Source organism: Petrimonas mucosa (assembly GCF_900095795.1).
Classification (GTDB): domain Bacteria; phylum Bacteroidota; class Bacteroidia; order Bacteroidales; family Dysgonomonadaceae; genus Petrimonas; species Petrimonas mucosa.
This window is the reverse complement of the sequence record NZ_LT608328.1, coordinates 2,865,711-2,923,381: the sequence shown is the minus strand read 5'-3', so window position 1 is coordinate 2,923,381 and position 57,671 is coordinate 2,865,711. Positions and strand designations below refer to the sequence as shown.

At 50.4% G+C, this 57,671-nt stretch carries 40 protein-coding genes (2 of these 40 cut by a window edge); 31 read left to right on the top strand and 9 right to left on the bottom strand.

Annotation, left to right across the window (positions count from 1 at the left end; all coding sequences use genetic code 11):
- The 8 genes from porE to ING2E5A_RS11615 form a co-directional block, all read left to right on the top strand.
- On the top strand, nucleotides 1–327 hold the final stretch of the coding sequence (gene porE / locus ING2E5A_RS11650) for a PorE family type IX secretion system protein (protein ID WP_071137544.1). It extends 1,647 nt beyond the left edge of the window; only the last 327 of its 1,974 coding nucleotides appear in the window; its start codon lies off the left edge, out of view; its stop codon occupies nucleotides 325–327.
- A gap of 77 nt (nucleotides 328–404) precedes the next feature.
- Nucleotides 405–1,292, top strand: a complete 888-nt coding sequence (locus ING2E5A_RS11645; RefSeq protein WP_071137543.1) for a DnaJ C-terminal domain-containing protein — start codon at nucleotides 405–407, stop codon at nucleotides 1,290–1,292.
- The gene (locus ING2E5A_RS11640) at nucleotides 1,289–1,585 is read left to right on the top strand and encodes a chaperone modulator CbpM (protein ID WP_071137542.1); all 297 of its coding nucleotides are present in this window, start codon (nucleotides 1,289–1,291) and stop codon (nucleotides 1,583–1,585) included. Before ING2E5A_RS11645 ends, ING2E5A_RS11640 begins: the two co-directional genes overlap by 4 nt.
- 29 nt (nucleotides 1,586–1,614) lie before the next feature.
- Nucleotides 1,615–2,517: a type IX secretion system protein PorD gene (porD, locus tag ING2E5A_RS11635; protein WP_161942015.1), complete on the top strand. Its 903-nt coding sequence runs from the start codon at nucleotides 1,615–1,617 to the stop codon at nucleotides 2,515–2,517.
- 7 nt (nucleotides 2,518–2,524) lie between these two features.
- Complete coding sequence (gene recN, locus ING2E5A_RS11630; protein ID WP_071137540.1) at nucleotides 2,525–4,186, top strand: DNA repair protein RecN; 1,662 nt, start codon at nucleotides 2,525–2,527, stop codon at nucleotides 4,184–4,186.
- A gap of 35 nt (nucleotides 4,187–4,221) precedes the next feature.
- On the top strand, nucleotides 4,222–4,956 hold the full coding sequence (gene rlmB, locus ING2E5A_RS11625) for a 23S rRNA (guanosine(2251)-2'-O)-methyltransferase RlmB (RefSeq protein ID WP_071137539.1): 735 nt from the start codon (nucleotides 4,222–4,224) through the stop codon (nucleotides 4,954–4,956).
- A 15-nt stretch (nucleotides 4,957–4,971) separates the two neighbouring features.
- On the top strand, nucleotides 4,972–5,349 hold the full coding sequence (locus tag ING2E5A_RS11620; RefSeq protein ID WP_071137538.1) for a RidA family protein: 378 nt from the start codon (nucleotides 4,972–4,974) through the stop codon (nucleotides 5,347–5,349).
- Nucleotides 5,346–5,729, top strand: a complete 384-nt coding sequence (locus tag ING2E5A_RS11615) for a YccF domain-containing protein (RefSeq protein WP_071137537.1) — start codon at nucleotides 5,346–5,348, stop codon at nucleotides 5,727–5,729. The genes ING2E5A_RS11620 and ING2E5A_RS11615 overlap by 4 nt, the downstream gene beginning before the upstream one ends.
- Here the strand turns inward: ING2E5A_RS11615 and tatC are convergent.
- Nucleotides 5,726–6,553 (bottom strand): twin-arginine translocase subunit TatC, encoded by an 828-nt coding sequence (gene tatC, locus ING2E5A_RS11610; protein ID WP_071137536.1) that lies wholly within the window; start codon nucleotides 6,551–6,553, stop codon nucleotides 5,726–5,728. The genes ING2E5A_RS11615 and tatC overlap by 4 nt on opposite strands.
- A 96-nt stretch (nucleotides 6,554–6,649) precedes the next feature.
- Nucleotides 6,650–6,853, bottom strand: coding sequence for a Sec-independent protein translocase subunit TatA/TatB (locus tag ING2E5A_RS11605; protein ID WP_071137535.1), 204 nt, complete (start codon nucleotides 6,851–6,853; stop codon nucleotides 6,650–6,652).
- Nucleotides 6,854–7,151: 298 nt separating this feature from the next.
- Between ING2E5A_RS11605 and ING2E5A_RS11600 the strand changes: the two genes are divergently transcribed.
- The 8 genes from ING2E5A_RS11600 (at nucleotide 7,152) to ING2E5A_RS11565 (ending at nucleotide 14,185) form a co-directional block, all read left to right on the top strand.
- Complete coding sequence (locus tag ING2E5A_RS11600) at nucleotides 7,152–8,603, top strand: glycoside hydrolase family 10 protein (RefSeq protein ID WP_071137534.1); 1,452 nt, start codon at nucleotides 7,152–7,154, stop codon at nucleotides 8,601–8,603.
- 73 nt (nucleotides 8,604–8,676) lie between these two features.
- Complete coding sequence (locus tag ING2E5A_RS11595) at nucleotides 8,677–9,165, top strand: Fur family transcriptional regulator (protein WP_071137533.1); 489 nt, start codon at nucleotides 8,677–8,679, stop codon at nucleotides 9,163–9,165.
- Nucleotides 9,166–9,197: 32 nt separating this feature from the next.
- Nucleotides 9,198–10,457, top strand: coding sequence for an adenylosuccinate synthase (locus ING2E5A_RS11590; RefSeq protein ID WP_071137532.1), 1,260 nt, complete (start codon nucleotides 9,198–9,200; stop codon nucleotides 10,455–10,457).
- Between the two features lie 83 nt (nucleotides 10,458–10,540).
- The gene (locus ING2E5A_RS11585; protein WP_071137531.1) at nucleotides 10,541–11,224 is read left to right on the top strand and encodes a zinc metallopeptidase; all 684 of its coding nucleotides are present in this window, start codon (nucleotides 10,541–10,543) and stop codon (nucleotides 11,222–11,224) included.
- A 5-nt stretch (nucleotides 11,225–11,229) separates the two neighbouring features.
- The gene (locus tag ING2E5A_RS11580; protein ID WP_071137530.1) at nucleotides 11,230–11,946 is read left to right on the top strand and encodes a pirin family protein; all 717 of its coding nucleotides are present in this window, start codon (nucleotides 11,230–11,232) and stop codon (nucleotides 11,944–11,946) included.
- Nucleotides 11,947–12,009: 63 nt separating this feature from the next.
- Nucleotides 12,010–12,960 (top strand): TIGR01777 family oxidoreductase, encoded by a 951-nt coding sequence (locus ING2E5A_RS11575; protein WP_071137529.1) that lies wholly within the window; start codon nucleotides 12,010–12,012, stop codon nucleotides 12,958–12,960.
- Nucleotides 12,957–13,517, top strand: coding sequence for a YdeI/OmpD-associated family protein (locus ING2E5A_RS11570; RefSeq protein ID WP_071137528.1), 561 nt, complete (start codon nucleotides 12,957–12,959; stop codon nucleotides 13,515–13,517). Before ING2E5A_RS11575 ends, ING2E5A_RS11570 begins: the two co-directional genes overlap by 4 nt.
- 248 nt (nucleotides 13,518–13,765) lie before the next feature.
- A complete protein-coding gene (locus ING2E5A_RS11565; RefSeq protein WP_071138346.1) occupies nucleotides 13,766–14,185 on the top strand; it encodes a VOC family protein in 420 nt (139 codons plus the stop codon).
- A gap of 35 nt (nucleotides 14,186–14,220) precedes the next feature.
- Here ING2E5A_RS11565 and ING2E5A_RS11560 read toward each other — a convergent pair whose 3' ends face one another.
- From ING2E5A_RS11560 to ING2E5A_RS11550, 3 genes are all read right to left on the bottom strand, one after another.
- Nucleotides 14,221–15,468, bottom strand: coding sequence for a PQQ-dependent sugar dehydrogenase (locus ING2E5A_RS11560; protein WP_071137527.1), 1,248 nt, complete (start codon nucleotides 15,466–15,468; stop codon nucleotides 14,221–14,223).
- Nucleotides 15,469–15,546: 78 nt separating this feature from the next.
- Complete coding sequence (locus ING2E5A_RS11555) at nucleotides 15,547–18,816, bottom strand: S41 family peptidase (protein WP_231960381.1); 3,270 nt, start codon at nucleotides 18,814–18,816, stop codon at nucleotides 15,547–15,549.
- Entirely contained in the window at nucleotides 18,807–19,949 is a 1,143-nt protein-coding gene (locus ING2E5A_RS11550; protein WP_071137526.1) for an iron-containing alcohol dehydrogenase, read from the bottom strand. Before ING2E5A_RS11550 ends, ING2E5A_RS11555 begins: the two co-directional genes overlap by 10 nt.
- A 217-nt stretch (nucleotides 19,950–20,166) precedes the next feature.
- Between ING2E5A_RS11550 and ING2E5A_RS11545 the strand changes: the two genes are divergently transcribed.
- Entirely contained in the window at nucleotides 20,167–20,733 is a 567-nt protein-coding gene (locus ING2E5A_RS11545; protein WP_071137525.1) for a LemA family protein, read from the top strand.
- Nucleotides 20,734–22,680 (top strand): DUF2207 domain-containing protein, encoded by a 1,947-nt coding sequence (locus ING2E5A_RS11540; protein WP_071137524.1) that lies wholly within the window; start codon nucleotides 20,734–20,736, stop codon nucleotides 22,678–22,680.
- A 5-nt stretch (nucleotides 22,681–22,685) separates the two neighbouring features.
- On the opposite strand, the gene ING2E5A_RS11535 is transcribed toward ING2E5A_RS11540, so the two are convergent.
- Both ING2E5A_RS11535 and gdhA read right to left on the bottom strand, forming a co-directional pair.
- Nucleotides 22,686–25,553: a PD-(D/E)XK nuclease family protein gene (locus ING2E5A_RS11535; RefSeq protein WP_071137523.1), complete on the bottom strand. Its 2,868-nt coding sequence runs from the start codon at nucleotides 25,551–25,553 to the stop codon at nucleotides 22,686–22,688.
- 147 nt (nucleotides 25,554–25,700) lie between these two features.
- Complete coding sequence (gene gdhA, locus ING2E5A_RS11530) at nucleotides 25,701–27,038, bottom strand: NADP-specific glutamate dehydrogenase (protein WP_071137522.1); 1,338 nt, start codon at nucleotides 27,036–27,038, stop codon at nucleotides 25,701–25,703.
- Nucleotides 27,039–27,290: 252 nt separating this feature from the next.
- On the opposite strand from gdhA, the gene trmB reads away from it, so the two are divergent.
- The 6 genes from trmB (at nucleotide 27,291) to ING2E5A_RS11500 (ending at nucleotide 38,114) form a co-directional block, all read left to right on the top strand.
- Nucleotides 27,291–28,031, top strand: coding sequence for a tRNA (guanosine(46)-N7)-methyltransferase TrmB (trmB, locus tag ING2E5A_RS11525; RefSeq protein WP_071137521.1), 741 nt, complete (start codon nucleotides 27,291–27,293; stop codon nucleotides 28,029–28,031).
- A 12-nt stretch (nucleotides 28,032–28,043) separates the two neighbouring features.
- The gene (locus ING2E5A_RS11520; protein ID WP_071137520.1) at nucleotides 28,044–29,153 is read left to right on the top strand and encodes an Mrp/NBP35 family ATP-binding protein; all 1,110 of its coding nucleotides are present in this window, start codon (nucleotides 28,044–28,046) and stop codon (nucleotides 29,151–29,153) included.
- Nucleotides 29,150–29,671 (top strand): NUDIX hydrolase, encoded by a 522-nt coding sequence (locus ING2E5A_RS11515; protein WP_071137519.1) that lies wholly within the window; start codon nucleotides 29,150–29,152, stop codon nucleotides 29,669–29,671. Before ING2E5A_RS11520 ends, ING2E5A_RS11515 begins: the two co-directional genes overlap by 4 nt.
- 131 nt (nucleotides 29,672–29,802) lie before the next feature.
- Nucleotides 29,803–32,796, top strand: coding sequence for a tetratricopeptide repeat protein (locus ING2E5A_RS11510; RefSeq protein WP_071137518.1), 2,994 nt, complete (start codon nucleotides 29,803–29,805; stop codon nucleotides 32,794–32,796).
- 17 nt (nucleotides 32,797–32,813) lie between these two features.
- Nucleotides 32,814–34,514 carry a TonB-dependent receptor gene (locus ING2E5A_RS11505; RefSeq protein WP_071137517.1) on the top strand — a complete coding sequence of 567 codons (1,701 nt, stop codon included), beginning with the start codon at nucleotides 32,814–32,816 and terminating at the stop codon, nucleotides 34,512–34,514.
- A 33-nt stretch (nucleotides 34,515–34,547) separates the two neighbouring features.
- Nucleotides 34,548–38,114 (top strand): glycosyl hydrolase, encoded by a 3,567-nt coding sequence (locus tag ING2E5A_RS11500; protein WP_231960380.1) that lies wholly within the window; start codon nucleotides 34,548–34,550, stop codon nucleotides 38,112–38,114.
- On the opposite strand, the gene ING2E5A_RS11495 is transcribed toward ING2E5A_RS11500, so the two are convergent.
- Nucleotides 38,054–40,408 carry a hypothetical protein gene (locus tag ING2E5A_RS11495; protein ID WP_154670084.1) on the bottom strand — a complete coding sequence of 785 codons (2,355 nt, stop codon included), beginning with the start codon at nucleotides 40,406–40,408 and terminating at the stop codon, nucleotides 38,054–38,056. The two genes, ING2E5A_RS11500 and ING2E5A_RS11495, sit on opposite strands and share 61 nt — an antisense overlap.
- A 314-nt stretch (nucleotides 40,409–40,722) precedes the next feature.
- Here ING2E5A_RS11495 and dapF point away from each other — a divergent pair, with 314 nt between their 5' ends.
- From dapF to ING2E5A_RS11460, 7 genes are all read left to right on the top strand, one after another.
- Nucleotides 40,723–41,565 (top strand): diaminopimelate epimerase, encoded by an 843-nt coding sequence (gene dapF / locus ING2E5A_RS11490; RefSeq protein ID WP_071137514.1) that lies wholly within the window; start codon nucleotides 40,723–40,725, stop codon nucleotides 41,563–41,565.
- 4 nt (nucleotides 41,566–41,569) lie between these two features.
- Nucleotides 41,570–42,784, top strand: a complete 1,215-nt coding sequence (locus tag ING2E5A_RS11485; RefSeq protein WP_071137513.1) for an LL-diaminopimelate aminotransferase — start codon at nucleotides 41,570–41,572, stop codon at nucleotides 42,782–42,784.
- 283 nt (nucleotides 42,785–43,067) lie between these two features.
- Nucleotides 43,068–45,263: a glutamine synthetase III family protein gene (locus tag ING2E5A_RS11480; protein WP_071137512.1), complete on the top strand. Its 2,196-nt coding sequence runs from the start codon at nucleotides 43,068–43,070 to the stop codon at nucleotides 45,261–45,263.
- 49 nt (nucleotides 45,264–45,312) lie between these two features.
- Nucleotides 45,313–49,845 carry a glutamate synthase large subunit gene (gene gltB / locus ING2E5A_RS11475; RefSeq protein ID WP_071137511.1) on the top strand — a complete coding sequence of 1,511 codons (4,533 nt, stop codon included), beginning with the start codon at nucleotides 45,313–45,315 and terminating at the stop codon, nucleotides 49,843–49,845.
- A 46-nt stretch (nucleotides 49,846–49,891) separates the two neighbouring features.
- Nucleotides 49,892–51,322: a glutamate synthase subunit beta gene (locus ING2E5A_RS11470; RefSeq protein WP_071137510.1), complete on the top strand. Its 1,431-nt coding sequence runs from the start codon at nucleotides 49,892–49,894 to the stop codon at nucleotides 51,320–51,322.
- A 75-nt stretch (nucleotides 51,323–51,397) separates the two neighbouring features.
- Complete coding sequence (gene asnB, locus ING2E5A_RS11465) at nucleotides 51,398–53,080, top strand: asparagine synthase B (RefSeq protein ID WP_071137509.1); 1,683 nt, start codon at nucleotides 51,398–51,400, stop codon at nucleotides 53,078–53,080.
- Nucleotides 53,081–53,174: 94 nt separating this feature from the next.
- Entirely contained in the window at nucleotides 53,175–54,779 is a 1,605-nt protein-coding gene (locus tag ING2E5A_RS11460) for a CTP synthase (protein WP_071137508.1), read from the top strand.
- A 36-nt stretch (nucleotides 54,780–54,815) separates the two neighbouring features.
- On the opposite strand, the gene carB is transcribed toward ING2E5A_RS11460, so the two are convergent.
- A protein-coding gene (gene carB / locus ING2E5A_RS11455) for a carbamoyl-phosphate synthase (glutamine-hydrolyzing) large subunit (RefSeq protein ID WP_083373432.1) crosses the window boundary here: on the bottom strand, nucleotides 54,816–57,671 show its 3' portion. 1,500 nt of this gene lie beyond the right edge of the window; 2,856 of the gene's 4,356 nt are visible here — the last part of the coding sequence; its start codon lies off the right edge, out of view; its stop codon occupies nucleotides 54,816–54,818.

Here is a 57,671-nt window from a genome sequence, read left to right as displayed (position 1 = left end):
GTGACCATCGAACTTTCGGCACATACCGACAGGAAGGGTGATGAAACGTACAACGAGAACCTGTCGCTCCGTCGTGCCAGTTCAGTGATGCGCTACCTTATCGACAACGGAGTGGATCCGCTACGATTATCGGCTGCAGGTTACGGAAAAAAAGTACCCCAGACGGTTACGGCAGCCATTGCGGATAAATATGGCTTTCTGAAGGAGGGAGACCGGCTGGATGAAACCTTTATCGAGAGGTTGACACCTGAGCAGCAGGAGATAGCAGACCAGCTCAACCGGCGGACGGAATTTCGCGTAACCGGCTCATCTTTAGGGATTTTCTGATTTACTCGATTTCGTCAGGAGGTTGCTGCAAAAACGGCTCATTTTTTGCTATATTTGTGTTTCAATTGTTTGAAAAAATGGCCTATATCGATTACTATAGTATTTTGGGCGTGGGAAAAGAGGCGTCGGCCGAGGAGATCAAGAGGGCATACCGGCAAAAGGCGCGTAAGCTGCATCCTGATCTGAATCCGGACGATAAGGAGGCTCACCGGAAATTTCAGTTGCTGAATGAAGCCAACGAGGTGTTGAGCGACCCGGAAAAACGGGCCAAATACGACAAGTATGGTGAAAACTGGAAGCACGGTGAAGAGTATGAGAAAGCGCAGCAGCAAACAGGATACACTTTTTACACCGGGGATGATTTCTCCGATAGCGATTTTTCCGATTTCTTCCGTTCGATGTTCGGGGGTGGGTTCACGCAGCGGGAGACCAGACACTCCGGTCGCAGGTACAGGGGCGGGGATTACCGGGCCGAATTGAGGCTGTCGCTCCGTCAGGCAATGCAGACACATCAGCAAACTTTGAACATTAACGGAAAGAATATCCGTATTACCATTCCTGCAGGGGTGTCGGACGGCCAGAAAATAAAACTGGCCGGGTATGGTCAGCCGGGAATTAACGGAGGGCCGGCCGGAGACCTCTACATTACGTTTGTCATTGAAGAGGATCCCCATTTCAAGCGGCTCGGAAATGATCTCTACACGACGGTCAATATAGGGTTGTACACTGCCGTCCTAGGTGGTGACGCAACGGTAGATACGCTCGATGGTCAGGTGAAGATAAAAGTAAAGCCCGGAACGCAGCCAGAAACGAAAGTTCGACTGAAAGGGAAAGGGTTTCCGGTATACAAGATGGAGAATACGTTTGGCGACCTTATCGTGACAATAAAGGTAGAGATACCTCAATATTTGTCGCCAAGGGAGCGGGAGTTGTTTGTCGAACTGTCTAAACTGAACCGATCATGAACGAAAAGAGAATGTTGTACAGCGACTGTATCCGTATCTATGAAGTGGAGGAGACATTTATCGACTCGCTTGGGGAGCTTGGGCTGGTTCGCCTGTCGGGGGATGGCGACGACCGGTTCGTGGAATATGACGAGCTGGAACTGCTGGAACAGTTTATCCGTTGGCATAACGATATGGATATTAATGTGGAAGGAATCGAGGCGTTGCATCATATGCTGATGCGGGTAAAACTGTTGCAGGCAGAGATCGATTCCCTGAAAAATGAGTTGCAGTTTTACCGTTCATTGATATAGAGATCTCTTTTAATTATAGAATGTTGAATATGAGACAGATCCTTCTACTACTCATTTTCTGTTGCTGCAATATCGGTTGCCCGGTCGCACAGGAACTCAATGCCGCTGTTACCGTCAACAGCTCCCGGATAGGGGGAGACCGTCAACTGTTCGATAGGCTCGAGCAGCAGCTGGGAAGCTTCATCAATGAACGGAAATGGATGGAGGAGCAGGGTGCTGCGGATGAGAAGATCGACTGCTCCTTTACCCTGCTCATTCACGAGATGCCATCTCCCTCGTCATTCAAGTGCGAGCTGCTGGTCCAGGCCAGACGGCCTGTTGCCGGAACAACCCGTAAAACAACACTGCTGAATTATCGCGAATCCTCTTTGCTGTTCGATTATACCGATTTCCAGCCGCTGGAGTTCAATCCCGACCATATCACCAGCAACCTGGTTGCGACCATCGCCTTTTATGCCAACCTGATTATTGGACTTCATTCCGACTCGATGACCCCATTGGGAGGATCCGCATCTTTCCGACAGATGATGGCTATTGCCAATAATGTTCAGTTCAACCACTGGAGCGGATGGGATATGGATGATCGGGGACGGAACAGGTATGCCATTGCTGCTCTCTTTAATGATCCCGCATTTGAGGATTACCGCACGATGTGGTATGGTTATCACCGTGAAGGTTTGGATGAAATAGCGATAAATAGTGAAAAAGGTCGTCAAAAAGTTGTAACTTCGCTGTCTGTAATCGCCTCGCTCCATAAACGCCGTTCAGGCATACTTCCGGTTTCGCTTTTCGGTACCGCCAAGTTGGATGAACTGGTGGATGTGCTTGCCGGAATGCCACAACAGGAAAAGCTGGCGGCATGCGACATGCTGCAGGAGACTTATCCGGCGCAACGTCCTGTCTGGGAAAGATTACTACGAACAAACCGTTAGGAAGAATATGCTGAAATCGCTAGCAATAGAGAATTACGCGTTGATAGATTCGCTCCAGATCGATTTTGACAAAGGCTTCTCGGTAATTACCGGTGAAACCGGGGCCGGAAAATCGATTATCCTGGGTGCCCTGTCGCTGATTTTGGGACAACGTGCAGATAGTCGGTTTATCAAGCAAAATGAGCAAAAATGCACCATCGAGGGTATTTTCGATCTTTCCAGGTACGATCTGCAACAGTTTTTTGATGAACGGGAGTGGGAGTATGATCCCGATGAATGTATCTTGCGACGCGAGATCTGGACAAACGGCAAATCGCGGGCATTCGTAAACGATTCGCCCGTCTATTTGAATGATTTGAAAGAGTTGGGCGACAGGTTGATAGATGTTCATTCGCAACACCAGAACCTGTCGTTGAACGACAACCTCTATCAATTGAACGCATTGGATATCCTTGCAGACTCAAAAGAGGAGAGAGAGCTGTTCCGGAGAGCCTTCCAGGAGTATGAAGCCTGCCGGAAAGAGTTGATCGATCTGCAGGAACAATCGAGGAAAAACAGGGAGGAGGCCGATTATCTCCAGTTCCAGTTCGACAATTTGGCCGGCGCAAAACTGCAAGCCGGGGAGCAGGAGAGGTTGGAGGCAGAACTGGAAACCATTACTCATGCCGAAGAGATCAAATCGTCACTTTTTGCCGTTACAGACTCACTCTCGGGCGAAGGTGATTCCGTTGAACAGAGACTGAAAACGATCGCCGATAGATTGAAGGGAATACAGCGCGTTTTCCCGGTTGCTTCCGAGTTGGGGCAACGGGTGGAGTCGGCATATATCGAACTGAAAGAGGTTCGGATCGAGGCAGAGAGATACTTTGACGGGATTGAGTACAATGCCGGGAGACAACAGTTGGTGGAGGAGCGGTTGAGTCTGATTTACGATTTGCAGAAAAGACATTCGGCAAGCTCGGTTGAGAAGTTGCTGGAGATTCAGGAGCAGTTGGAGAACAGGCTGAAGGGAATCCAATCGTTGGACGAACATCTGGACCTGCTGGAAAAAGAGATGTCTGAAAAGCAGCAAGCGATGCTGCAGAGAGCGGAGATCCTGAGTAAAAAAAGAGGATCGGCTCTCCAGCCGGTTGAGAAGCTGCTGACAGAAAAACTGATCTATCTGGGAATGCCCAATGCAAGATTCAGGATCGAGGTAACCTCAAAGAGCAATCCCGACATGACTGGAAAAGATTCTGTCAACTTTCTCTTTTCGGCCAATAAAAACAGTCCGTTGATGCCTGTTGCCCAGGTTGCATCAGGTGGAGAAATCTCCCGTTTGATGCTTTGCCTGAAGTCGATGATAGCAGGCGCAACTGCCCTCCCGACGGTTATTTTCGATGAGATTGATACCGGAACTTCGGGAGAGATTGCCGACAAGATGGGGTCGATCATGCAGGATATGGCACACGACATGCAAGTTATTGCCATTACCCATCTGCCACAGATTGCAGCAAAGGGAACGAAGCATTACACTGTCTACAAGGAGGATCGCGACGAAACAACGCTCACCCGGATGAGCCTGTTGACCCCTGACGAAAGGGTGATGGAGATTGCCAGGATGCTGAGTGGGGCCGAGGTTACGGATCAGGCGGTTGAAAATGCCCGGGTGATGTTGGGAAGCCAGTAGATAAATAAAAAGCTTACGCTGATACTTATAAAAGAATGAAAGAAAAGGAGATGATTTTTGGCATCCGTGCCGTGATAGAAGCGGCAGAAGCCGGGAAAGATATCGATAAGGTGCTGGTAAAGCGCGAACTGTCGGGCGAACTTTTTAAGGAACTGCAGGAAGTGTTGCGCCGTTACGAGATCCCGATGCAGAAGGTGCCGCTTGAAAGAATTGACAGGATCACCCGCAAAAACCATCAGGGGGTTGTGGCCTTTACCTCGGCGGTTACCTATCAGAAGCTGGATCAGATCGTGCCGTTTTTGTATGAGCAAGGGAAAACCCCGCTTATAATAGTGCTCGACGGCATTACCGATGTGAGAAACTTCGGTGCCATTGCCCGTACATGCGAGGTGGCGGGGGTGGATGCCATAGTGATCCCGGCACGGGGGAGCGTATCGGTAAACGGTGACGCCATAAAGACGTCAGCCGGAGCATTGCACTCTATTCCGGTATGCAGGGAAAACAACCTGAAGGAGGCTGTCGTTTTTTTGAGAAACAGCGGAATAAAGGTGGTGGCTGCATCGGAAAAAGCGGCAAGGAACTATACCGGAACCGATATGTCGGTACCTGTAGCCATCTTGATGGGTTCGGAGGATGAGGGCGTTTCACCCGAAATCCTGCGCGTGTGCGATGAACTGGTAAAGATTCCCCAGTTTGGAACCATCCAGTCGCTCAATGTTTCGGTGGCGGCCGGCGTGATGATTTACGAAGCAGTACGACAACGGAATTAATTAAACTCAAACCATATGAAGATAGTGATTTCAACCCAGAATGCTCCTGCGGCTATCGGCCCCTATAGCCAGGCGATTGAGGCTAATGGAATGGTGTTCATCTCCGGTCAGCTCCCCATTGACCCACTGACAGGAGAGCTGGTTACGGGGGGAGTGAAGGAGCAGGCGACACAATGTTTCAGAAACATCCGGGCAATCCTGGAAGAGGCGGGACTTACAACGGCAAACATTGTAAAAACGACCGTGTTTTTGGGTGACATGTCGCTCTTTTCCGAAATGAACGAGGTATATGCTCAACAGTTCGACGGGGCGTTTCCTGCCCGATCTGCCATTGCGGCCAAAGGGCTCCCCAGAAATTGCATGGTGGAAATTGAAGCGATTGCCGTAAGATGAGAACGCTGGGGAATGTGATCTGGATAATATTCGGTGGCATATTTATTGCCATCGAATATGTTGTTGCCAGTATTGGTCTGATGATTACGATAATCGGTATTCCCTTCGGTCTGCAATCGTTGAAATTGGCGGAGATGGCGCTCCTGCCGTTCAACAAGAGAGCGGTGCAAAGTGATGCCGCTTCGGGATGCCTCTCGCTGATCATGAATATCATCTGGTTTTTTATCGGTGGTCTCCCCATAGTGCTTACACACCTGTTATTTGGGGTACTCTTCTATGTCACCATCATTGGCATTCCTTTCGGAAACCAGCATTTCAAGTTGATGAGACTGGCATTCTCACCGTTCGGGAAGGTGGTCATCAACCGCGGTAGCAACTAGTCGGCCACGGCAGGCAGATTTGTCTCTTCCTCCTCTTCAGGAGGATCTTTCTTGACCACGAAAGCGCTGATTTCCCATAACATGTAGAGGGGAATGGTAACCACGATAAGCGAGAAAGGATCGCCAGAGGGAGTGATAATGGCTGCCAGGACCATTGACCCTACAACCGCATGTCTGCGGTAGGACTTGAAAAATGAGCGGTAGATCAGTCCCAGGTTCGATAATAGCCAGAAGACCAGCGGCAGTTCAAAGACTACTCCCATAATGAGGATAAGGGTGTAGAAATTATTCATGTAGGAGTCGAGCGAGATGGTATTCTTGATGGTCTCACTCAGCTCAAAGGTGATCAGAAACCTGAAGATCAGCGGAAATACCATGAAATAACCTACCAGGCAACCGATTACAAACATGACTCCGCCAAATCCGAAAGCCATCTTGACCCCTTTAGTCTCGTTCTCGTAGAGAGCAGGGCTGATGAAGCGCCATAACTCATAGAGGATATAGGGGATGGCCAACAGCACTGCCAAAGCCAATGAGGTTGAGATATAGGTCATGAACTGTGTGGTCATGTTGATATTCAACATCTCCACATTGAAAGCGTCGGCCGAAAAATCGGGAAGGAACGGAATGAACTGGCTGGCGTTCTCCAGAAAACGGTATGTGACAAAGTCGGAAGAGCTGGGAGCAAGAATTATCGAGTCGAAAATCTTGGGAACAAGAATGAATCCCGCAATAGCCAAGACAAAAACGGCAATGATAATCCGTATCAATGTCCAGCGAAACTCCTCGAGATGGTCCCAAAAGGACATTTCTTTCTCTTTCATGCAGCCAACAGATTACAATTTAATCTCGGGATTAATCCACCCTGTTTTGTGGATTAATCCCGAGAGCATACGGTTTTATACTAAATGGAAAAGAGATTACTGATTGTTCGTTGTTGTCTTGTCAGTAGGATCGGCTTTGATCTCCTCTTCGATTTCATTCAGTCCTCTCTTGAAGCTATTGATCCCTTTACCAAGCCCTTTCATGAATTCAGGAATTTTCTTTCCACCAAAAAGAATCAGGACAACCAAAATGATAATGGGTATTTCCCATCCGTTTAAATTAAAAAGCAGTGGATTCATAGGTCTTATTGTTAATTTGTTTTTTTCGCAAACAGTTTCTCTACGCAAAAGTAGGATTAATTATTAAGTTTCGCAATAATATTGCGATAAAGTTTTGTAAAAAAGGAGAAGCACCCTTTGCCGGTGTCGGTTGCTTTCGCTTTGATGCTGTGTCTGTTCGCATTGCTTCAGGTAATGCAGATCAGCTGCACGCTGTTGATCGGATGCGCGGGTTTAAATGTTAACATACGAAAAATGTGTGGTGGAGCACTCTTTTTGTTTTAAATTTGTGTTGCCAAGTTTAGAACGATTATAATTAATGAATAGAATGTGCCTGCTTCTCATCGTTTTTCAGACAGTTGCGATGGGAATTTTTTCTGCCACTCCCCCTGCAGTGGAGGTCAGGGCTGTTTGGTTGACAACAAATTACGGGCTCGACTGGCCAAAGAACAGGGTCAGTCAGGAGATGCAGAAAAGTGAGTTGATCGCTATTCTCGACAGCCTGCAAAAACTCAATTTCAATACGGTGCTGTTTCAGGTTCGGGCGCGGGGTGAAGTGTTCTATGATTCTGAAATCGAACCGATGGCCTCGATAATTGTCTCTTCAAAAGTGGGAGAGCCGAAATTCGATCCCCTCGCTTTTGCCATCGAGGAGTGTCATAAGCGCGGTATGGAGCTGCATGCATGGATGGTGACCTATCCGTTGGGAATGGATAAGCATGTCAGAAGCCTGGGCGCCCGGTCGGTCACGAAAAAAGATCCCTCCATCACCAAAAAGCATCGCGGAGAATGGTTTCTAGATCCGGGTAACCCGAGAACCGATGACTATCTCCTCTCCATGGTCAAGGAGATAGTTTCGAGATATGATGTAGACGGAATCCATTTCGACTATATCAGGTATCCCGATAACCGGGGACGGTTTCCCGATACAGGTATGCATAGGCTTTACGGTGATGGGAAAACGTTGCAACAATGGCGCAGGGATAACATCACCAGGTTTGTGACCAGCGCGTATGACCTGGTGAAAAGTGAAAAAAAGTGGGTACAGGTGAGCAGTGCACCGTTGGGACGGTACAGGGCGCTGGGCAACGTCGGGGTTGGATGGACAGCTCTGGAGACGGTTTATCAGGATGCCGCACTCTGGTTGAAGTCAGGCAAGCACGATGCCATCTACCCGATGATGTATTACAAGGAGCACCTTTTCTATCCATTTGTGGACGATTGGCTCGATAACGGAAACAGCCGTATCATTGTCCCGGGACTGGGAGCCTATCAGATGGTGGAACGGAACTGGAGCCGGCAGGATATCCTGGATCAGATTGATTACACAAGAAGACACGAAACGGCCGGTCAGGCATACTTCAGAACCGATAACCTGTTGTCGAACACCAAGGGGATTCTCGACACACTTAAACACTACTACCGGAATCCTGCAAAACTTCCGCCGATGAGGTGGCTTTCGGACGAAGTGCCAGGTGCTCCGTACGATCTGATGGCAGAAAGTGTGAACGGTAAGCTTCAATTGAGCTGGAAGACCGACAATCGAGAGGAGCGGGTCACCTACAACATCTATAGAAGCGAATCGGCTGTTCTCGACGTGAACATGGCCGGAAATATCCTCGCTACAGGAGTGAGAAACCCTTTTTACGAGTACCCGGCAGTGGTAGATGAAAAAGGGTATTACTACTTTGTAACGGTTTCAGACTCATATCATAATGAGAGTGATGTCTGTTATCCGGCATTTTTCGTTCATTCCGAATTGGAGAAGTGAACTGAAATGCATATTTTGATAAAAATATCAAATAAATAACTTCAAGCGATTGAAAAATAAATATTTTTGTACTATGGATGGTAGTCAAAAGCTGAGGAAGCAGGTTAAAGACGAGTTCATGCAGTATCTCTCTGATCATAAGCATCGTAAGACTCCGGAAAGGTTTGCCATACTCGATCATATATACAATACGAAAGGACATTTCGACATGGATTCTCTCTACAAGTCGATGGTAGATGTAAATTTCCGTGTCAGCCGGGCAACGCTTTACAATACCATCGAACTGCTGCTCGATTGCGGCCTGGTTGTGAAGCACCAGTTCGGAGGAAACATCTCGAAGTACGAACGTGCTTACGGCAACGAGAATCATGATCATATCATCTGTACCAGTTGTGGTGAGGTATGGGAATCCAAGAACGGGAACCTCTTTACACCGGCACAGCAACGAAAGATAAAGAAGTTTACCGTGAGTTATTACAGCATGTATATCTATGGGATTTGCAGCAAGTGCAGCCATGCCAGGAAGGTGGCGTTGAAAAAGTTGAAAAAGGAGACGAAATAATAAACCATACACTTGGTTCTAATTGAAGAAAAATGAATGTAGATGTAATTTTAGGCCTTCAGTGGGGCGATGAAGGGAAAGGTAAAGTGGTAGATGTGTTGACGCCCAACTACGATATTGTGGCCCGTTTTCAAGGCGGACCGAACGCCGGACATACATTGGAATTTGAGAATCAGAAATATATACTGAGATCAATTCCGTCGGGAATTTTTCAACCCGGAAAAGTCAACATTATCGGCAATGGAGTTGTATTGGACCCGGCACTCTTCAAGGCGGAGATTGAGGCGTTGGAGGCATCGGGGCACCCGCTTACCGACCGGCTATTTATTTCCAGGAAGGCACACCTGATTCTTCCAACCCACAGGTTGTTGGATGAAGCGATGGAAAAGGCAAAAGGCGACTCGAAAATCGGTACCACGGGTAAGGGAATTGGTCCCACCTACACCGATAAGGTGAGCAGGAACGGCTTGAGGGTGGGAGACCTGTTCGACAATTTCGAGGAGAAATACAAAAAAGCTACGGCAAGACATATCGAGATGCTGGCTCAATACAATTTTGAATATGATTTGGAAAAGGTTGAAAGCGAATGGTTTGCCGGAGTAGAAAAGTTAAAGTCATTCCGGGTGATCGATTCGGAGCACTTCCTCAATAAGTCACTTGCGTCGGAGAAGAGGGTGCTTGCCGAGGGTGCGCAGGGATCGATGCTCGACATCGATTTTGGCTCCTATCCATTTGTGACATCATCCAGTACCGTTTGTGCCGGAGCCTGTACCGGACTGGGCATTGCCCCGCAAAAGATCGGAGAGGTGTATGGTATCTTCAAGGCCTACTGTACCCGCGTGGGTAGTGGTCCTTTTCCCACGGAGCTGTTCGATGAGACGGGACAGCAAATGCGGGATCTGGGCCGTGAATATGGTTCGGTTACCGGACGTCCCCGCCGATGCGGATGGATCGATCTGGTGGCACTTCGCTATACGGTGATGCTCAATGGGGTGACCCGGCTGGTGATGATGAAAAGTGATGTGCTGGACAGTTTCGAGACCATTAAGGTGTGCGTGGCATACAATGTTGACGGGGAGGAGACCGAGGATCTGCCTTTTGACATTACTGGAAAGATTGAACCGGTCTACGCAGAATTGCCGGGTTGGAAGACCGACATGACCAACGTGCAATCTGAAGATGAATTTCCGGAAGAGTTCAATGCTTATCTCTCGTTTCTGGAGGAGGAGCTGGGTGTACCGATTGCCATTGTTTCAGTGGGACCTAACCGGGCGCAGACAATTATCAGATAGGTCGGTAGAGATGAGGGAAAGAATAGACAAAACAATTATGAACAGTTTGACGTTTAAGGAAAAGATAATTAATTGAGGATAACATGAGTGCAGTTTGGATTCTAATGATAATAATTGCGATTGCAGGATTTGCCGTACAGGCGATGCTGCAGAGCCGATTTAAAAAATATTCGAGAATTCCCTTAAGGAACGGAATGACAGGACGGGAGGTTGCAGAAAAGATGCTTCACGACAACGGTATTTACGATGTTCAGGTCATTTCGGTACGCGGTCAGTTGACCGATCACTATAATCCCGTCAACAAGACCATCAATCTGAGTGAACCGGTATACAACAGCAACAGTGTGGCTGCAGCTGCAGTGGCTGCCCACGAGACAGGACACGCACTGCAGCATGCCAAAGGATATCTCCCCTTGAAGATGCGTTCGGCCTTGGTGCCTGTTGTCAGTGCCTCCTCACGCTGGGTTACATGGATATTGCTGATCGGAATCATTACGGTATCGACCTTTCCGGCTTTGTTGTGGGTGGGGATCGCACTGTTTGCCATGACAACCCTATTCAGTTTCGTGACGCTTCCAGTTGAGAAAAATGCGACTGCCAGGGCGCTACGCTGGTTGAGCAGTGCCGGCATTACCGATGTTGGCAATCACACGCAAGCCACCGATGCTTTACGTTGGGCGGGATATACCTATGTCGTGGCCGCCTTGAGTTCACTGGCGACCCTTCTCTATTACATCATGATTGCCTTGAGCGGCAGCAGAAGATAAACAGAATGAAAACAGTTTACCACCCTGCGGAGAGTCGCGGCTTTGCCGACCATGGATGGCTCAGGAGCAGCCATACATTCAGTTTTGCCAATTATTACAACCGGGAGAGGATGCATTTTGGCGCTTTGCGCGTGATCAACGATGACTGCGTGAAGGGAGGCGAGGGGTTTGGCACACATCCGCACAGCGACATGGAGATTATTTCATTGCCGCTTGAGGGTGCACTCCAACACCGTGACAGTATGGGAAACGGCAGCATTATCCGCAGGGGAGATGTGCAGGTGATGTCGGCAGGGAGTGGTATTACACACAGTGAGTTTAATGCTGATCCCGATCAGCCGGTAAAATTCCTGCAGATCTGGGTATTCCCGAGGGAGAAGGGAGGCACGCCCCGATACGGTCAGGTACGCATTGCCGATTTTACCCGACGTAACGATTTTCAACAGATCGTTTCGCCCAATCCTGAAGATGAGGGTGTCTGGATTCATCAGGATGCCTGGTTCCACCTCGCCGATTTTGATAAGGGAACTGTTAAAACGTATGAGATGAAAAAAACCGGTAACGGAGTATATCTTTTTGTTATCAGCGGCAGGGCGAAAGTTGGTCTCCAGATATTGGACCGGCGCGACGGTTATGGAATCTGGGATACCGGAGGTTTTACACTGGAGGTGCTTGAAGACTCTGAAGTGCTGGTGATTGATGTTCCCATGGAATTACCCTGAAACTATAGATAAAGACGGCAACCAACGGCCGTCTTTTTTGTTTATAATAAAAGTGTTGCTGCGATGAAAACAGTCTTAATTACCGGAGGATCGGGCCTGATTGGGCGGAAACTGTCGCGACTGCTTGTCGAAAAGGGGTACAGGGTAATCTGGCTGAGCCGTGAACGATTTCTTAAAGCCGAAATTCCGCGATACAGGTGGAATTATCAGCGGAACGAAATTGAGATCGAGGCGGTGGAGCAGGCAGATATTATCATCCATCTGGCGGGATCGGGTATCGGAGATGACTCCTGGACAAGACAGAAGAAGCAGGATATAGTGGAGAGCCGTGTTCAAACGGCACAACTGCTGCTCGATACCGTGAAGGGGTTAGAGAAAAAACCGGATCTTTTTATCTCGGCCTCGGCAATCGGTTATTATGGATCGGACATAAGTCAGGATCTCTACACGGAGGATAGTGGTGCTGCTCATGGTGATTTTCTGAGCCGAACCTGCCGCAAATGGGAACAGGCCGCATTCAGTTTCCAGGCGGAGCTCAATATCCGGACAGTTGTGTTGCGTACGGGATTTGTGATCTCAAAAAACAGCGAAGCATTCAGAAAGATGGTGCTTCCTACCCGTTTCGGCCTGGGAGCACCCATCGGGAGCGGCAGGCAATATCTCTCGTGGATACATATTGAAGATCTTTGCCATATCTACCTGAAGGCCATCGAGGATTCCGGGATGAAAGGCGTATACAATGCCGTTTCACCGGAATTCATCAGCAATGCAGATTTCATGCACACTTTGGCCAAAGTGATGCGACGTCCGTTTTTCATGCCGAATCTCCCGGCCTTTTTAGTGCGACTGGTGATGGGCGAAGCTGCATCGATAATTTTGGGAGGGAGCAGAATCTCGTCCAGAAAGATTCAGGATGCCGGCTACCAATTCCTGTATGATACATCAGAGAAGGCAATCGGCGCTGCATTAAAGGCAATAGGGGAGACGGAGAAGAGAGTGAGGGGCGGGAGATGAAGACGTTACTCCATATCTATACTCGTCTTGAATGGCGACAGTGGCTCGAGCAGAATTTCCGCAGCGAGAAGGAAGCCTGGCTCGTTTTTCCGGCAAAATCGACCGGGAAAGCCGGTATTCTCTATAATGATGCGGTAGAGGAGGCTTTATGCTTCGGATGGATCGACAGTATCCGGAAGAGGGTAGATGCCGGACATACCGCGCAGCGCTTTTCTCCCCGCAAGCCTACAAGCAGTTACTCTCAGCCCAACAGAGAGCGGTTACGGTGGTTGGCCGCAAATAATCTGTTACACCCGGAGATCGTTGAACGAGTTCGGGATGTCCTTTCGGAGCCATTTGTCTACCCTCCGGATATCGTTACTGCTTTGCAACAGGATGAGGTGACCTGGAGGAACTTTCAGAATTTTTCCGAATCCTACAAACGAATTAGGATCGCCTATATTCAAGATGCGCGTAACCGTCCCGGGGAATTTGAAAAGCGGCTGCGGAATTTTCTTGCAAAGAGTGGCCAAAACAGAAAAATTAGAGGACATGGTGGCGTAGAGAAATATTATTGAAATTTTATACCACACCCGAAGCCAACCTGTCGTTCAAGGAAGGTTTTCCGGTTACAAAACTGGCAATGGTTCCACCCAGCTGTCTTATGATAAGCCGATCCCCCGGAATTGCTCCGCCGGATCATTCGCTTCAAGGGGACTTCTAACCAGCCAGGGACAAAAAGATGATATGGAGGATACCTTGTAGAGTGGTATCTGTATGGGCGATGAGTGTAACTGAAGTTGAACAATTAAAAAAATTAAAGAACATGGCTAAATTAAATCCCTATCTCAATTTTGACGGTACATGCGAAGAGGCTTTCCTTTTTTACAGATCTGTTTTTGGTGGTGAATTCCGGGGGGAGATTTTTAAAATGAAGGATATCCCCGATATGGAAATTCCGGCAGGAGCTGAAAACAGGGTGATGCACGTGGCATTGCCCGTTGGTGACGATCTGCTGATGGGTTCAGATACCTATCCCGGCCAACCCTTTGTTGTGGGCAATAATAACTACATCAGTATCTTCCCCGAAAGTCGGGAGGAGGCTGACCGCCTTTTTGAAGCCCTGTCTGAAGGGGGTGAGGTGGAGATGCCCATGGCTGATCAGTTTTGGGGCGACTATTTCGGCAGCCTGAAGGATTGCTTCGGCATCCAATGGATGATCAATTACCCGTCACAAGACCAATAAGGGCTAATACTTCACCTTTCGATAACCGGATTGCCTTACTTTCTGGCAATCCGGTATAGCCGCCCTTCGTCGGTTACGGCATAAAGTGCCCCGTCCTTTCCGTTGCCGATATCGCGAAACCGTTGATTCTCGCCGGAGAGCAACCGCTCTTCGCCAATAACCCTGTTGTCTTTCAATACGATCCGTGCAATATGCTTGCTGCTCAATCCCCCTATAAACAGGTTGTTTTGCCATTCGGGGATCTCATTGGAGGTGTAAAAGGCCATTCCGCTGGGTGAGAGGACCGGATCCCAGTAGTAGACAGGTTGTTCCATCCCCTCTTTTTGCGTAGCTCCTTCACTGATGGGGGCTCCGCTATACTCAATGCCATATGTGATTTCGGGCCATCCGTAGTTTTTGCCAGGTTTGATCAGGTTGATCTCATCTCCTCCACGTGGTCCCATTTCCGACAACCAGAGCTCCCGGGTGACCGGATGGATATCCACTCCTTGCGGGTTCCGATGACCGTAGGAGTATATTTCGGGTAAAGCTCCTGCCGTATGAATAAAGGGGTTGTCTGCAACCGGTTGCCCTTCGGCGGTGATGCGGATCACTTTCCCATGCCCTGTATTGAGTAGTTGCGCATTGGGTCTTGTGCGCAGATCTGAACGTTCGCCGGTGGAGACAAAAATGTTTCCTTCACTGTCGAGGGCAATGCGGCTGCCAAAATGCATGCTGTTGTCGAAATAGGGAATTGCCCGGAAGATGACTTGAAAGTTTTCGATAATCGTTTCGTCGGCGGAAAGCTTTCCTTTGCCCACCGCTGTAAGTGACCCTTCCGCTCCCTTTTCGGCAAAAGTGAAATATAGTATCCGGCTGCTCTCAAAGTCGGGAGCCGGTGCCACATCGAGTAACCCTCCCTGGTTCCGGTCGTCAACGGGTGGGAATCCGGTGATTGGGGGAGTGACGATCCCCTCGGTAGTGGCGATGCGCATGGTACCACTCTTCTCCGTGATGACCAATCTACCGTCGGGTAGGGCCGTGACGGCCCAAGGTCTCGACAGCCCCTCTGCTATAACTGTCGCTTCGTAGGGGGTTGTCGTTTTCACCCCTGCAATCCGGGTCTGTCCCTCAAATGCAGGCTTATAGCCGGTATTGGCTTTTCCTGTCTCCACCGGGGGCAGGTTTCCTGCCTGCGGTTCCTGTTCAGTAGGCTGCTCGACACTCTCCTGCTGTTCGATGCAGGAGGCCGATACAAAGAGCCATGTCAGCAGAATGAGCGCTGCAATTCTAATGATTTTCATATTGCTGTGATTTCTTAATGTTAACTGCCCGGGTACCTGACCTGTTCATGATCTGGTTCCCGGGCTGTTATCCTGATGTTACTTGATCTCCTTCTCAATCCATTTCGACCTGTCTGGGGGCGCAGGCCCCGTAACCGGTTTGCGTGGATTCTCCTTCAACTCGTCGAGTAGTACCTCAACTGCCTTTTCAATGCAGGGATCCTCTCCTTTGGCCAATGCTTCGGGACGGTCCACCACTTCGATGTCGGGATATACCCCGACCCCTTCGATGATCCACTCGCCGTTGTCGTAAATACCGAACCTGGGCACGGATATATAACCGCCGTCAACCAGACGGGCATTTCCGGAAATACCCACCAGTCCCCCCCAGGTGCGCGTGCCGATAAGTTTTCCCTCCCCGGTCTTTCTGAAAAAGTAGGGAAAGGCGTCACCCCCTGAAGATGAGTAACCGTTGATGAGCATCACTTTTGGACCGTCGTGTGCTATTCCGGGCGATTTCATCGGTTGGGGCAGTCCGTTGCGATGCCAGTAAACCAATGTGCGCCGGTTGAGCAGATCGATCATCCGGTCGGGAATAAAACCGCCACCATTATAGCGGTCGTCGATGATAAGGGCCTCCTTGTCGTTATAGGAGTATATTCCCCTGAAGAGTTCCCGGTTCCCCTCAACGGCTGTGTTGGGCACATGGATGTAACCTATCTTGCCGTTCGAGAGGTTATCTACCATTTTCCGGCGCTCGTTGACCCAGTCGAGGTAGCGCAGTTCATGTTCGGAAGTGATGGTCTTTACGGTGTAGCTCCTCGCTCCCGAAGCCGAAGGGGTGCTGTTGACGGCCAGTTCAACATGCCTGTTGCCCCAGTTCTCGAGCAGTTCATACGGATTGGTGTCGGTGGTGAGCTCCTTCCCGTTGATGCTGATCAGGTAATCTCCCTCTTTCACATCGATACCGTTTTCGGTAAGCGGCGAGCGCCGGCTTTCATTCCAGTTCTCACCCGCATAAATCTTCCGGATGATATATCTCTTTGCCGACAGGTCGGCCTCCAGTTCGGCTCCGAGCAGACCGCCATCTACCCGGGCCACCTTGCCGATATCGCCCCAATCCACGTAAGCGTGACCGGTATTGGTCTCACTCACGATCTCGTTCAGGATGTAATCCAGGTCGAAGCGGCTGGGAACGTGTGGCAGCAGGGCTCCGTACGTTTTTTTTATCCCTTCCCAATCGACGCCGTGCAGGTTGTTCACGTAGAAATAGTCTCGGAAAATGCGGAATGCATCGGCGTAGATCTGGTTCCACTCCTTGCGCAGTTCAATCTTCATCGTCAGGTTGGTCAGCTCAATCTTGTCCGCTCCCCCCTTTTGGCCCGGTTGGTTCTTCGCTACGGCATAATCATTGCCGATACGGTAGATAAGCGATTTTCCGTCAGCGCTCAAACTTCCGTTACCAGCCCCGTCGAGAATCTCTTCACTCTTTTCACTGTTGATATTGTAACGCATGATCTTGTTGCCCGAGGCATAGAGCAACCCTTCCTCCACTGCTCCGATGATGAGATAATCTCCCGGTTCGACAGGAAGCGCCACAATGCGGCTCTCGATGTTCTCCAGATCGATCTCCACCTTCAACGGTGTCTTGCCCTTCGCTGAAGCCTGAATGGAATCGTTTTTGCTGCTGTCGGAAGGTTCGGTATCGTTCTTATAGCGGGTCAGTGTTGTACCGTCGTTTCGCAATGGCAGGGCATAGATGCGCCCGGCGTTGTTATAGAGGTAATCGAACTCAAAACTGCTGAAAGCAAGATTGAAATCCCTGTTTGAAGTGAAGAAGAGAAACTTTCCGTCTCGACTGAATCTCGGTTGCATGTCGGAGAATGAGGCATCGGTGATCTGATGCCTGGTGCCGGTCGAGATCCGGTATAGCCACAAGGCCGACTGGTAGTTGGGTGATGATTTGCTGTAAGCTATCCACTCCCCGTCGGGCGAAAAGGAGTAGTCGCGAATCTCCTCGGCCGTAGCTTCATCTATCACGGTTTGCTTGCCGGATGCTGCATCAACCAGCCAAAGCTTTAGCGTACGGTCGCTATATAGCAGATATTTGCTGTCGGGCGACCATTCCGCAGCATACTTCCAGGCTTTCGACCCCTTTGTAAGTTGTCTGGGTTGTGCCCCTTTCCTGTTTTCGAGCAGATAGATTTCATACTCACCGGTAGCATCGGAATAGTAGACAATGTTTTTACCGTCGGGCGACCATGCCGGGAAAATCTCCCGAATGCCCTGTGTACGGGTCAGGTTCTCGATCTCGCCGTTCTCCACCGGAACGGAGAAGATGTCGCCCCTGGCATCAAACAGGGCTCGCTTACCTGATGGTGAGAGGGAGTAGCTCCCGATGAAATCTTTTACGTTACGGAAATAGGGCAATAAATTGGGATTGTCGTAGCTGATGGAGACAGTGATTCTCTCGGAGGTTCCCGAATCGAGATTGAGCAGATAGAGGTATCCGCCATTCTCATATACCAGTTTTCCGTTTCGTCCCGATGGCCACATCACATCGAACTCTTTGTGGTGGGTTATTTGCACATTCTCCCCGTTTACCCTGTTGTAGCGCCAGATGTTCAGCCGCGTATCCCGGTCGGAGGCATAAAAGATATAATCTCCATGCCATGTGGGCCATTGATCGCTGCCTGCCCAGTGAGTAATCTGTTTGGAGGTATTGCTTTTTAGATCGTAGGTCCACAGTTCGGTGGCGCGACCACCTTTATAACGTTTCCAAGTGCGAAATTCACGGTCGACCGGAGTGAAACAGAGTTGTGACCCGTCGGGGGAAAATTTGGCAAACCCCCCATTCACCAGGGGAAGTGGCTCTTCCATCCCGCCATCGATACTTACCGTGAAATATTTACCGTTGCGTTCCCCGAAAGAGGTGCGGTTTGCACGGAAGAGAATCCGTTTGCTGTCGGGTGTCCAGTCGAGCACCACATTGTCGAATCCTCCACGTGGAGGCATCACTCCTTCTGAATTGTAGAAGGTCAGTTGACGCGCTGTACCGCCTTCGGCAGGCATCACCCAGATCTGACGGTTACCGGAGTATTCTGCCGAGAAGGCGATCCATTTTCCGTCGGGTGAAATCTTAGGGAAAAGTTCAATTCCCGCATGAGAGGTGAGTCGTTTGGCTTCACCGCCGGAGGCCTTGACCGTCCAGATATCGCCGGCGTAGACAAAAGCGATCAGATCTCCGTTGATGTCGGGATAGCGCAACATTCGGGTGTCGTCTGCCGCCGAAATCCCCGGAATTGAAAGGGTGGCGACCAAAAAGAGGGAGATGAGGTGTCTCTTCATTACTGCAGTAGTTACAGACATGCATGTAGGATTTTTCGTGCAACATCTCCCGTCACGTTGCGGTTTTCACCGAACGCAACACCGCGGGTGTTGAACCGGTTTGCAATAATCTCGATAGTTTCATTGCCGACCTTCTCTTCCGACAACCGGGTGGTCAAACCCAGCGAGCGGTAGAATGCTTCGGTCTTCTCGATGGCTTTCTCCACCCGTTCCTCTACAGTCCCTTCGGTGATTCCGAAAACCCGTTCGCCATACTGCAGCAGTTTTCCCTCTTTCTGATCCTTCAGCACACGCATTGTGCCGGGCATTACTATTGCAAGGGTATGTCCGTGTGTGATGCCGTGCAGTGCCGTAAGCTCGTGACCGATCTGATGGGTTGCCCAGTCCTGTGTAACACCCATGCGGATGAAGTCGTTCAGTGCCAGGGTGGCCGCCAGCATGTAGTCGGCCATCAGATCGTAATTGTGCGGGTTCTCCTTTATTTGTGGTGCAATCTCAATGATGGAGAGTAATATGCCCTCTGCCCATCGGTCCATCAGTCTCGATTGGCCCGGGGTGGTGAGATATTGCTCCAGCACATGGGTGTAGGCATCGGCAAGACCGCATGCAATCTGGTGGCTGGAGAGTGAGTAGGTTACCTCCGGATCGAGGATGGAGAAGTGGGGATAATTGCCGCCGAAAGCAAATTTCTCCCTGGTTTCGGCACGGGTAATCACGGCTCCACCGTTCATCTCCGAACCGGTTGCCGGAACTGTCAGTACGGACGAGAAGGGTATCTGTCTTTCAGCGAACCCTTTCAGTACAATATCCCATGCATCTTCATCCGATGCGATGCCTGCGGCGACCAGTTTTGTACCATCCAGCACCGAACCGCCACCTACCGCCAGTAGGTAGTCGATATTGTTGCTTTTCCCCAACTCAATGGCTTTGCGCAACGTCTCGACATGCGGATTGGGTTCAATGCCCCAGAATTCGATGAAGTTGCGACCTTTCAATGCGGCCTTCACCTGGTCGTATACCCCGTTTTTTGTTACGCTGCCGCCGCCGAAGGTAACCATCAGATTGACCGATTGGGGAATCAGTTCATTTAACCTGGCAATTTCTCCTTTCCCAAACACCAGTTTGGTGGGATTTTGAAAAATAAAATTCTTCATAAAATGTATACTTCTTTTATTTTGTTATTACTCAATTGCTTTCCCTCGATCGTTCACCGCAACGGGTTGACCGTCGCCTATCAAAAGTAAGCAAAAATAATTTACTGTTACAGGTTGAACAAGTGTAATTTATTTTTTGTTTTTAAGATAGTATCAATTTTGGTCGGATTGTGTTGATATATTGCATTTTCACATCCGCTTATTAAATTTTTCAATTATGGGAACAGGATTTGTCGTATTAATAGTCATCCTTGCAGTAGCGGTAATCTTTTTGCTTTACAGTATATCAACCTATAACAGGCTAGTCAAGTTGAGAACAATTGTAGAAGAGGCCTGGAGCGGGATAAATGTACAATTGAAAAAGCGGTACGATCTTATTCCGAACCTGGTTGAAACCGTTAAGGGATATGCCACGCATGAAAGCGAGACCTTTCAACGGGTGACGCGAGCCCGTGCCAATGCGATGAGAGTCAATGATTTGAAATCGAGGGAGGCGGCCGAAAATGATCTAAACAAGGCATTGATAAGTCTGCTTGCTGTTGCCGAACAATATCCCGAGCTGAAAGCCAATGAGAACTTCATGCAGCTGCAGCATCAACTCAGCATTGTTGAATCGGATATCGAGAAGTCACGCAGGTTCTACAACGGTCTTGTCCGCGAAAAGAACATCGTGATCGATACCTTCCCGAGCAATATAATTGCAGGAATGTTCAGTTTTTCCAAGTCGCTTTTTTTCGAATTGGAGAATGAGGAGGAGAAAACGGTGCCGCAAGTAAGGTTTTGAATGAAACGCGCGCTATTCTTTCTTTTTTCCCTATGCATTCTTTTCCCGGGCTTTGCCCAGGAGGAGAAGGTATATACATTCCGCTCCCAGGTGACGGTTGATGTTTCCGGTTATATTTCGGTTCGGGAAGAGATCGGCATCTTTGCAGGAGGCAAGATTTTCAAACGGGGAATTACCCGTGCCTTGCCGCTGACCCGTTCAGACAAGGACGGTAACAGAGTGGCTGTGGAGTACGATATCGTGAGCGCCAGAAAGAATGGAGAGCCTGAACCCTTTTTCTCCGAACGTGAAGGAGACGACCGGATAGTCTACGTCGGGAAGAGTGATCGTCTCCTCGATGCCGGTTGGTACACCTACACCCTCGATTATATCACTTCCGGCCAGATCGTTTTTTTAGAGGAGTACGACGAGTTGAGCTGGAACGTAAATGGATTGTCCGACCATACGCTCGATACCGTCACTGTTGTTGTCCGGCTTCCCGAAGGGGCAGAGATAGTGAGCTACAGGTGTTATGTGGGAGAATACGGGTCGACAAAAGAGGATTGCAGGGCCGAAACGCTACCCGACGGGTCGCTCTATCTGGAAGCAGTATCGGTTGCCCCGCAGCAGATGTTGACCCTCTCAGTAGGTTTTGTTAAGGGTGTTGTCACCCCGCCGGCAACGGGCCGGAACCTCTACTCCGGACCGGTTCCGTCAACTTTTTTCGACAGGAATGGGTTGCCGATCGCAAGTGCGATCCTCTTTCTGTTGCTTCTGACCTACTACTTTTTTACCTGGAGGAGATATGGGGTCGACCCGCCAAGACCGGTGGTAATTCCTCAATTCTCACCGCCGGAAGGGCTCTCTCCCGCAAGTGTGGGGATGCTCCACAAAGAGAAGTACTGGAACGATCTGATAACGCCTGCCATCGTAAACCTTGCAGTGAAGGGGTTTTTGCGTATCAGCGAGAGCGAACGCCCGTCCCTGCTGCGCAGGAAGGATAGGGTATATACACTTGTCAGGCTAAAGGAGAAGGATGATACGCTTCCCCAGGAGGAGAGCCTGGTGTTGGAACGTCTCTTTAAGCAAGACAATGAAGTGGTGCTTGACGGGAAGTACAACGCCGCAATTGCGGAGCTGATGGACCATTTCAGGAGAGAGCTCAACCGTCAGTTCAGGCCCCTGTTGAGGGAGGGTGCCAACCGAAAATTCATGGTGCTGCCCTGGATCATCCTGATCTTCTATCTTTGTCTACTGTTTTATTTTGTGAGATTTGAACCGGTACGACAGGTGGGTCTCTACATTGTAGTGGCGCTGTTCTCCTTTCCGGTTGTGATACTCCTGTCGCTGATCCTGCGGAAAAGAGTAGGAAGATCCAGAATAGGGTGGTTCAGTTGCGCGTTGGGAGTTGCTTTGGGTATAAGTTCACTGAGTCTGCTGTTGATTTTCAGGGGAGATAGCCTCTCCATGAATGCAATCGGCTTTATTGTGGGCTTTCCGTTGATAGTCATTGGATTTATGGCATACAGTTTCCTGATCAGGCGGCCCGACGAGAGAAAACTCTACCTGCAATCGCAGATTGAGGGGTTGAAAATCTATATGGATACAGCTGAAGAGAAGTTGTTGCAGTTTTTTAATCCGCCGACGATTACTCCTGAAGTATTTGAACAGCTACTCCCTTATGCCATCGCATTGGGGATGGAAGATATCTGGGGAGAGAAGTTTGAAAAGAGGCTGCTGGGTTCCATGCAGCAGCCGCAACCCTATCAGCCGCCCTGGTTCGCAGGGACGGTCATGCCGCCTGCCCGTTTCGGACATATGCTCAGCAGCACCCTGTCAAACACCGTCAACCATGCGGCTACTCCTCCCCACTCCTCCAGTTCGGGCGGTGGAAACTGGAGCAGCGGCTCTTTCGGGGGCGGATTCTCTGGGATGGGCGGCGGAGGCGGCAGGGTAGGCGGTTGGTAGCCCGCTCACCTCCTGCAAATCTCCTTAAAGGCACACCATTCACAATTCTTCTCGTTTTGCGTCTGGGTAAAAGGGATATTCTGATCGAAAATTTCCAGCAGAACAGCATTCATTTTTTCAGTAAAAGCGGGGAGATGAACCGAAGCATCGGTGACAGGCTCCCCCTCGAAGGTGACGGTAGGGTTGTGTTCCCGGAAAATGTTCCTCAGGTAGTAGACGGCGGGGGAAACTGGGAAGGAGCTGTTGTAGAAAAGTGCATAGAAGAAAACCTGGAGCAGCTGATAGGGGCGGTTTGCCCTGCTGCCGTCGAAAAGCTGGTCGATATCCTTGAACTTGAGCTCACCTTTTCCCGATTTGTAGTCGATGATGCGAATATGCCCGGCTACCTTGTCTATCCTGTCGATACTCCCTTTCACGTTTACCGACAACTCATCGCTAACCTGGTAGACCGAGCGAAACCGGTGCTCGGAATCGATATATTCAAACGGTGTGAAGGCGGTGTCGAATCGGAGGGTCTGTTTAACATAATCCCGCAGAATCTCCCCGATCAGGTAGTGGTGTCCAGTGAGCTCACGCGGTTTCTCTTTCTGCCTGAAATAGTGTTCGGCAAAAGCTTGTTCGATCAGCCCGGTCAGATATTCGTCATTCTGGGCGATGGCATTCAATGTGTCTGGCACTACCGTTTTGTTCCTGTACCGGTTGTATATCTGCTGCATGATGGCGTGATACATGGTTCCAAACACGTCCGCCTCCACCGACTCCTGCACCTCCTTCTCTTCCGACAATCCTTCAACGGCCGAGAAATAGAACTGCAGGGGACAGTTGATGTAGTTGTTGACAAGTGAGGCGGAGAGGCAGGCATCCCCGCCGGCACGAAACTTCTGCAGCTTGCTCATCACTTCGGCTCTCTTCACAACCGAGACCGGTGAAACCTGTGGTGCCGATACATCATACGATACGGTTCGCTCTTCAATCCGGAAGTAATCGCCGTAGAGGTATTTCAACTGATGGAAATAGCGGCTTACCTCCCCACTCTGTATCTCCTCGTTACGTGTGTCGTAGAGCATATATACCCGTTTGGCGCGACTTATCATCCGGTAGAAATGGTAGGCGTAGGTGCTCTCCTGATGTTCGTAGGTTGGCAGCTCGAAAGCCTTGCGGAGGGTATAGGGAATAAACGAATTTGAACCATTCTTGAGCGGAAAAACTCCCTCGTTCATCGATAGGATGATCAGGTTCTCGAAGTCTATCACGCGCGTTTCCAGCACCCCCATCACCTGTAAGCCCGACAACGGTTCTCCCGAGAACGAAACGCTGAGGTTTTGGGTTAGTCGCTTGAACAGGCGGAAAAAGGTGTCGACCGATATCTCCCGTACCGGGGTGAGTGTCTCTTGCAGTCGGATTATCGACTTGTAATACTGGACAACAAATTCCCGTTCCAGGTCGATAGAGCGTGTGTCGCCTGCAACTTCTTCCTTGTCAGCCTCTTTTTCGGATGTGAGGTGACGGTAAATTTCAGACAAAATTATCTTGAGGTATTCGCTGGTCTCCTGCCAGTTTGAGATAGGTGAGAAGATATGCTTCAGGAAAGGGTGCACAGCCAGTTCCGAGGCTTTGATGAGAACGCGGTTGTGCTGTTGGATAAAGTATTTCAGCTCTTCAATTTCAGCTCTTGCGATGAGAGTCACCAGCGGATGATTGAGCACCGCCAGCACGAACCTGAAATAGAACGCCGTCTCACCATCCATCTCCCTGGTATTGTGATGGAGCTTGGCCAGGTTTTCCGTCAGGCTGGCTATGGCTGAGTGTTGCAGCGAATAGCCCATCGTAACGTTGATCTTTTCAATCTCCTGGGGGATGGAATAGAGAACGGGCAACAGCAGCTTCTCATCAGGTAACACGATCGCCGTGTTCAGAGCAGCGTCGGATCCGCCAATCTTATTTTCGCAGAGCAGCTGCGTCAGCAAACGGTTTACGATCTTTGCCTGTCCCACCCCGGAAGGGATTCCTATCAGGCTTATGGCGCTCTTTCCACTCTCCGGTTTGTCGGGGACGAGTTCCCGTTTTGAAGGGAAGTGGAGCTGATGCTCACGGATCCAACGGGAAGCACGGTTCTTTTTGTCGCGGACCAGCGGTGATTCGTAATCCCAATAGAAATCGGCTACACCCATTCCCTTCAGATAGTTCATCAGTGCCGTTTCGGAGGGAGTGAGTGCATTCAGGCCGACGAACACCAGTTCTGAAAAGGGAAGTTCCATCTCCTCCTTCCTCCTGGCCCGCTCGGCCACTTCCCGGAACATCATTCCCTCATAAGCATGCCCTTTCAACTGAAGGGCCTCCCGCAACGCGGTGTAGAGTTCGAACAGGATCTGCCACATCTCCAGGAACTCCTGTTTGGTCTCATTCCCTTCATAAGGCATGAAACTTGCCCAGAACCGGCGGATGGCATCCACCTGCTCTGGGGTGAGGTAGGAGAGATCGTCATCCATCGACTTCAGGTTGTGGATGTTCCTGAAAAGTTGCCGGGCATCTGCCAGGTGTTTGTCGAGGTCATTGAAGTCGTTCAGCAATATCTCCCCCCAGTAGAGAAAGTCATCAAAAGACTCTTCCGAACGGCTAATGCGGATGTACTCCCCGTACAGCATCACCAGCATCTCTGTCCTGTCGGCGATCCGGTAGACGGAGAGAGACTCGAACAGCTCCTGGATGGTAATGATGCGGGGAGAGAAAACCGGTTTTCCGGCAATCTCTGCCAGGTACTTCTGGAAGAAAACGCCGGCACGTTTGTTGGGGAAGACAAATGTCAGTCTGTATACCTCGTTTAGGTATTCAGAATAGAATGTTTCTGCTACTCGGTAGAGGAAAGGGATCATTACAGGCTGCAAATTTCAAGATATGCAAAGGTAAGAAAAATAACGACAAGGGGCAGGAAGGGTCAACCGGTTTTCATGAAAAGAGCCGCAAGGCAATCATCCTTACGGCTCTTCTGTGGTTTCATTCAATAGTATTAGCGATATCTCTCACAATACGCCTTGGGCCATCATGGCATCGGCCACTTTCATGAAGCCTGCAATGTTGGCACCTTTGACGTAATTGATATAATCTCCTTCCCTCCCGTGAGCAACACACTGTTCATGGATATCGTTCATGATCTGATGCAGCCATCTGTCCACCTCTTCATTGCTCCAGGAGATATGCATGGCGTTCTGGGTCATTTCCAGTCCGGAGCATGCTACCCCGCCTGCGTTTACAGCTTTGCCGGGGCCGAACAGAATCTTGTTCTCGATGAAGAAATCGACCGCCTCTGCCGTACAACCCATGTTGGATACTTCTGCCACAAGCATTACCCCATTTTCTTTCAGTTTCCTGGCATCCTCCAGGTTCAGCTCGTTCTGGATGGCACAGGGCAGTGCAATATCTACTTTGCGTTCCCATGGTTTCTTGCCGGGAAAGAACTCCGCATTCGGAAACTCGTCGGCATATGGGGCTACCACATCGTTCCCCGAATTCCTGAGCTCCAACATGTAATTGAATTTTTCGGGAGTGTTGATTCCCTCTTCGTCGTATATATAGCCGTCGGGACCGGAGATGGTGACCACTTTGGCTCCCAGTTCGGTCGCCTTCATGGTGGCACCCCAGGCAACGTTACCAAAACCGGATACCGCTACTGTTTTGCCTTTCAGATCGATGTTGTGGGTCTCGCACATCCGGTTTACAAAGTAGAGGGCTCCAAATCCGGTGGCTTCCGGTCTAAGCCGTGATCCTCCAAATGAGCGTCCCTTTCCTGTAAAAGTACCCGTATGTTCGCGGGCCAGCTTCTTGTACATGCCGAACATATAACCCACTTCGCGTCCACCTACTCCGATATCGCCGGCAGGAACGTCGGTGTCGGGACCCAGATCGCGCCAGAGTTCGGTGACAAAGGCCTGGCAGAAACGCATGATCTCTGCATCTGAACGACCTTTGGGCGAGAAGTCCGATCCCCCTTTTCCTCCACCCATCGGTAGTGTGGTCAGTGCATTTTTGAATGTCTGCTCAAACCCCAGGAATTTAAGGGTGGAGAGGGTTACTGAAGGGTGGAAGCGAATGCCCCCCTTGTAGGGACCGATGGCCCCGTTGAACTGAACACGGTAGCCGATGTTTACATGAACCTTTCCATTGTCGTCTACCCAAGGTACCCTGAAGGTGAAAATCCTGTCGGGTTCCACCATCCGTTCCACAATTCCCGCCTTCTCAAACTCCGGGTGCTGATTGTAAACCTCTTCGATTGAGGTCAATACCTCTCTAACCGCCTGTAGGTATTCACTCTCCCCGGGATGTTTGGCCTCGAGCTGTGTCATTATGTCATTTACTTTCATAATATTAAAAGTGTTTTAGTGTGATTCACTTGACAAAGGTAAGTAATAAATTGAAACTTTATCAAAGAATCGCCAAAAAAATAGAGAGAATGGCAAGCCTAATAACCAACTCTATAATAAAGGGATGGAGGATGTTCAAAATGCAGCTGAAGTAACAATCTGCCCTCCAAAAACCGTGTTGTTTGCAGGGTATATGTGCCATATTTAAAGTAAATTTGTATTTTTGTGTACAGAATATGTAGTAAACCGGAAATGGGAAAAAACAAGTTGTCGAAATTTGCGGATATGGCCACCTATCCGAATGTTTTTCAATATACCTTCTCTACATTGCAACAAGGAGGCTTTCCGCTCAAGGGGAAGTGGAGAACCGATTATTTTAGGAACGACAATCCGGTCGTGCTCGAACTGGGATGTGGAAAAGGAGAATACACGGTGGGACTGGCACAGCTGTTTCCCGAAAAGAACTTTATCGGGATCGATATAAAAGGGGCCCGGATGTGGACCGGTGCCACTCAGGCGTTGAATGAAAAACTGGCCAATGTGGCTTTTCTGCGTACCCATATCGAGCTGATCCACCATTTCTTTGCAGAGAACGAGGTGTCGGAGATCTGGATTACCTTTCCCGATCCGCAGATGTCCAAGGTCAACAAGCGGCTTACTTCCACCCGCTTCATGAGAACCTACAGTCAGATCCTGGGGGAGCGTGGTGAGATCCATCTGAAGACCGACAGCAACTTCCTTTATACCTATACCAAAGCCATGATCGAAGAGAACGGCCTGACGGTTTTAACGGACACCGATGATCTGTATGGATCAGGAATCTGCGATAAAGTATTAACTATTCAAACTTTTTATGAACAACAGTGGCGTGCGCGCGGTTTAACCATCAAATATCTCCGATTCCTGAGCCAGAAGAAGGAAAACTGGAAGGAGCCGGATATCAAGATTGAAAAAGATGAATACCGAAGCTTTGGCCGTGATGCCCGTCTCTAGATAAAAATGCATATGGCTATATATCCTCAATTGATTATCGACGCACTCAAACATGTGCGCTACCCGGGAACGGGACAGGATATCGTATCTGCCGGAATGGTGGAAGATGATATCCGTATTGACGGAATGAAGGTCAGTTTTTCGCTTGTCACCGAAAAACAGCACGACCCGTTCATCAAGTCGCTGGTCAAGATGGCTGAACAGGCAATTCTAACTTATGCCGATCCCGATATCGAGATTAAGGGCAACATCTCGGTGAAGTCGAAACAGCCGCCGAGGCCAGCTCTGCCCGAACTGTTGCCTGAAGTGAAGAACATTGTTGCCGTGGCATCTGGAAAGGGAGGAGTGGGGAAGAGCACCGTGTGCACGAACCTGGCCATTGCACTTGCCCAGAAGGGTTACAAGGTGGGATTGCTCGATGCCGATATTTTCGGCCCATCTGTCCCCCGGATGCTTGGTGTTGAAGATGTTCCCGTCTATACTGAGAATGTTGACGGTCGGGATTTGATAGTTCCCGTTGAGAATTACGGAATCAAGATGCTTTCCATCGGATTTTTCGTCAAGAAGGAGGATGCCGTGGTATGGCGCGGTGCCATGGCGAGCAATGCGCTGAAACAACTTATTGCCGATGCCGACTGGGGCGAACTGGACTATTTTCTGATCGACTTCCCTCCGGGGACGAGTGATATCCATTTGACACTGGTTCAGACTCTTCCCATTACCGGAGCCGTTATAGTAAGTACTCCGCAGGAGGTGGCCTTGGCCGATGCCCGTAAGGGGATCAGCATGTTCACGGGGGAGAAGGTGAATGTGCCCATCTTGGGGCTGGTAGAAAACATGGCATGGTTTACTCCTGCCGAATTGCCCGAAAATAGATACTATATCTTTGGAAAGGATGGATGTAAGCAGTTGGCCGAACAGAACGGATATGCCCTGCTGGGTCAGATTCCCATCGTACAGTCCATCAGGGAGGGGGGCGACGACGGACAACCGGTGGCGCTTAATCCCGATACCATTACAGGCATGGCTTTTGCCCATCTGGCCGATAATGTGGTGGAGGCGGTTGAAAAACGCAACCGGGAACTGCCTAAAACAGGAATTGTGGAGGTAACGACAAGATGAAACACCCCCTGCAACAGTTTAATTTTTGCCCCAAGTGCGGTTCACCGCACTTTTTCGAGAACAACATGAAGTCGAAGAGGTGTGCGGAGTGCGGATTCACCTACTACTTCAATTCGTCTGCGGCAGTTGTGGCGCTGATTGAAAATGAAAAGGGTGAACTGTTGATCGCCAGGAGAGCAAAAGAGCCGGCAAAGGGAACCTTCGATCTCCCTGGCGGATTTGTGGACATGTATGAGACGGCGGAAGAGGCTGTTGTCCGCGAGATCCAGGAAGAGACGGGATTGTTGATCTCTGCGCCACACTACCTTTTCTCCATTCCGAATATTTACCTATATTCGGGATTCGAAGTGCACACGATGGATCTTTTCTTTCGATGCAGGGTGTCGGATGTAAGTGAGATGAAGCCGATGGATGATGTGTCGGACCTCTTCTTTATCAAAAAAGAGAGACTTCATCCGGCCGATTTCGGACTGGTCTCAATCCGTAAGGGAATTGAAAAGATATTGGCAGATATTTAGAATTTAATGAGTCTGTAAAAAAAATTGAAGTGAATCTGATTGACGCATGAAATGAAAGGAGTGCCTGTTCATTCCGGTAGAGAGCATATCGGGTTTTATGCGAACCGTTGAAAATAAATAATTTTAGTCGTATGAAAAAAACGATCTTCCTGTTATCATTTGTCCTTGCAATACACCTGACAATGGCACAGCGGACAGTTTACCACCACCAGCCCCTGAAGCTATTCAACCAGGGAAAGGAGATGTTTCTGGAGGGAAACTACACCGGTGCCCAGGAGTTGTTATTGCAGTATGTTCCGGTAAGCAGCGACCGTCTGCTTAAGGAGGAGGCGAAATATATGATTGCCGTTTCATCCTTCTACAAGGGGGTGGAGAATAGCGGTGACCGGATGAAGGAGTTCCTGGACGAGTATCCTGAATCTATCTACCACCATAGATTGAAATTTTTGATTGGCTCTTCTCATTTTGATAAAAAAGAGTGGAAACTGGCCCGTTTCTGGTTCGATCAGGCCGATCTGGATTACCTGATACCGGCAGAACAGGAGGAGTTCAGTTTCCGGAGCGCCTATGCCAATCTGCAACTGGGCAACAGGGAGGAGGCCTACCGGCTCTTTGGCCTGCTCTCGAAGAACAGCAGAAAATATCGTGATGCCGGCAATTTCTACGCAGGGTATATCGATTATTCTACCGGTAAATATGAAGCAGCCCTGAGCCGTTTCGAGTCACTGCGCAACCATCCCGAGTTCGGGGAGCAGGTAGCTTTCTACTCTGCGCAATCCACCTTCTTCAATAACAGACTGGATGAAGCTGTCCGTCTCGCGGAATCGTTTCTGAACAGCTATCCGCGCAGTGAACACGCTACCGAGATGTACCGCATACTGGGCAACAGTCTCTATCGTCAGGGAAAGACAACTACTGCCATCCCCTATTACGAGAACTATTTTGCCGCCACTGCCCAACCGTTGCGGGGGGATGCCTATTTCATGGGACTCTCCTACGTGGAGGCCAGAAAGTATAACGAAGCGGTACAAATGTTTCAAAAGGCGGTTGGCGAACGGGATGCGCTTACCCAAAACGCTCTGTTGCAAATAGGACAAACCCGTTTGAAGCTGGGAGAGAAGCAGCAGGCGCAAATGGCTTTTGAAGCTGCTTCACGCGACAATTTCGATCCGAAGGTCCGTGAAACCGCCATGTTCAATTATGCTCTGCTGGCACATGAAACCAACTTTTCGGTCTTCAGCGAGTCTATCACGCTTTTCGAAAATTTCCTCAAGGAGTTTCCCGCTTCACCATATACCGATCAGGTAAACGATATTCTGGCGGAGACTTTTCTCACCACCAAGGATTACCAGGCAGCCCTTGCGGCCATAAACCGCATATCGCGACCCGGTCGCCGTATCCTGGAGGCAAAACAGATGGTCCTTTTCCAGCTGGGAGCTCAGGAGTTTATCAATGGCGACATGAACGGGGCGGTACAATATTTCAACAATGCCATTGGCATGGGTGATTATGATCTTAAAGCCCGGAACAACTCCTATTACTGGCGTGGTGAGGCACATTATCGTATGGGCAATTATCCGAATGCTGCTTCCGATTTTCAGGTTTTCACCCAAAAGGCATCACCGGCCGATGAAAACTATGCCATGGGCTGGTATAACCTCGGTTACGCCCGATTCAAGCAAAACCAGTTCTCATCGGCAGTCGCTGCATTTCAGCAATATGTTGCTGCCGAGAACAACAAGAGCCGGATTGAATTTGCCGATGCCCATAACCGGATAGGCGACTGCTACTACTATAACCGCAATTTTGCGGAAGCAGAGCGTTTTTACAGTGTAGCCGCTGCGGCCAACCCCGCTGCGGCCGATTATGCAGCTTACCAGAAGGCATTCGTGATGGGACTGCAACGCAATTACCAGGGCAAGGTAGATGCGCTGGACGATCTGATGCGTCGTTATCCCAACTCCCAGTATATCGATGATGCCCTCTACGAAAAGAGTCGCGCACTGGTGATGATGAACCGTGAAGGTGAAGCGATAAACGTATTGCAACAGCTGGTCTCGAACTATCCCAACAGTGCCTTGTCGAGCCAGGCCGGCATCCAGTTGGGTCAACTCTATTATAATACCGGAAATTACCAGAACAGCATCACTGCATACAAGAATGTGATCTCCAAATTTCCCGGTACGGACGATGCCAAAACCGCCCTGTTGTCGCTCGAAACTGTCTACAGTGAACTCAATGACATCGAGTCATATGTCAACTACGCCAACTCGTTGCCGGGAGGAATGCGTATCACGGTGTCGCGCCAGGATTCCCTCACTTACCTGGCTGCCGAAAGTGTCTACATGCGCGGGTCCAAGTCAGAAGCCGAATCGGCCATGCTGCGTTACCTGCAAAGTTATCCCAACGGAGCTTACCATACAGATGCCAACTACTACCTGGGACTCATTGCCGACGGGAATGGCAACAAGCAACAGGCTGCATCCTATTTCAGAAAAGTGGCCGATGCCAACAGTGTCAAATACCTCGACGATGCGTTGATCTATCTCTCAGCTTACGAATATAACAACGGGAACCTTAATCAGGCGCTGGCCGATTACTCCAGGCTGGCAAACTCCGGTCGGAACCAGAATAGCCAGCAAACGGGACAGATGGGTATTGTCCGCACACAATACCGGTTAGGCAGCTACCACGAGGCGGCACGAGCGGCAACAACCCTGCTGGCCAATGCCAACCTTTCGCCCGAAGTGTCTGCAGAGGCAAGATACCTGCGAGGAAAATCGCTACAGCAGGTCAACGAGGTGGAGAAAGCGATGGAGGATTTCCAGCTTCTCGCACAGGATACCCGAAACGTATATGGAGCCGAGGCGCAATTTATCCTCGCCGATACCTACTACCGGTGGAAGTCGTACGACAGGGCCGAATCGCAGGTGAAGGCGTTCATGCAGAAGGGCACGCCCCATCAGTACTGGATGGCCCGTGCACTGATTGTCCTGTCGGATACCTACAGGGCAAAGGGTGATGAATTCCAGGCCAAACAATACCTTGAAAGCCTGAAGAACAATTATAAAGGTGCCGAGGCTGATATTCAGCAAATGATCAACGAGCGATTAAGCAATCTATAACTTTCAATTGAAAACGGATGATGAAAAAGACAATATACAGTATAGCCCTGTTACTGGTTTCGACCGGGGTTTTTGCACAACAACAGGATTCGTTGTTGCGCCGTCAGATGGAGCTGCAACGTGAGTTCAACCCCACACTGCAGGATGCCAACAAGATCAATTCATTGCCGGCAGTTCCGCAACCTGCAATCAAGAAGGCCAATACCGGTTATTCATCATGGGCAGGCAGAACTACCCCGCCGTTGGAAATTGCTGTTCCCAATCCGGCCGATATAATGACGGCTATCCCTTACAATACGAAAAGGGGATATGTTTCGCTTGGTGCCGGAAATTATGCCAATATCGACGGAGTCCTTGGATACCGGCTGGTGGAAAACGAAAAGAACAGTCTGACAGTCAATTTTCTGCACAGTTCAACCGGAGGTGACATCTCCTACGTGCAGGAGAGTGAGCCGGCCGACAACAAGGCCTTTTTTATGGAGAATGCGGGACAGCTCCGATACGGACATCTTCTCAGTACATTCAAGCTTGATCTCAAGGCAGCCTATTCGCACACCGCGTTCAACTATTACGGCAATACTTTCGGGAACGACCGTCATTACGACAATGAGAACCAGACGCTGGGCGTTTTCAACCTGGGATTGGGGATGGAGTCGGACAGATCGGACCGTGTCAATTACAGCGGATCTTTCGATTACCGGAACTTCGCCACCGGCTATGGTCTCACACCGACGAGTGACGGACTGAAGGGAAATTATATCGATTTGGGAATAGGAATCGACAAGCCATACCAGGAGGGTGACACCCGGGTAGGGGTTGACGGTAAGTTCCTCGGCGTTTTCTATTCGGGAGAGTTTGACAACCTCTCCATCTTGAGTGCCAATCCTTTTGTCGCATTCAGCGGATTGAGCTGGAAAGCCCGTTTGGGAGCCGACCTGCAGTTCCAGATGTCTGGAGGCACAAAATTCAGGGTTGCACCGAATGTTGAGCTGGACCTGAAGGTGGCCGACCACTCTTCCCTCTACGCAAACATAAAGGGGGGGATCGACGATAACAGTTTTCTCGATGTGATGAGCGAGGTGCGTTACGTGACACCGATGACACAGGTGAGATCATCATTCTCGATTGTCGATCTCGAGGCCGGAGCCAGGATAGGCGAGGTCAGCGGATTCAGGTTTGATCTTTTTGGCGGATTCAGGAAAACCGACGACGACCATTTGTGGATCATGGATGGATGGATCTATAACGGAGCAGCAGATATGCCGGTTCTGTTCAGAGAGTCGTTGAAGCCTCTTTACACAAACCTGGCGCATACCCATGTTGGAGGAATGATCCGTTCCAATATCTGGTCGCCTCTCGATCTATCGGTACGGGTAAAAAAGAGTATCTACACTGTTGAGGAGACCGGCATCACCGATGCAAAAGCTTACGGCAAACCGGGATTCGAAGCCGGCATTCAGGCCACATATGCTGTCATGAGCAACCTGGAGCTCTTGCTCAACTATTATTTTGCCGGCGACAGATGGTCTTACTTCAACGACGACAACGTGAAGATGGACAACATCAACGACCTCAATCTCGGAGCCCATTACAATATCAATGAATCGTTCTCTATTCAGTTGAAGGCCAATAATCTGTTGCTCCAGAAGTATGATATCTGGTACGGATATCCGGCGCAGGGATTTAACGTGATGGGGGGATTCACATTCAAGTTCTAAGCAGAGAGGCTCATATCCTTAACAATACTTGAGATGAATAGAGACAAAAAAAGCAGGCAAATGAGATCTTTTGTTGTATTGCTGCTGATGACACTCTATTTTCCGGTTTCCGGACAATCGCAAAGATGGAAAGGTTATCCGGATAAAACTTACGACCGGGACCTGTTGAAACACTTTGCTTCGCCACCTGCCGGCTACGGCAATGTCCCCTTCTACTGGTGGAACGGCGATTCGCTCAGGAGAGAGCGACTGCAGGAGCAGTTGGAGATTCTCTCCTCGGCTGCAGTCGACGGTTTTGCGGTCAGCTATATCCACACCTCCCCGCGTATCGATACACTGGAGAACAAAAATGGGTACGGCCTTTTTGGTATGACCGAGCCGGGAGTACCGCCGGTCTTCTCCGAGGAGTGGTGGGAGATCTGGAACTGGTTCTCGGGTGAAGCAGGTCGACGCGGTCTGGGTGCCGGTCTCGACGATTATACGGTGGGTTGGCACGGCAATGGCTACTATCCGGATGAACTGGACACAGTGGCGCTCTTCCGGAACTACAAGGGTGAACTGGTAATCAAGGTGGACACTCTCAGGGGAGGCGAAACCTACGATATGCCTGTTCCAGATAATCTCTTGACTGTCGTGGCGTGGCCAGGCAAGGTGGTGCTCTCCGACAACATCCAGGGAGGACGCATCCGGTGGAGTGCCCCGGGTAAAGGAGTCAGCCAGGTCTATACCATCACTACCGCCCCGGGCTACGTGATACATCCCGAACATGGCAATAAGCTGCTGGATGTATATTTCAACCGTTTTGAACAGAAAATGGATGATGCAGGCCGTGCGGGGATGAACTATTTTTTCCAGGATGAACTTGCATATCCCATCCGTGTGCTCACCTGGTCGGACGATTTCAGCGAGGAGTTTATTCGCAGAAAAGGGTACGACATCGTTCCCTACCTGCCGGCATTGAAAGCGTGGATAGGTCCCGTCACCCCCCGTATCCGGATGGATTATTGTGAAGTGTTGATGGACCTCTCCGAGGAGCGTTACTATAAACCGATCTACCAGTGGCATGCCGACAGGGGGTTGATGTACGGTTGCGATAACCTGGGCAGGGGAAAAGAGCCGGTGGCGTATATCGACTATTTTAGGGCAATGTCGTGGTTCACCGCACCCGGAAACGATGCGCCTGCCAGAGGGTCGAGCTTCCTTGAAACTAAAGTCTCCAGCTCCATTGCCCACCTTTACCGTCGTCCCCGTACCTGGCTTGAGGCGTTTCATAGCATGGGCTGGGGCAGTTCGGGGGCGTGGCTGACAGACCAGATCGACCACCATTTTATTGCCGGCGGAAACCTGGTCTGCATGCATGGACTTTACTACTCCACCCATGGAGGATGGTGGGAGTGGGCTCCACCCGATTTCCATTTCCGGATGCCATACTGGTCCCACATGAAACGTTGGCTCGACTATACCGAACGGATGAGCTTCCTGCTGAGCCAGGGTTCGCATGTGTGTGATATTGCACTGATCTATCCCACTGAGGCAATACAGGCCTATCCCTCAATGAAACCCGACAGTGTGTTCGATCTGGCGTTGAAATTGAGCAATGGAGGACTGGATTTCGACTTTGTCGATTTCCGCTCCCTGAGGGAGGCCAATATCATCGGTCGCGAACTGCAGATGGCAGACGAACGCTACAAGATATTGATCATGGCCGATATGCAGGCGATGCATCACTCCTCACTTCTACAGGCATTGGCATTCTACCGTGCAGGGGGGATCGTGCTGGCTACGGGTAAGCTGCCCAAGGCCACCACTTCAAAAGGGGAGGATGATCCAGAGGTGGAGACGATACTCCGCGAACTGTTTGGTCTCACTGCCGCCGAAGCTGCTGAAGGAAAAGCGGGAAAGAAACAGGTGAATGGTGCCGGCGGTGTGGGGTGGTATATTCCAGATGCACCGGAACGGGAAATTGCCGGTCTGATTACTCCCGACTTCCAGCCGGAGCATGGTGCCGGTAAGGTGCTGCACCGCAGGGTAGGCGACAAGGATATCTATATGGTGAAGGATGTGGAGAAGGGAAGTGAATCTTTTTTCCGGGCTACCGGTCGTGTCGAGTTGTGGGACGCCCACAACGGTACCGCACAGGTCTGTCCCGTATTGTCGCAGGATGAGAGTGGAACCCGCATCCGGATGAACCGGGAGACGGGAAACTCCTACCTGATTGTTTTCTCGCCCGGTGAGCCGCTGATGGCGGATGAGGAGAGTAAAACCTTGCAGCTGAGACAAACGGTTGCCCTGGAAAAGGAGTGGCAGACTGAACTGCTGCCTACTCTTCAGAACAAGTGGGGAGATTTCCGCTTCCCGGCTTTTGACGGTATGATTGGGGCCGAAGCCCGGACCTTCCGCTTTACACCGGACAACGGCGTCGCCGGTGACTGGATGAAACCCGACTATGATGACAGCAAGTGGGAGGAAGGTATCTACGGTTACGGTCCCCAATTCATGACAAGTGCAGATGGAACTCCCTGGATACCGCTCTCCTTCTCCTGGCAGTATGGAGTATGGGATAATCCGGGCGCACAGGGGTATCACGGTTTGAAAGGAAAGGTGGACGACCGCTTCCTTATCCTGGACAAGGGGGAGAATCAACGGTTCAAAACCCATCTCTACGCTCCTGAGAAGGGCTCCTACCGGATCGTTTCCGAGGGGGTTATACCCAGCCAAATACGGATCGATAGCCGGGAGGTCAACGGAGTTGTCCACCTGAAGAAGGGGTGGCACCTTCTGGAGGTTCAATACGACCGATCGGAACAGGTGGAGTATAAGCCCCGTACAGGATTGTATAACGATACACGTCGGCGGGGAATGGTGCTTCTCTACCCTGAAGGGGTGCCAATACCGGAGAAGCCGTCCCGTTATGCTGAAGCGGTGTCGTCGCGCTGGGGTGCCGGAGGCCATTTGATGTACGACCCTTACGGCGGTGCTTACCACAAGTGGATCTATCGCTTTAAAGCGGTGCCGGGACTGGAGGAGATGACCATGGCGTTGCATGGTGAATTGACCGACCTCTGGATTGATGGGGAACCGGTTGCAAAGAGCCGGATCCACCATATGGGTGATCACCGTTACCGGGTGGTATTGAGTGAGAAGAGAGAACGAACTGCAACAGTCGCCTTCCGGGTGCGTACGGAGATCGGATATCAAGGCACGGCTGTTTTGTGTGGCCCGATAGAGCTGAAGACATCTACGGGACTGATGAAGAGCGGTGATTGGTCGCAGGAGGGGGCGCTTCGCCACTACTCTGGCGGGATCCGTTATCGTCAGTCGTATGAACTGGAGAAGATAGAAGGGGCCAGGCAGGTGATGCTAAGTCTGGGCGATGTGATAGCCACCTGTGAAGTGACGGTCAACGGCCAGTCGGCCGGGGTCCTGATCAGTCCTCCATACGAATTGGATGTTACCGAAATGGTGAAAGAGGGTGCAAACGAGATCGAGGTACTGGTATACAGTACCCTTTCGAACCACTATCAGACCATTCCCACCCCTTATCGTGGAGATCCCGGAGCCGGACTGATCGGTCCGGTGTCGCTGTCGGTATATGAGTGAACTTCTCGCTCCTTTTCTATCCACTTCAGGGTGTAGTTGAGGTTTATGTATTTCTCCTTCAGATCTTGTGGAATATAAAAATATTGGTTAGACGCTTCGTACCCGATGGCAGGATTGCGTAGAACCAGGGGGAGCAGCTCCTTCACATGGAGCATCTCATCCCTTACACACTCTTCCATGATCTTGAGGCTGTTCAGCCGGCGGGCCTCTTCTGTCGCCTCGAGGTATTTGTTGCGCTCCCTGATAAATGTCGCTTGAGTTGCAACGGACGAGAAATGAAGATGGATCACTTTGGCCAGTTCCATCTCCCTCCGGATGGATGTGCGGTTTTTTCTCTCACAGAGACTCAACGCTTCTCCCAACTCATGATAACCCTGCTCAAATCCTTCAGCCACCTTCCTGATCTGTCCGATCCAGGTATCGGTAGGGTAGATGGCGCGCCACGATGCCAGGTCGTCATAAGGAAGACCAACCATCGTGGCTTTATAGCCGGTTGGCCGGGTATGAAACAGGTTGGCTGCCCCCATATGTTGAGGTCCGTTATACAATGTACCAATATGGTAAGGGTATTCTGCAAATCCGGATGAGAAACAGTGCCATGCATTTCGGATATGGGGAGCAGATTTTTTATCGTAGTACCGGGCGGCAAACCGGACCAAATCGGCTTGCTGCGGATTATTGAACACCTCCTGAAACAGTGCCATGTTCTTGGAAGGATATCCGCCAACACTCCAGCTGAACATGATACCGTCGATCGATTCGTCCGACAGGTTCCCGGCATGTTCTGCAATCAGATCCATGGCCGGTATCAGGGGCACAGAACCCACTTCCCAGCTTGTATTGACCTGAATCTTGGCGACAATCTTCAATCCGGCCTCTCTGGCCCATTTCCAATATTGCAGCGCACGGGGCCCCGGGCCGACAGAGGATATGGAGTATTCGCCCACTCTTGATTCAATGCCTCCCCGTTCAATTGGCAGAGACCATTCGCTTACTGACATGAGCCAGGCATCCTTGGGCAATTGGCGGATAATCTTTTCTGCCTGATTGTCGTCCCATCCCCAATCATATACAAGCACATTGGCGGCGGGATTACCCTTTTTGACCCCTTCGAATATGGCCCGATTGACTTCGGCAATAATCTTGTCGTAGGGGAGCTCCTTGCACCTTCCGCACTGGGTATGTCTTCCGTGCGATGCACAGTTGGTCAGGTTTTCAGATGCCGTGATGGTAAACACTCCTCCCAAACCGGGTACGGAGCTGAATACCTTTTCAAACGAATCTCTCAGCCAATCGTGAACGATCCTGTTTGAGGTGCAAAGGGAGTAGAGGTCTCCACCCTGTCCTCCCTTTACTCCGATCAGCTCTTTTCTCTCCTGGCTGTCAAAGAACTCTTCAGGCATCGCCCGAGGCTCATTTACATATAGATAGACTTTTATGCCATATCTGTCGGCTCTTTGAACCAGCTTGTTGAGGTTCCCGATCCTCTCTGCATAATCTTCATCTCCGGGAAGGATACCGGAAGGGGGAACCAACGTTCGCAGTACCGTATGAACCCATACGGCATTGATTCCCTTTTCGGAGAGTCGTTTCAACAGGAAATCGGGATAGGAGGAGATCTCCGGATCTTTCAGCGGATCGCCGAATTCAGCAAAATAGGAGAAGACCATCCGTATTGCGAGGTTACTCTTTTCTCTCATTTCCCATCCACTCTCCTCCGACGACATATCCCTGGTAAATGCAAAACGTGCCGTTTCGGGGACGATGACCTTGTCAAGCTCCCTTAGCCAATTCGAGATGCTGGCTGCCTGCTGTTGCATCTGCAGCGAGGGTTCACGGTAATACAACGGGGTGCAGTAAGGTTTCAATTGACCCAGCTTTACAAAAAGAAAGTCATCCTCAATCAGTCTCCAGGCAAGTTCCTGTCGGCTCATCCCCAGCAAGACCAGCAACTGTTCATAGGGCAACAGGTGCCAGTTGTGCCTCAATACAGTAATGTAGCCTTTGGGACCGCTCCATATCGGGTCAATTCCCTTCTGTCTCTCCAGTCCCATGGACAGGGCTATCTTCTCTACATTCTCCACAGTCGTATTCAACACCTCTGCCAGCCGCAGAGCAGGAACCGTTGTCCAGTTACGCCAGATGAATGCATGCATCCTGCTGGGGAAATGTGTAAACTCAATGGCCGGAATCGGGGAGTGATCCCCCGGGAGCTCAGGCTGTTCAACGGGTTGGGAATAGGTTCCCAGACAAAGTGCCGAAAAAAGCAAGCAGAGTACAATTTCTCTCTTCATGACATCAGTATATCTCGCTGTTTTATTCTCCAAGGTCATTTTTTGCCATTAAAAGTAGCACAATTTTCTCAAAGTTCATACGAATGCAGCAATGAAAGCAGCTGGGTTGACAAAGCCTCTCTGCTCAGCTCTTCTCTTCCCGAGTGAAAAACGGCTCTCATCGCTCTCTTTTGCATTTTTTTTTCGCAATAATGGTTGGAATATGTATTATTGAAAAAGAAAAATGTCACTAATAACGTGAAGTTTCATCTTTATGATTAATTTTGCGCGATAATTGAGATGGGTGAAGCAAAAGAAAGTATCAACAAGACATTATGAAATTTACAAAGATGCATGGAACCGGTAATGACTATATCTATGTCAACGGTTTCGTGGAAAAGATAGAGAATCCATCGGAGCTCTCGAGGAAGTTGAGCGACAGGCACAAGGGGGTAGGTTCCGATGGTTTGGTCATGATATTGCCTTCTGAAAAATGTGACTTCAGGATGCGCATGTTCAACTCCGACGGGTCTGAATCGGAGATGTGCGGCAATGCATCGCGGTGTGTCGGGAAGTATGTTTACGAGAAGGGGTTGACCGACAAGACCGAGATTACGCTGGAAACCCTGGCCGGCACCAAGGTGTTGAGACTTTGGTTGAATGAGAGGAAGAAGGTGGAAAAAGTAACTGTGGATATGGGCGTTCCCGTTTTTGATGCACCCTCCATCCCCGCTACGTTTGAACAGTGGCCTGTAATAAGATATCCGTTGCCGGTTGGTGAAGATGGTATCTATGAGGTTACCTCTCTTTCAATGGGGAACCCGCACGCTGTGCTCTTTCTTGAGAAGATTGATGAGCTCAATCTTCCCGTAATCGGGCCGATCATTGAACACTCCCCATTTTTCCCCAACCGGACCAATACCGAATTTGTGGAGGTGGTGCCGGGCGGTTTGAAGATGCGCGTTTGGGAGCGCGGGGCCGGCGAGACGATGGCTTGTGGTACCGGAGCCTGTGCTGCGGTGGTTGCGGCCGTTCTTAACGGAGTGGCCGACCGGAAAACAACTGTGCAATTGAGGGGTGGCAGCTTGGAGATTGAGTGGAACGAAGAGAGTAATAGGGTCTACCTGACTGGAGATGCAGTGACTGTATTTGAAGGAGAGACTGAATTGGAAAACTGATTTTATGCCTACTATAAACGAGAACTTTATTAAAATTCCCGCTACCTACCTTTTTTCAGAGATTGCCCGGCGGGTATCGGCATACCGGTCTGAACACCCAGATGTCGATATTATCCGCATGGGAATCGGAGACGTGACACTGCCCCTGCCGGATGTCTGCGTGGATGCGATGATAAAAGCTGCCGAAGAGCAGAGGAGTGTGGCCACGTTCAGGGGATACGGTCCCGAGCAGGGTTATGATTTCCTTCGTAAGGCAATTGTGGAGAACGATTTTCAAGCGTTTGGAATTGAGGAGGACGAGGTCTTTGTTAGCGATGGAGCCAAGAGCGATACTGGTAACATTGGCGATATCTTTAGCCGGGACAACAAGGTGGCCATTACCGATCCGAGTTATCCGGTATATGTGGATACCAACGCCATGGGTGGACGTGCCGGCCAGTTTCTGAACGGGCAGTGGAGCGGCCTGGTATATTTGCCCTGTAACGAGTCTAACCGTTTTGTTCCGGAGTTACCTGCCGGGAAAGTGGATATCATCTATCTCTGTTATCCCAATAATCCGACCGGTACTGTGCTTACAAGGGAGCAGCTGGCTGTCTGGGTCAATTATGCACGTGACAAGGGAGCAGTTATCCTTTTCGATGCCGCCTATGAGGCCTTTATCTCGGAGAAGGATGTACCACACACCATTTATGAGATTGATGGGGCCAAAGAGGTTGCGATCGAATTCAGGAGCTTTTCCAAGACTGCAGGATTTACCGGAACCAGATGCGGTTATACGGTTGTCCCCAAATCTGTCAAGGCGCTTTCTGAAAACGGGGAGCGTGTAGCCCTGAATAAACTCTGGCTCCGGAGGCAGACCACCAAGTTCAATGGAGTATCCTACGCCGTGCAGCGTGCTGCAGAAGCAACCTATACCCCGGAAGGGAAGAGACAGGTCAGATCGCTTATTGATTATTATATGGACAATGCCCGTATTATCCGCCAAGCGCTTCAGTCGATAGGGATGAGTGTCTATGGCGGAGTGAATGCTCCGTATATCTGGGTGAAAACACCCGACAGGATGGGGAGTTGGGATTATTTCGATTATCTGCTGAAGGAAAAGGGGATTGTCTGCACGCCCGGGGCCGGATTTGGCGCCTCAGGCGAAGGCTTTGTGAGATTCTCCGCATTTGGGGAGAAGGAGCGGATTGTGGAGGCGACCCGAAGGTTGCTGCGCTGATTTCATATCTGCGTTTTGCAAAAGGGGGCGTGTCACTTTTTACCGGCACGCCCCTTTTTGATATGGTGTGGTTGTAAACGACCGGCAGCGGCTCCTCTCCATAAAATAAATCGATGGCTGACACTAACAAAACGATATATTTTAGTTAAAATAAAAGAAAAGTGTCGCAAATCTTGTGTAAAAAAATCAAAGTGTTTATCTTTGTGTGTTTAATTTGGCAAAACGATATAAAATATTGGCCTGATAAAAAATATTGAAGCTAACTCATTAAAATAGAATCATTATGTCAACTTTGAGATTCAGTGCAATTGTGGAGGCATCGAAGCGCCTTCCGGTGATGGGAGAGACTCCCAAGGGACAACCGTCGGATTATTATGGCAAGTATGTCTTTAATCGCAGGCAGATGGCCAAATACCTGTCCAAGGATACGATTAAAGTTATTGTGGATGCCATTGATGAAGGAGTAACGCTACCCCGCGAAATTGCTGAACATGTTGCGGCGGGGATGAAAATGTGGGCAATGGAGATGGGTGCAACCCATTATACGCACTGGTTCCAACCGCTGACAGACGGTACGGCGGAAAAGCATGACAGCTTTATTGATTATGCCGGAGCCCCCGGCGGAGATATCATCGAGAAGTTTTCAGGTAAATTGCTTGCACAGCAGGAACCGGATGCGTCGAGTTTCCCCAGCGGAGGTATCCGGAATACCTTTGAGGCCAGGGGATACACCGCCTGGGATCCTTCGTCGCCCGCCTTCATTGTAGACGATACCCTTTGTATCCCGACGGTTTTCATCTCCTATACGGGTGAAGCTCTCGATTACAAGACCCCGTTGTTGAAAGCGCTGTCGGCTGTTGACAAGGCTGCAGTAGAGGTTTGCCGGCTCTTCGACCCGAAAGTGAAAAAGGTCTATTCCTACCTGGGTTGGGAACAGGAGTACTTCCTTGTCGACCAAGCCCTCTATGATGCCCGGCCCGATCTTCACCTCACCGGCAGGACATTGATGGGGCACGAGAGTGCCAAGAACCAGCAGCTGGAGGATCACTATTTTGGATCGATACCGCCCAGGGTAGCAGCATTCATGAGGGAGGTGGAGTTTGAAGCATATAAATATGGCATTCCGTTGAAGACCAGGCACAACGAGGTGGCACCCAATCAGTTTGAGCTGGCGCCTGTTTTCGGTGAGACCAACCTCTCCGTCGATCAGAACCTGCTGGTTATGTCGTTGATGGACAGGATAGCGGCCAAGCATCATTTCAGGTTGCTCCTTCACGAAAAACCGTTTGCCGGAATCAACGGATCGGGCAAGCACAACAACTGGTCGCTGGGAACCGATACCGGTGTCGGTCTCTTTACTCCCGGCAAGACCCCGCGTGAAAACCTGCAGTTTATCGTGTTTGTCGTCAATACGTTGATGGCCGTTTACAAGAATAACGGGCTGCTCAAGGCGTCAATCATGTCGGCTCAGAATGCACACCGTCTTGGTGCAAATGAAGCTCCGCCCGCCATTATCTCCGTTTTTCTCGGAACACAGATTTCTGCCGTTCTCGACAAGATTGAAGAGAGCTCAGAGGATGACGAGATATCGGTAGATGAGTTTCAGAAGATGAAACTGGGTGTTGCCCATATTCCCGAGGTGCTGATCGACAATACCGACCGTAACCGTACATCACCGTTCGCATTTACGGGCAACCGCTTTGAGTTCCGTGCCGTAGGTTCGTCGGCAAACTGCGCTTCGGCGATGACGGCATTGAATGCCGCGGTAGCGATGCAGCTGATCGAGTTCAAAAAAGAGATTGACGAGAAGATGAAATCGGGAATGAAAAAGGAGGAGGCGATCTACGATACGCTCCGTCATTATATCAAGGCTTGCAAGTATATCCGATTCGACGGAAACGGATATTCCGACGAGTGGAAAGCTGAGGCCAAAAGACGCGGTCTGGATTGCGAAACAAGTGTTCCGTTGATCTATGACAACTATCTCAGCAAGCAGTCGGTCGAACTTTTTGAGACCATTGGAGTATTGAGCGAACGGGAGCTCCATGCCCGGAACGAAGTGAAATGGGAAACTTACACCAAGAAGATCCAGATCGAAGCCCGCGTTCTTGGCGACCTCTCCATCAATCATATCATTCCGGTGGCTACAAAGTACCAGACAATGCTACTGGACAATGTATATAAGCTGCGCGGGGTATTTAGCGAAAAGGAGGCAGAGGAGCTCAACAAGGACGATATTGCCTTGATCGTGGATATCGCGAAACACATTTCAGGAATCAAAACCAACGTGGATGCGATGGTCGAGGCCAGGAAAGTGGCCAATAAGATTGAGAATGTGCGCGAAAAAGCGATTGCCTACCACGATACCGTGCTGCCCTATTTCGATGTTATCCGTTATCACATCGACAAGTTGGAGCTGATAGTGGATAACCAGATGTGGCCGCTTCCCAAGTACAGGGAGCTGCTCTTTATCAGCTAAAACCATTTTTTCTCATTTGACATCCGGCTTTAAAAAAGAAACAGACAGAATGATTAACGATAATCCTTTCCAGCATATTGCTGAATACGAGCAAAAGTCGCTTTATTCCTTTCAGAACGAACACGATGCCTGTGGCGTGGGACTGGTGGTTTCGTTGAACGGGGACAAATCACACGAAACGGTTGAGTGTGGCCTCCAGGTACTCGAGAATATGGTACATCGGGGGGCAGAAAGCGCCGACAACCAAACTGGAGATGGAGCGGGTATTCTTGTTCATATCCCACACGAATTTATCCTCTTGCAGGGAATTGCCGTCCCATCCAAAGGTAAATATGGGACAGGCCTTGTCTTTCTTCCCAAGGATAAGCAAAGAGCAGATGAATACCTCAAGCTGATTCGGGACTATACGGTAAAAGAGAACCTGAATCTGCTCGCGGTAAGAGATGTTCCCGTCAATTCAGCCTGTCTGGGTGAGATATCACGCTCCAGCGAGCCCGACATCAAGCAGATCTTTATTACGGGGGGGTACCCTCAGGATGAACTGGAGCGGAAACTCTACATCCTGCGCAAGAAGATCGAGAAAGCCGTTTTGGAGTCAGGTAAGGCGGGCGATCGCAGTTTCTACATCGTAACCCTCTCTACGCGGCAGATGGTCTACAAGGGGATGCTGACCTCATTACAGTTGCGGGACTATTTTCCCGACCTTTCAAACCCCAATTTTACCAGTAGGGTAGCACTGGTCCACTCCCGTTTCAGTACCAACACTTTCCCTACATGGGACCTGGCACAGCCTTTCCGGATGCTGGGACACAATGGCGAGATCAATACCATCCGGGGTAACCGCCAATGGATGGAGAGCCGCGAAAGCGTCCTGAAATCAGAACTCCTGGGCGATATGAGTGAGTTGTTTCCCATCGTGCAGCCAGGCATGAGCGACAGCGCATCACTGGATAACGTTTTGGAACTTCTCGTCATGTCGGGTAAAACGCTTCCCCATGCCCTGGCCATGCTCGTGCCGGAGAGTTTCAACGACAAGAACCCGATTTCGGGCGACCTGAAAGCGTTTTACGAGTACCACAGCATGTTGATGGAACCATGGGACGGACCGGCTGCATTGCTTTTCAGTGACGGACGGTTTGCCGGCGGTCTGCTGGACAGGAACGGACTCAGGCCGGCGCGATATACGGTGACACACGATGACCAGCTGATCATCGCTTCCGAAACCGGGGTGCTCGAGATTGCTCCCGAGAAGATCAAAGCGCGTGGACGTCTCCGTCCCGGAAAGATGTTGATGGTAGATACCAAGACCGGACGTATCTTCTCCGACGACGAGCTGAAGAAGACGCTTGCCGATGCTTTTCCGTACAGGGAGTGGCTAAACAAGAACTGCAGCAACCTCGAGCAGATCTCGTCGGGAAGGAGTGTGAACAATGAGATCCCTCACCTGGATACGTTGCTGACCGCCTTCGGCTATTCGGTGGAAGATGTAGATAATCTGATTGTTCCTATGGCTGCCGAGGGCAAGGAGCCTGTCTCCTCCATGGGTAATGATGTTTCGCTGGCTCTCTTCTCCCGGAAACAGCAGCGTCTCTTCAACTATTTCCGTCAACAGTTTGCACAGGTTACCAATCCCCCCATCGATCCGATCAGGGAGGAGTTGGTGATGTCGCTGACCGGATATGTGGGTGCTATCCACCAGAACCTGTTGGATCAGATTCCACGCCTGTCGAGGATTGTGAAGGTGAAGAGCCCGATCTTGACCAACACGCAGTTTGATATTCTGCTGAATCTGCGGTATAAAGGATTTTCTGCTGCTGTTCTGCCGATGCTTTTCAACCCTGAAGAGGGTACTGACGGCTTGAAAAAAGCTATTGACGAATTGTGCCTTCTGGTAGAAAAGGCAGTTGATGAAGGGAAGAATTATATTGTGCTGAGCGATCGCGGAGTGGACCGGAATCATGCTCCCATTCCTTGCCTCCTGGCCGTGTCGGCCGTACACCATTACCTGGTGGAGAAGAGGAAGAGGATCCAGATCGATATTGTTGTAGAGAGTGCCGAACCCCGGGAGGTGATGCATTTTGCACTGTTGTTCGGTTTCGGGGCAAATGCCGTAAATCCCTATCTCGCCTTTGCCCTGCTGGCAAGAAAGGTGAAAACTGGCGACATCCAGCTCGACTTCGATACGGCTAAGAAAAACTATATCAAGGCGATCAACAAGGGACTGCTCAAGGTCCTCTCAAAAATGGGAAATTCAACACTGAGAAGCTATCGCGGTGCGCATATTTTTGAAGCCATCGGTATCTCTTCATCTGTACTGAATGCCTATTTCAAGGGTATCTCGTCGAAGATTGAAGGGATCGATCTGGACGATATTGCCAGGGAAGTGCTGGATCCATTTCTTGAAGCATATCGCGAGACCGGCGATTCGTTACGGCTGAAAAACCTGGGTCAGTATGCCTACCGCAACGACGGGGAGTACCATGCCTGGAATCCCGAGACGATCTACAGGTTGCAGATTGCAACCAAGACCAATGATTACGGGCTGTTCAAGGAGTATAGCCGAATGGTGGACGACAAGCCCAATCCTGCCTTTATCAGAGACCTGCTCGACTACAAGCGTAACCCGATCGATATCTCGGAGGTGGAACCGGTCGAAAAGATCATGAAACGGTTCTGTACCGGAGCCATGTCGTTCGGCTCCATCAGCCGGGAGGCGCATGAAGCAATGGCAATTGCCATGAATATCATTGGTGGAAGAAGCAATACCGGCGAGGGTGGAGAGGATCCCGAAAGGTACAAAAAGCGAGAAGATGGCTTGAGTACCCGTTCAGCAATCAAACAGGTCGCTTCAGGACGTTTTGGTGTTACCGCCGAATACCTGGTGAATGCCGATGAGCTCCAGATCAAGATCGCCCAGGGCGCAAAGCCAGGTGAGGGAGGGCAGCTCCCCGGATTTAAGGTGGACAAGATCATTGCCAAAACCAGACACTCCATTCCAGGTATCTCATTGATTTCACCGCCGCCGCACCACGATATCTACTCCATCGAGGACCTGGCTCAACTGATTTTCGACTTGAAGAACATCAATCCGGAAGCGATAGTGAGTGTCAAGCTGGTCTCGGAGAGTGGAGTAGGGACCATCGCGGCCGGCGTGGCCAAGGCGAAGGCCGATCTGATCCTGATAAGCGGAAGCGAAGGGGGAACAGGCGCAAGCCCTGCAAGTTCCATCAAGCATGCCGGCTTGCCGTTGGAGATCGGTCTTGCAGAGACACAGCAGACCCTTGTGATGAATAACCTGCGCGGTGTGGTCAGGTTACAGGCCGATGGACAGCTCAAAACCGGACGGGATATCATTCTTGCCGCATTGCTGGGAGCCGAGGAGTTCGGATTCGCCACCAGTGCGCTGATCGTGCTGGGTTGCGTGATGATGCGCAAGTGTCACCTCAACACCTGCCCAGTGGGAGTTGCCACTCAAAACGAGGAGCTTCGCAGGCGGTTCGTTGGGAGGTACGAATACCTGGTCAATTTCTTCAGGTTTCTGGCCGAAGAGACCCGTGAGCATCTCGCACAACTGGGATTCAGGACATTGGAGGAGGCTGTCGGACGGTCCGACCTGTTGGAGAGGCGACACTTTCCAGATTTCCCGAAAACGGAAAAAGCCGATCTTTCGAAAATCACCTTCTTCCCAGGCAATCTCACCACAAATGCGTTGCGCAACGTAGCAAAACAGGAGCACAAGATATACGATATCCTCGACAGGGAACTGATTGGCAGATCAGCACCCGCACTGGATCTGCTTATACCTGTAGAGATGAGAATGAAGATCAGGAATACCGATCGGGTAACAGGCGCCATGCTTTCCGGAGAGATAGCCAGGCGCTACGGTCAGGCGGGATTGCCGGAAGATACCATCAAGGTGACATTCGAAGGTTCCGCAGGTCAGAGTTTTGGAGCATTTCTGGCCAAAGGGGTCACTTTCCGCATCGAGGGTGATGCCAACGATTATCTGGGTAAGGGACTCTCCGGCGGAAAAATCGTTGTTGTTCCCCCAGCCGGAAGCAGCTTCAAGCCCGAAGAGAATATCCTCTGCGGAAACACACTGCTTTACGGTGCCACATCGGGCGAGGTCTACATCAATGGAGTGGTCGGAGAACGTTTCTGCGTGCGGAACTCTGGTGCGATAGCCGTTGTAGAAGGGGCAGGCGACCATTGCTGCGAATATATGACCGGTGGCCGGACTGTGGTGCTGGGCCCAACCGGGCGAAATTTTGCTGCAGGTATGAGCGGAGGGATCGCTTATGTTTTCGATGAAAAGGGAAATTTCGACTATTTCTGCAACATGGAGATGTCAGAGCTTGCGCTTATTGAGGATAAGGAGGACGAGAAAGAGCTTTACAGGCTCATATCGACGCACTATAGCCATACCGGGAGTCCGTTGGCAAAACGTATTCTGGACAACTGGAGTGAAAATGTGGAGAGGTTCATCAAGGTGGTTCCGATTGAATACAAGAAGGTATTGCAGGAGGAGAAATTGATGGCGTTAGACAAGAAGAGACAAGTAACCTCTAAAGCAGAAGTTTGATGATTTCATTGCCGCCAGGCATGGAGCTGTAACAAATTGAGATAAGATGGGTAATCCGAAAGCATTTATAACTATTCCCCGCAAAGAGGCGGGATACAGACCGGTCGAGGAGAGAACCGGAGACTTCGAGGAAGTTGAACTGACTCTGAATCAGGAAGAACGGAAAGTGCAGGCATCCCGGTGCATGGATTGCGGAATTCCTTTTTGTCATTGGGCCTGCCCGCTGGGCAACCGAATGCCTGAATGGCAGGATATGATTTACAAGGGAAAATGGAAAGAGGGGGTGGAGATCCTGCATGAGACCAACAACTTCCCCGATTTTACGGGAAGGGTCTGCCCGGCTCCCTGCGAGAAATCGTGTGTGCTGGCTTTACACGAGGCGCCGGTTACCATACGCGAAAATGAAGCATCGGTTACGGAGGTCGCTTTTTTGGAAGGCATGATCAAGGCTATCCCTCCCCGTCACCGGACAGGAAAGAGAGTGGCAGTCGTGGGCTCCGGCCCGGCAGGACTGGCCATTGCCCAGCAGCTCAACAGGAAGGGACATACCGTGACGGTTTTCGAAAAGGATAGGAGTCCGGGTGGCCTGCTCCGGTATGGCATACCCAACTTCAAACTCGACAAGAAGGTGATCGACAGAAGGTTGAATCAGCTTGTGGAGGAGGGGGTCCTCTTCAGAACCAATACCGAGATTGGGAAGGATGTATCCGGAGAGGAGTTGATGAGGAACTACGATGCCGTCTGCCTGGCGGTAGGTGCAGGCAAGCCGAGGGATATCACACCGGTAGGACGCGACCTGAAAGGAATCTATTTTGCAATGGATTTTCTTTCGCAGCAGAATCAGCTTGTCATGGGTGAACCGATGAGTCATTCCGAGAGGATTTCGGCCAGAGGGAAGCATGTTCTGGTAATTGGAGGCGGCGATACCGGTTCAGATTGCGTAGGAACCTCCATACGGCAAGGCGCAGTAAAGGTGACCCAGATAGAGATCATGCCCAAGCCGCCCGTCGGGAAAAATCCAGCCACGCCGTGGCCCCACAGCTATCCAAATGTATTGAAGACATCCAGTTCGCATGAGGAGGGGTGTGAACGCCGCTGGTTGCTGAACACCCTTGAGTTCAGGGGCGAAAACGGTAATGTAAAGGAGGCGGTAGTGGAGGAGATCAGCTGGCAGAAAGCAGATAACGGACGATTAACCATGGTGGGTACGGGCAATATCGAGGTGATCAAGGCAGATATTGTCTTCCTCGCACTGGGATTTGTTCACCCTGTACACGAGGGATTGCTTGACGAACTTGGCTTGGAGTATGATGTCCGCGGAAACGTTGCAGTAGACAAGGAGAGTCGCAGTTCGGTGGCAAAAGTGTTTGCTACCGGCGACGCAGTGATGGGTGCCAGCCTGGTTGTAAAAGCGATCGCTTCGGGCCGGAAGGTGGCCGAAAGTGTTCACCGGATGTTGGTAGAAGCAACGGTTTAAGATACTCCTGACCTGAAAAAGCAAAATTATCCGAAACTCTTATTTAAAAACCATAATCTTAAAAGTTTAATCGAAATGTGTGGTATTGTAGGTACATTTAATATAAAGAAGCCCGCAGAGAGTCTGCGGCAACAGATCCTGAAGATGTCAAAGACGGTCCGGCACCGTGGTCCGGACTGGTCGGGCATCTACGTTTCGGATAAGGCCATCCTGGCACATGAACGATTGGCTATCGTAGACCCGAAGTCGGGTGGACAACCGCTCTACAGCAAAGACGGCAAACTGGTTCTGGCCGTTAACGGCGAGATCTATAATCACAGGGAGATCCGTAAGCGGTTTGAGAGCAGGTATGAGTTCACAACCCAGTCGGATTGTGAGGTGATACTGGCCCTATACCGGGAAAAGGGTGTAGACTTCCTGGAAGATTTGAATGGAATTTTCGCTTTTGCCCTCTACGATATTGAAAACGACCGTTTCATGATCGGGCGAGACCATATCGGGATCATTCCACTATATCAGGGGTGGGACAAGGATGGTGCCTACTACGTAGCCTCCGAACTGAAGGCGCTGGAGGGTTACTGCAGCAAGATTGAGGAGTTTCTGCCCGGACATTACTACTACAGTCTCGACGATGAGCCGCGCAGGTGGTATGAGCGCGACTGGATGGAGTATGAAAATGTAAAGGAGAATCGATCGGATATTGAAGAGTTGCGCCAGGCGCTGGAGGATGCGGTAGAGCGCCAGCTGATGTCGGATGTGCCGTACGGGGTCTTGCTTTCGGGCGGATTGGACAGTTCAATCATCTCGGCAATAGCTAGAAAATTTGCAGCCAAACGGATCGAGACCGGAAACCGGGAGGATGCATGGTGGCCCAGGCTCCACTCGTTTGCCATTGGGCTGGAGGGTTCACCTGACCTGGCTGCCGCGAAGCGGGTAGCCGACCATATCGGTTCCATTCACCACGAGATACATTTTACCGTGCGGGAGGGACTGGATGCCTTAAGGGATGTGATCTACCATATTGAAACCTATGACGTGACCACCGTACGTGCCAGTACTCCGATGTACCTGCTGGCCCGTTATATCCGTTCAATGGGAGTCAAGATGGTGCTTTCGGGTGAAGGAGCCGATGAAGTATTCGGAGGTTATCTCTATTTTCACAAGGCCCCCAATGCGGAAGAGTTTCACAAGGAGACCGTTCGGAAATTGGGCAAACTGCATCAGTATGACTGTTTGAGGGCAAATAAATCGCTGGCTGCCTGGGGTGTAGAGGGGCGTGTGCCCTTTCTCGACAAGGAGTTTCTGGATGTGGCCATGCGGCTCAACCCGAAGGATAAGATGGCAGGAAACGGAAAGGTGGAAAAGTATATCCTGCGTAAGGCATTTGAAGATTACCTGCCAAGAGAGGTGGCTTGGCGCCAGAAGGAGCAGTTCTCGGACGGGGTGGGGTACAACTGGATCGATACGCTGAAGATCATTGCAAGCGAGACGGTCACCGATGAACAGATGGCAAATGTGAAGTACCGTTTTCCGATAAATCCTCCACTTACAAAAGAAGAGTACGTCTACCGCAGCATCTATTCCGAACTGTTTCCCTCCGACTCGGCTGCCCAGTGTGTGCCGTCAGTACCTTCGGTTGCCTGCAGTACTCCTGTGGCGCTGGAATGGGATGAGGCTTTCAGAAAAAATGCAGATCCATCTGGACGTGCTGTAGGTTCGGTGCATGAAATGGGTTACACATTTTCAGCGGTGGATTGACCCGATATTTTTGACGAAATGCGTATCTTTGCCAGGAAAATGTATATAACCTGACAATACCGGAAAGCAGCGATTAAATAAAAGAGACTCAACAATGGAGAAAACGAAGTACGTATTCGTGACGGGCGGAGTAGTGTCGTCACTGGGCAAAGGTATTATTGCCGCGTCGCTGGGCAAACTGTTGCAGGCACGCGGTTTTAGGGTAACAATTCAGAAACTGGATCCCTACATCAATATCGATCCGGGAACTCTGAACCCATATGAGCATGGCGAGTGTTATGTAACGGTGGACGGGCAGGAGACCGACCTGGATCTGGGGCATTATGAACGCTTCCTGGGTGTGGAGACGCACCGGGAAAATAACGTTACTACGGGAAGGATTTATCAGAACGTCATCAACAAGGAGAGAAGGGGAGATTATCTTGGAAAGACGGTACAGATCATACCTCACATCACAGACGAGATCAAGGAGAATATCAAGTCGTTCAGCAGCAAGGGGTTCGATTTTGTGATCACGGAGATTGGCGGCACCGTGGGCGATATTGAGAGCTTGCCCTATATCGAAAGTGTGAGGCAGTTGAAGTGGGAAATGGGAAAGAACTGCCTGATCGTACACCTCACCTATGTGCCCTATATTGCTGCTGCCAGGGAGCTGAAGACCAAGCCTACACAACACTCCGTAAAGATGCTTCAGGAGCAGGGTGTGCAGCCCGATCTCCTGATCCTGCGTACTGAACACCACATCTCAAAGGAGTTGCGGAAAAAGATCGCGCTGTTTTGTAATGTGGAGCCAGATGCCGTCATGCAGTCGATCGATGCATCTACTATCTACCGTGTCCCGCTCAATATGCAGCAGGAGAGGCTGGATGAAGTGGTACTTACCAAGATGGGTATTGAGCCGGACAAGATTCCCTCGGCCAACATGGAAGAGTGGACACGCTTTGTGGAGAGGTTTGAGAATGCAACCGAGACGGTCAGAATCGGACTGGTGGGCAAATATGTTCAGTTGCCCGATGCCTACATGTCCATTATTGAGTCGCTAAAACATGCAAGTGCTTTTCACAACAGGAAACTCGACCTGAAACTGATCCTCTCTGATGATATTACGCCGGAGAACGTGGAGGGGAAATTGAAGGGGCTCGACGGAATGGTTGTTGCGCCAGGATTTGGCCAGCGTGGCATGGAAGGAAAGTTTACCGCACTGAAGTATGCCCGTGAAAACAATGTCCCATGTCTGGGCATCTGCATGGGGATGCAGACGATGTCGATCGAATTTGCCCGCAACGTGCTGGGTTACGCAGATGCCAATAGTACCGAAATTGATCCAGCCACCTCGCACAATGTGGTGGATATCATGGAAGAGCAGAAACATATCCTGAACCTTGGCGGCAGCATGCGTCTGGGTGCTTATGGCTGCAAGCTGAAGGAGGGGAGCAGGGTTCACGGCATTTATGGCAAAACCGAGATCAGTGAACGTCATCGCCATCGCTATGAGTTCAATAATGCATATAAGGCAGAGTTTGAAGCTGCCGGGATGATTTGTAGCGGACAGAACGATACGCTCGATCTGGTGGAAATCATTGAACTTACCACCCACAAGTGGTATATTGGGGTACAGTTCCACCCCGAATACAGCAGTACGGTAATCCACCCCCATCCCCTGTTTGTCAGCTTCGTTGGGGCGGCTACCGGTTTGTGAGAGGAGTGAATATTTGAACCGTCTCCATGCCACCCGTTACTTATATTCTCCCCAGTGCTTGATCTCGATATCTTCTGCTTTCATATTGCAGAATGCCTTGATAAAGGCACTGGCCAGCCGTGCGTTGGTGATGAGCGGAATATTGAAATCGATAGCTCCCCGACGGATTTTGTAGCCGTTTGTTAATTCCCTTTCGGTCAGGTTTTTGGGTATATTGATAACCAGATCTACCTCCTTTCCTGCAATCATCTCAGTTACTTTCGGTGCCCCCTCTTCGTCGGGCCATGCGACATAGCTGCACCTAACGCCGTTCTCTTCAAGAAACTTCTGTGTGCCGCTGGTGGCAAAGAGGTTGTAACCGTTGTCTGCCAGCAGCCGGCAGGCATCCAGCAGCGCCACTTTCGATTTGGTGCTTCCTGATGATACGACGATATTCTTTTCCGGTATCCGGTATCCCACCGAAAGCATGGCGGTAAGCAGTGCGTCGTCGAAATGGGTTCCGATACAGCCCACCTCACCGGTAGAGGCCATGTCAACTCCCAATACAGGGTCGGCTTTCTGCAGACGGGTGAACGAGAATTGAGATGCTTTGATTCCCACATAGTCCAAGTCGAATGCCGATTTTTCGGGCCGTTGGACCTCTTCTTCCAGCATGACACGGGTAGCCAGTTCAATAAAATTGATCTTGAGTACTTTGGAGACAAACGGAAATGAGCGCGAAGCCCTGAGGTTGCACTCGATCACCTTGATATCGTTGTCCTTTGCCAGGAACTGGATATTGAAGGGTCCGGAGATGTGCAGTTCGCGTGCGATCTGACGTGCGATCTGCTTGATCCTGCGGACGGTCTGCGTGTAGATCTTCTGCGGCGGGAACTGGATGGTAGCATCGCCCGAATGGACGCCGGCAAATTCCACATGTTCCGAGATCGCATAGACCACCAGCTCCCCTTTTTGTGCCACGGCATCGATCTCAATCTCTTTTGCTCCCTCGATGAATTCAGAAACAACCACCGGGTACTCTTTGGAGACTTCCGTGGCCAATGTCAGGAAGCGCTCCAGTTCGCTTGTATTGGAGCAGACGTTCATTGCTGCCCCAGAGAGGACATAGGAGGGACGTACCAGCAGCGGGAAGCCCACCTCCTTTACAAATTGATGGATATCTTCGAGTGTCGTCAACTCTTTCCAGCGTGGTTGATCTATTCCCAGACGGTCGAGCATGGACGAGAACTTGTGGCGATCTTCGGCATTATCAATGTCTACTGCCTGAGTGCCCAGTATCTTTACTCCCGATTGATCCAGCCGTACTGCAAGGTTGTTGGGTATCTGACCACCCGTGGAGACGATCACGCCCTTCGGATTTTCGAGCTCAATGATATCTCTCACCCGTTCGTAGCTCAACTCGTCAAAGTAGAGCCGGTCGCACATATCGTAATCGGTTGAGACCGTCTCGGGATTATAGTTGATCATTACCGAGCGTAACCCCCTTTCCCGGATGGTGTTGAGGGCGTTAACTGAGCACCAGTCGAACTCGACCGACGAACCGATGCGGTATGCTCCCGAGCCCAGTACGATCACCGAGCGACGGTCGCCCAGATATTTGACATCATTGGCGATTCCGTTGTAGGTCAGATAGAGGTAGTTGGTCTGGGCCGGATATTCGGCCGCCAGGGTATCGATCTGTTTCACTACCGGCAGGATTCCCCGTTTGACACGTTCGTCGCGAATGGTATCCTTGGGCATCGGTTTCTTATATATCAGCTTTTCTATCTGGTAATCTGAAAAGCCGCTTTTCTTTGCCCGGATAAACAGTTCGGTTGGAACCTCCTCCTTGTTTCCAAATTGCTCGATGGAGTGGGCAATGTCTACAATATTCTTCAATTTATAGAGGAACCAGCGGTCGATTTTTGTCAGCCCGTAGATCTTCTCCACCGTGTATCCCTGCTCAAATGCCTGTGAAAGGAAGAAGACCCGTTTGTCGGTGGGCACATTCAGGTTCTTGTCCAGTTCGTCGGTGACCAGTTGTTTGTTTCCGGTGAAACCGTGCATCCCCTGTTGAATCATCCGCAGTCCCTTCTGGAATGCCTCTTCGAAACTTCTGCCGATCGCCATGATTTCGCCGACCGATTTCATCGAGGAGCCGATTTCACGGCTTACGCCATGGAACTTTGCAAGGTCCCAGCGCGGAATTTTGCAGACGATATAATCGAGGGCAGGTTCAAAGAATGCGGTGGTCTCTTTGGTCACAGAGTTCTTCAGTTCGGGAAGTCCGTAACCTAGACCCAGTTTTGCGGCGACGAAGGCGAGCGGGTATCCGGTTGCCTTTGAAGCCAGTGCCGAAGAGCGGCTCAGGCGTGCATTCACTTCAATTACCCGGTAATCCTCCGAAACCGGATCCAGTGCATATTGGACATTGCATTCGCCCACAATACCGATGTGGCGAATGATGCGGATCGCAAGTTCGCGCAGTTTGTAATATTCGCTGTTGGACAGCGTCTGCGAGGGGGCTACTACGATACTCTCACCTGTATGTATGCCCAGCGGATCAAAGTTCTCCATGTTGCAGACCGTGATACAGTTGTCGTACCGGTCGCGCACCACCTCATATTCAATCTCTTTCCAGCCCTTCAGCGATTTTTCCACCAATACTTGCGGGGAGTAGTTGAAGGCTTTCGTAACGAGTGATCTGAGCTCCTCCTCATTGTCACAGAATCCGCTGCCCAAGCCTCCCAATGCATAAGCGGCACGTACGATCACCGGATATCCGAGGTTGTCGGCAGCCTTTATGGCATCATCCAGTGTGGTGACCGCTTCACTGCTGATATATTTCACCCCGATTTCAGAAAGCTTCCGGTTGAAGATTTCCCGGTCTTCCGTATCGATAATGGCCTGGAC

What these genes read in the sequence shown, in the direction of transcription:
- ING2E5A_RS11645 (WP_071137543.1), top strand. Translation starts at nt 405, where the DNA reads ATGGCCTATATCGATTACTATAGTATTTTGGGCGTGGGAAAAGAGGCG.
- ING2E5A_RS11640 (WP_071137542.1), top strand. Translation starts at nt 1,289, where the DNA reads ATGAACGAAAAGAGAATGTTGTACAGCGACTGTATCCGTATCTATGAA.
- porD (WP_161942015.1), top strand. Translation starts at nt 1,615, where the DNA reads ATGAGACAGATCCTTCTACTACTCATTTTCTGTTGCTGCAATATCGGT.
- recN (WP_071137540.1), top strand. Translation starts at nt 2,525, where the DNA reads ATGCTGAAATCGCTAGCAATAGAGAATTACGCGTTGATAGATTCGCTC.
- rlmB (WP_071137539.1), top strand. Translation starts at nt 4,222, where the DNA reads ATGAAAGAAAAGGAGATGATTTTTGGCATCCGTGCCGTGATAGAAGCG.
- ING2E5A_RS11620 (WP_071137538.1), top strand. Translation starts at nt 4,972, where the DNA reads ATGAAGATAGTGATTTCAACCCAGAATGCTCCTGCGGCTATCGGCCCC.
- ING2E5A_RS11615 (WP_071137537.1), top strand. Translation starts at nt 5,346, where the DNA reads ATGAGAACGCTGGGGAATGTGATCTGGATAATATTCGGTGGCATATTT.
- tatC (WP_071137536.1), bottom strand. Translation starts at nt 6,553, where the DNA reads ATGAAAGAGAAAGAAATGTCCTTTTGGGACCATCTCGAGGAGTTTCGC.
- ING2E5A_RS11605 (WP_071137535.1), bottom strand. Translation starts at nt 6,853, where the DNA reads ATGAATCCACTGCTTTTTAATTTAAACGGATGGGAAATACCCATTATC.
- ING2E5A_RS11600 (WP_071137534.1), top strand. Translation starts at nt 7,152, where the DNA reads ATGAATAGAATGTGCCTGCTTCTCATCGTTTTTCAGACAGTTGCGATG.
- ING2E5A_RS11595 (WP_071137533.1), top strand. Translation starts at nt 8,677, where the DNA reads ATGGATGGTAGTCAAAAGCTGAGGAAGCAGGTTAAAGACGAGTTCATG.
- ING2E5A_RS11590 (WP_071137532.1), top strand. Translation starts at nt 9,198, where the DNA reads ATGAATGTAGATGTAATTTTAGGCCTTCAGTGGGGCGATGAAGGGAAA.
- ING2E5A_RS11585 (WP_071137531.1), top strand. Translation starts at nt 10,541, where the DNA reads ATGAGTGCAGTTTGGATTCTAATGATAATAATTGCGATTGCAGGATTT.
- ING2E5A_RS11580 (WP_071137530.1), top strand. Translation starts at nt 11,230, where the DNA reads ATGAAAACAGTTTACCACCCTGCGGAGAGTCGCGGCTTTGCCGACCAT.
- ING2E5A_RS11575 (WP_071137529.1), top strand. Translation starts at nt 12,010, where the DNA reads ATGAAAACAGTCTTAATTACCGGAGGATCGGGCCTGATTGGGCGGAAA.
- ING2E5A_RS11570 (WP_071137528.1), top strand. Translation starts at nt 12,957, where the DNA reads ATGAAGACGTTACTCCATATCTATACTCGTCTTGAATGGCGACAGTGG.
- ING2E5A_RS11565 (WP_071138346.1), top strand. Translation starts at nt 13,766, where the DNA reads ATGGCTAAATTAAATCCCTATCTCAATTTTGACGGTACATGCGAAGAG.
- ING2E5A_RS11560 (WP_071137527.1), bottom strand. Translation starts at nt 15,468, where the DNA reads ATGAAAATCATTAGAATTGCAGCGCTCATTCTGCTGACATGGCTCTTT.
- ING2E5A_RS11555 (WP_231960381.1), bottom strand. Translation starts at nt 18,816, where the DNA reads ATGTCTGTAACTACTGCAGTAATGAAGAGACACCTCATCTCCCTCTTT.
- ING2E5A_RS11550 (WP_071137526.1), bottom strand. Translation starts at nt 19,949, where the DNA reads ATGAAGAATTTTATTTTTCAAAATCCCACCAAACTGGTGTTTGGGAAA.
- ING2E5A_RS11545 (WP_071137525.1), top strand. Translation starts at nt 20,167, where the DNA reads ATGGGAACAGGATTTGTCGTATTAATAGTCATCCTTGCAGTAGCGGTA.
- ING2E5A_RS11540 (WP_071137524.1), top strand. Translation starts at nt 20,734, where the DNA reads ATGAAACGCGCGCTATTCTTTCTTTTTTCCCTATGCATTCTTTTCCCG.
- ING2E5A_RS11535 (WP_071137523.1), bottom strand. Translation starts at nt 25,553, where the DNA reads ATGATCCCTTTCCTCTACCGAGTAGCAGAAACATTCTATTCTGAATAC.
- gdhA (WP_071137522.1), bottom strand. Translation starts at nt 27,038, where the DNA reads ATGAAAGTAAATGACATAATGACACAGCTCGAGGCCAAACATCCCGGG.
- trmB (WP_071137521.1), top strand. Translation starts at nt 27,291, where the DNA reads ATGGGAAAAAACAAGTTGTCGAAATTTGCGGATATGGCCACCTATCCG.
- ING2E5A_RS11520 (WP_071137520.1), top strand. Translation starts at nt 28,044, where the DNA reads ATGGCTATATATCCTCAATTGATTATCGACGCACTCAAACATGTGCGC.
- ING2E5A_RS11515 (WP_071137519.1), top strand. Translation starts at nt 29,150, where the DNA reads ATGAAACACCCCCTGCAACAGTTTAATTTTTGCCCCAAGTGCGGTTCA.
- ING2E5A_RS11510 (WP_071137518.1), top strand. Translation starts at nt 29,803, where the DNA reads ATGAAAAAAACGATCTTCCTGTTATCATTTGTCCTTGCAATACACCTG.
- ING2E5A_RS11505 (WP_071137517.1), top strand. Translation starts at nt 32,814, where the DNA reads ATGATGAAAAAGACAATATACAGTATAGCCCTGTTACTGGTTTCGACC.
- ING2E5A_RS11500 (WP_231960380.1), top strand. Translation starts at nt 34,548, where the DNA reads ATGAATAGAGACAAAAAAAGCAGGCAAATGAGATCTTTTGTTGTATTG.
- ING2E5A_RS11495 (WP_154670084.1), bottom strand. Translation starts at nt 40,408, where the DNA reads ATGAAGAGAGAAATTGTACTCTGCTTGCTTTTTTCGGCACTTTGTCTG.
- dapF (WP_071137514.1), top strand. Translation starts at nt 40,723, where the DNA reads ATGAAATTTACAAAGATGCATGGAACCGGTAATGACTATATCTATGTC.
- ING2E5A_RS11485 (WP_071137513.1), top strand. Translation starts at nt 41,570, where the DNA reads ATGCCTACTATAAACGAGAACTTTATTAAAATTCCCGCTACCTACCTT.
- ING2E5A_RS11480 (WP_071137512.1), top strand. Translation starts at nt 43,068, where the DNA reads ATGTCAACTTTGAGATTCAGTGCAATTGTGGAGGCATCGAAGCGCCTT.
- gltB (WP_071137511.1), top strand. Translation starts at nt 45,313, where the DNA reads ATGATTAACGATAATCCTTTCCAGCATATTGCTGAATACGAGCAAAAG.
- ING2E5A_RS11470 (WP_071137510.1), top strand. Translation starts at nt 49,892, where the DNA reads ATGGGTAATCCGAAAGCATTTATAACTATTCCCCGCAAAGAGGCGGGA.
- asnB (WP_071137509.1), top strand. Translation starts at nt 51,398, where the DNA reads ATGTGTGGTATTGTAGGTACATTTAATATAAAGAAGCCCGCAGAGAGT.
- ING2E5A_RS11460 (WP_071137508.1), top strand. Translation starts at nt 53,175, where the DNA reads ATGGAGAAAACGAAGTACGTATTCGTGACGGGCGGAGTAGTGTCGTCA.